The 57,671-nt window shown below is 41.5% G+C and carries 50 protein-coding genes and 6 pseudogenes (2 of these 56 cut by a window edge); 8 read left to right on the forward strand and 48 right to left on the reverse strand.

The window, feature by feature from the left end; genetic code table 11:
* From DXA07_RS14065 to DXA07_RS07350, 15 genes and pseudogenes are all read right to left on the reverse strand, one after another.
* On the reverse strand, positions 1–155 hold the beginning of the coding sequence (locus tag DXA07_RS14065) for an HAD family phosphatase (RefSeq protein ID WP_118484053.1). Its footprint begins 202 nt before the window's first position; the window shows 155 of its 357 coding nt (coding positions 1–155); the start codon lies at positions 153–155; the stop codon falls past the left edge of the window.
* Between the two features lie 2 nt (positions 156–157).
* Positions 158–811: a thiamine phosphate synthase gene (gene thiE / locus DXA07_RS07290; protein ID WP_117807516.1), complete on the reverse strand. Its 654-nt coding sequence runs from the start codon at positions 809–811 to the stop codon at positions 158–160.
* Positions 812–826: 15 nt separating this feature from the next.
* A complete protein-coding gene (gene thiM / locus DXA07_RS07295) occupies positions 827–1,648 on the reverse strand; it encodes a hydroxyethylthiazole kinase (protein ID WP_118484055.1) in 822 nt (273 codons plus the stop codon).
* Between the two features lie 1,214 nt (positions 1,649–2,862).
* On the reverse strand, positions 2,863–3,591 hold the full coding sequence (locus DXA07_RS07305) for a hypothetical protein (RefSeq protein WP_117822605.1): 729 nt from the start codon (positions 3,589–3,591) through the stop codon (positions 2,863–2,865).
* 19 nt (positions 3,592–3,610) lie between these two features.
* Positions 3,611–4,090 carry a pantetheine-phosphate adenylyltransferase gene (coaD, locus tag DXA07_RS07310; RefSeq protein ID WP_117807512.1) on the reverse strand — a complete coding sequence of 160 codons (480 nt, stop codon included), beginning with the start codon at positions 4,088–4,090 and terminating at the stop codon, positions 3,611–3,613.
* 2 nt (positions 4,091–4,092) lie between these two features.
* On the reverse strand, positions 4,093–4,650 hold the full coding sequence (rsmD, locus tag DXA07_RS07315; RefSeq protein WP_021943953.1) for a 16S rRNA (guanine(966)-N(2))-methyltransferase RsmD: 558 nt from the start codon (positions 4,648–4,650) through the stop codon (positions 4,093–4,095).
* A gap of 62 nt (positions 4,651–4,712) precedes the next feature.
* A complete protein-coding gene (locus DXA07_RS07320) occupies positions 4,713–6,371 on the reverse strand; it encodes a cellulase family glycosylhydrolase (RefSeq protein ID WP_118484059.1) in 1,659 nt (552 codons plus the stop codon).
* Positions 6,368–7,639: a hypothetical protein gene (locus tag DXA07_RS07325; protein ID WP_118484061.1), complete on the reverse strand. Its 1,272-nt coding sequence runs from the start codon at positions 7,637–7,639 to the stop codon at positions 6,368–6,370. The genes DXA07_RS07320 and DXA07_RS07325 overlap by 4 nt, the downstream gene beginning before the upstream one ends.
* The gene (locus tag DXA07_RS07330; protein ID WP_118484063.1) at positions 7,629–8,750 is read right to left on the reverse strand and encodes a DUF58 domain-containing protein; all 1,122 of its coding nucleotides are present in this window, start codon (positions 8,748–8,750) and stop codon (positions 7,629–7,631) included. Before DXA07_RS07330 ends, DXA07_RS07325 begins: the two co-directional genes overlap by 11 nt.
* Before the next feature lies 1 nt (position 8,751).
* Complete coding sequence (locus tag DXA07_RS07335) at positions 8,752–9,702, reverse strand: MoxR family ATPase (RefSeq protein WP_243013808.1); 951 nt, start codon at positions 9,700–9,702, stop codon at positions 8,752–8,754.
* A 13-nt stretch (positions 9,703–9,715) separates the two neighbouring features.
* On the reverse strand, positions 9,716–10,213 hold the full coding sequence (locus DXA07_RS13460) for a helicase-related protein (protein ID WP_243013810.1): 498 nt from the start codon (positions 10,211–10,213) through the stop codon (positions 9,716–9,718).
* Positions 10,210–11,076 carry a DEAD/DEAH box helicase gene (locus DXA07_RS13465; protein ID WP_243015426.1) on the reverse strand — a complete coding sequence of 289 codons (867 nt, stop codon included), beginning with the start codon at positions 11,074–11,076 and terminating at the stop codon, positions 10,210–10,212. Before DXA07_RS13465 ends, DXA07_RS13460 begins: the two co-directional genes overlap by 4 nt.
* Before the next feature lie 89 nt (positions 11,077–11,165).
* Complete coding sequence (locus DXA07_RS13470) at positions 11,166–11,744, reverse strand: hypothetical protein (RefSeq protein ID WP_243013814.1); 579 nt, start codon at positions 11,742–11,744, stop codon at positions 11,166–11,168.
* Between the two features lie 15 nt (positions 11,745–11,759).
* Positions 11,760–13,441 (reverse strand): annotated as a pseudogene (locus tag DXA07_RS07345) (DAK2 domain-containing protein).
* Between the two features lie 17 nt (positions 13,442–13,458).
* Positions 13,459–13,818 carry an Asp23/Gls24 family envelope stress response protein gene (locus DXA07_RS07350; RefSeq protein WP_118484067.1) on the reverse strand — a complete coding sequence of 120 codons (360 nt, stop codon included), beginning with the start codon at positions 13,816–13,818 and terminating at the stop codon, positions 13,459–13,461.
* A gap of 283 nt (positions 13,819–14,101) precedes the next feature.
* Here DXA07_RS07350 and rpmB point away from each other — a divergent pair, with 283 nt between their 5' ends.
* Positions 14,102–14,287: a 50S ribosomal protein L28 gene (rpmB, locus tag DXA07_RS07355; RefSeq protein WP_008400961.1), complete on the forward strand. Its 186-nt coding sequence runs from the start codon at positions 14,102–14,104 to the stop codon at positions 14,285–14,287.
* 352 nt (positions 14,288–14,639) lie between these two features.
* Here the strand turns inward: rpmB and DXA07_RS07360 are convergent, their stop codons facing one another.
* From DXA07_RS07360 to DXA07_RS07385, 6 genes are all read right to left on the reverse strand, one after another.
* Entirely contained in the window at positions 14,640–15,047 is a 408-nt protein-coding gene (locus tag DXA07_RS07360) for a spore germination protein GerW family protein (protein ID WP_117784793.1), read from the reverse strand.
* Positions 15,047–16,120, reverse strand: coding sequence for a DUF2953 domain-containing protein (locus DXA07_RS07365; protein WP_242996012.1), 1,074 nt, complete (start codon positions 16,118–16,120; stop codon positions 15,047–15,049). Before DXA07_RS07365 ends, DXA07_RS07360 begins: the two co-directional genes overlap by 1 nt.
* Before the next feature lie 14 nt (positions 16,121–16,134).
* The gene (locus DXA07_RS07370; protein ID WP_147352415.1) at positions 16,135–16,464 is read right to left on the reverse strand and encodes a hypothetical protein; all 330 of its coding nucleotides are present in this window, start codon (positions 16,462–16,464) and stop codon (positions 16,135–16,137) included.
* A 32-nt stretch (positions 16,465–16,496) separates the two neighbouring features.
* Complete coding sequence (locus tag DXA07_RS07375) at positions 16,497–17,924, reverse strand: hypothetical protein (protein ID WP_118484071.1); 1,428 nt, start codon at positions 17,922–17,924, stop codon at positions 16,497–16,499.
* A gap of 40 nt (positions 17,925–17,964) precedes the next feature.
* Positions 17,965–18,807: a hypothetical protein gene (locus tag DXA07_RS07380; protein ID WP_243013819.1), complete on the reverse strand. Its 843-nt coding sequence runs from the start codon at positions 18,805–18,807 to the stop codon at positions 17,965–17,967.
* Between the two features lie 209 nt (positions 18,808–19,016).
* A complete protein-coding gene (locus DXA07_RS07385) occupies positions 19,017–19,352 on the reverse strand; it encodes a LysM domain-containing protein (protein WP_118484074.1) in 336 nt (111 codons plus the stop codon).
* A 248-nt stretch (positions 19,353–19,600) separates the two neighbouring features.
* Here DXA07_RS07385 and DXA07_RS07390 point away from each other — a divergent pair, with 248 nt between their 5' ends.
* Entirely contained in the window at positions 19,601–23,827 is a 4,227-nt protein-coding gene (locus tag DXA07_RS07390) for an acyl-CoA dehydratase activase-related protein (RefSeq protein ID WP_348980787.1), read from the forward strand.
* 224 nt (positions 23,828–24,051) lie between these two features.
* On the opposite strand, the gene hisF is transcribed toward DXA07_RS07390, so the two are convergent.
* From hisF to DXA07_RS07500, 23 genes and pseudogenes are all read right to left on the reverse strand, one after another.
* A complete protein-coding gene (gene hisF, locus DXA07_RS07395) occupies positions 24,052–24,813 on the reverse strand; it encodes an imidazole glycerol phosphate synthase subunit HisF (protein ID WP_118484078.1) in 762 nt (253 codons plus the stop codon).
* Positions 24,814–24,817: 4 nt separating this feature from the next.
* Positions 24,818–25,429 (reverse strand): imidazole glycerol phosphate synthase subunit HisH, encoded by a 612-nt coding sequence (hisH, locus tag DXA07_RS07400; protein WP_118484080.1) that lies wholly within the window; start codon positions 25,427–25,429, stop codon positions 24,818–24,820.
* 38 nt (positions 25,430–25,467) lie between these two features.
* Positions 25,468–27,747 (reverse strand): DNA topoisomerase (ATP-hydrolyzing) subunit A, encoded by a 2,280-nt coding sequence (locus tag DXA07_RS07405; RefSeq protein ID WP_117807502.1) that lies wholly within the window; start codon positions 27,745–27,747, stop codon positions 25,468–25,470.
* A 17-nt stretch (positions 27,748–27,764) separates the two neighbouring features.
* A complete protein-coding gene (locus DXA07_RS07410) occupies positions 27,765–29,669 on the reverse strand; it encodes a DNA gyrase subunit B (protein WP_008401000.1) in 1,905 nt (634 codons plus the stop codon).
* A 67-nt stretch (positions 29,670–29,736) separates the two neighbouring features.
* Complete coding sequence (locus DXA07_RS07415; RefSeq protein ID WP_243015427.1) at positions 29,737–31,347, reverse strand: HAMP domain-containing sensor histidine kinase; 1,611 nt, start codon at positions 31,345–31,347, stop codon at positions 29,737–29,739.
* Positions 31,319–32,020, reverse strand: a complete 702-nt coding sequence (locus tag DXA07_RS07420) for a response regulator transcription factor (protein WP_117807500.1) — start codon at positions 32,018–32,020, stop codon at positions 31,319–31,321. Before DXA07_RS07420 ends, DXA07_RS07415 begins: the two co-directional genes overlap by 29 nt.
* Before the next feature lie 80 nt (positions 32,021–32,100).
* Positions 32,101–32,825: pseudogene (trmD, locus tag DXA07_RS07425) on the reverse strand (tRNA (guanosine(37)-N1)-methyltransferase TrmD).
* A gap of 17 nt (positions 32,826–32,842) precedes the next feature.
* Positions 32,843–33,166, reverse strand: a complete 324-nt coding sequence (gene rimM / locus DXA07_RS07430; protein ID WP_284467259.1) for a ribosome maturation factor RimM — start codon at positions 33,164–33,166, stop codon at positions 32,843–32,845.
* A 14-nt stretch (positions 33,167–33,180) separates the two neighbouring features.
* Complete coding sequence (locus DXA07_RS13475) at positions 33,181–33,351, reverse strand: hypothetical protein (protein WP_284467260.1); 171 nt, start codon at positions 33,349–33,351, stop codon at positions 33,181–33,183.
* 70 nt (positions 33,352–33,421) lie between these two features.
* A complete protein-coding gene (locus tag DXA07_RS07435; RefSeq protein ID WP_008401006.1) occupies positions 33,422–33,649 on the reverse strand; it encodes a KH domain-containing protein in 228 nt (75 codons plus the stop codon).
* Positions 33,650–33,670: 21 nt separating this feature from the next.
* A pseudogene (gene rpsP, locus DXA07_RS07440) lies at positions 33,671–33,914 on the reverse strand (30S ribosomal protein S16).
* A gap of 41 nt (positions 33,915–33,955) precedes the next feature.
* Positions 33,956–35,301: pseudogene (gene ffh / locus DXA07_RS07445) on the reverse strand (signal recognition particle protein).
* Positions 35,302–35,333: 32 nt separating this feature from the next.
* Positions 35,334–35,690 (reverse strand): YlxM family DNA-binding protein, encoded by a 357-nt coding sequence (ylxM, locus tag DXA07_RS07450; RefSeq protein WP_021943974.1) that lies wholly within the window; start codon positions 35,688–35,690, stop codon positions 35,334–35,336.
* A 95-nt stretch (positions 35,691–35,785) separates the two neighbouring features.
* Positions 35,786–36,715 (reverse strand): bifunctional riboflavin kinase/FAD synthetase, encoded by a 930-nt coding sequence (locus DXA07_RS07455; protein WP_118484083.1) that lies wholly within the window; start codon positions 36,713–36,715, stop codon positions 35,786–35,788.
* A 14-nt stretch (positions 36,716–36,729) separates the two neighbouring features.
* The gene (gene truB / locus DXA07_RS07460; protein ID WP_021943976.1) at positions 36,730–37,662 is read right to left on the reverse strand and encodes a tRNA pseudouridine(55) synthase TruB; all 933 of its coding nucleotides are present in this window, start codon (positions 37,660–37,662) and stop codon (positions 36,730–36,732) included.
* Positions 37,656–38,603 (reverse strand): bifunctional oligoribonuclease/PAP phosphatase NrnA, encoded by a 948-nt coding sequence (locus DXA07_RS07465; RefSeq protein WP_165853024.1) that lies wholly within the window; start codon positions 38,601–38,603, stop codon positions 37,656–37,658. The genes truB and DXA07_RS07465 overlap by 7 nt, the downstream gene beginning before the upstream one ends.
* Positions 38,593–38,982 (reverse strand): 30S ribosome-binding factor RbfA, encoded by a 390-nt coding sequence (gene rbfA / locus DXA07_RS07470; protein WP_008401014.1) that lies wholly within the window; start codon positions 38,980–38,982, stop codon positions 38,593–38,595. Before rbfA ends, DXA07_RS07465 begins: the two co-directional genes overlap by 11 nt.
* Positions 38,982–41,909: a translation initiation factor IF-2 gene (gene infB / locus DXA07_RS07475; protein WP_118484085.1), complete on the reverse strand. Its 2,928-nt coding sequence runs from the start codon at positions 41,907–41,909 to the stop codon at positions 38,982–38,984. Before infB ends, rbfA begins: the two co-directional genes overlap by 1 nt.
* Positions 41,910–41,912: 3 nt before the next feature.
* Positions 41,913–42,236 carry a ribosomal L7Ae/L30e/S12e/Gadd45 family protein gene (locus tag DXA07_RS07480; protein WP_021943979.1) on the reverse strand — a complete coding sequence of 108 codons (324 nt, stop codon included), beginning with the start codon at positions 42,234–42,236 and terminating at the stop codon, positions 41,913–41,915.
* Positions 42,226–42,495, reverse strand: coding sequence for a YlxR family protein (locus DXA07_RS07485; RefSeq protein WP_008401017.1), 270 nt, complete (start codon positions 42,493–42,495; stop codon positions 42,226–42,228). Before DXA07_RS07485 ends, DXA07_RS07480 begins: the two co-directional genes overlap by 11 nt.
* A 69-nt stretch (positions 42,496–42,564) precedes the next feature.
* Positions 42,565–43,746, reverse strand: coding sequence for a transcription termination factor NusA (nusA, locus tag DXA07_RS07490; RefSeq protein WP_021943980.1), 1,182 nt, complete (start codon positions 43,744–43,746; stop codon positions 42,565–42,567).
* Positions 43,747–43,770: 24 nt separating this feature from the next.
* The gene (gene rimP, locus DXA07_RS07495; RefSeq protein ID WP_226801019.1) at positions 43,771–44,241 is read right to left on the reverse strand and encodes a ribosome maturation factor RimP; all 471 of its coding nucleotides are present in this window, start codon (positions 44,239–44,241) and stop codon (positions 43,771–43,773) included.
* A 108-nt stretch (positions 44,242–44,349) separates the two neighbouring features.
* On the reverse strand, positions 44,350–44,994 hold the full coding sequence (locus DXA07_RS07500; RefSeq protein WP_118484087.1) for a bifunctional precorrin-2 dehydrogenase/sirohydrochlorin ferrochelatase: 645 nt from the start codon (positions 44,992–44,994) through the stop codon (positions 44,350–44,352).
* A gap of 237 nt (positions 44,995–45,231) precedes the next feature.
* Here DXA07_RS07500 and DXA07_RS07505 point away from each other — a divergent pair.
* Positions 45,232–46,472, forward strand: a pseudogene (locus tag DXA07_RS07505) (peptidoglycan-binding protein).
* Between the two features lie 553 nt (positions 46,473–47,025).
* On the opposite strand, the gene DXA07_RS07510 reads toward DXA07_RS07505, so the two are convergent.
* Entirely contained in the window at positions 47,026–47,418 is a 393-nt protein-coding gene (locus tag DXA07_RS07510) for a PH domain-containing protein (RefSeq protein WP_226801015.1), read from the reverse strand.
* A gap of 188 nt (positions 47,419–47,606) precedes the next feature.
* On the opposite strand from DXA07_RS07510, the gene DXA07_RS07515 reads away from it, so the two are divergent.
* Positions 47,607–48,092, forward strand: coding sequence for a DUF5721 family protein (locus DXA07_RS07515; protein ID WP_008401024.1), 486 nt, complete (start codon positions 47,607–47,609; stop codon positions 48,090–48,092).
* 244 nt (positions 48,093–48,336) lie between these two features.
* Positions 48,337–50,273, forward strand: a pseudogene (htpG, locus tag DXA07_RS07520) (molecular chaperone HtpG).
* Between the two features lie 273 nt (positions 50,274–50,546).
* On the opposite strand, the gene DXA07_RS07525 reads toward htpG, so the two are convergent.
* Together DXA07_RS07525 and pyrE are read right to left on the reverse strand one after the other, a co-directional pair.
* Positions 50,547–51,416 carry a methionyl aminopeptidase gene (locus DXA07_RS07525; protein WP_008400640.1) on the reverse strand — a complete coding sequence of 290 codons (870 nt, stop codon included), beginning with the start codon at positions 51,414–51,416 and terminating at the stop codon, positions 50,547–50,549.
* Positions 51,417–51,433: 17 nt separating this feature from the next.
* Positions 51,434–52,108 carry an orotate phosphoribosyltransferase gene (pyrE, locus tag DXA07_RS07530; RefSeq protein ID WP_044944879.1) on the reverse strand — a complete coding sequence of 225 codons (675 nt, stop codon included), beginning with the start codon at positions 52,106–52,108 and terminating at the stop codon, positions 51,434–51,436.
* A 239-nt stretch (positions 52,109–52,347) separates the two neighbouring features.
* Between pyrE and DXA07_RS07535 the strand changes: the two genes are divergently transcribed.
* The 3 genes from DXA07_RS07535 to DXA07_RS07545 are packed head-to-tail and all read left to right on the forward strand — an operon-like array spanning position 52,348 to position 54,745.
* Entirely contained in the window at positions 52,348–53,313 is a 966-nt protein-coding gene (locus DXA07_RS07535; protein WP_117807488.1) for a TAXI family TRAP transporter solute-binding subunit, read from the forward strand.
* A gap of 25 nt (positions 53,314–53,338) precedes the next feature.
* On the forward strand, positions 53,339–54,526 hold the full coding sequence (gene gltS, locus DXA07_RS07540) for a sodium/glutamate symporter (protein ID WP_008400636.1): 1,188 nt from the start codon (positions 53,339–53,341) through the stop codon (positions 54,524–54,526).
* Between the two features lie 15 nt (positions 54,527–54,541).
* The gene (locus tag DXA07_RS07545) at positions 54,542–54,745 is read left to right on the forward strand and encodes a hypothetical protein (RefSeq protein WP_117807487.1); all 204 of its coding nucleotides are present in this window, start codon (positions 54,542–54,544) and stop codon (positions 54,743–54,745) included.
* Positions 54,746–54,786: 41 nt separating this feature from the next.
* Here DXA07_RS07545 and DXA07_RS07550 read toward each other — a convergent pair whose 3' ends face one another.
* Positions 54,787–57,671 carry the 3' portion of an EAL domain-containing protein gene (locus DXA07_RS07550; protein WP_118662769.1) on the reverse strand. Its footprint extends 937 nt past the window's final position, so the window shows 2,885 of its 3,822 coding nt (coding positions 938–3,822); its start codon lies beyond the right edge, outside the window — the gene reads right to left on this strand; its stop codon occupies positions 54,787–54,789.

Consider the following 57,671-nt stretch of genomic DNA (forward strand, 5'->3'; position numbering starts at 1 on the left):
GCCGATTCTGTAATCGTAAAGGTATACAGTTTTTTCTGGAGATGGGGTTCTGCTTCGATACCCATTCCTGCCAGATATCGTTCTGCCGCATGTTCCCACATTTCCATAGAATCGATCAGTGTTCCGTCTATATCAAAGATCGCACCTTTTATCATCCTTATTCTCCTAACATCTTCTTTGTCTGTTTTTTTAGATCTGCCGTGGCAGCCTCAATATCTGTCTGACCAAAGATCGCGCTGATAACTGCGATACCACAAATTCCACTTTGATTTAATTTCACAACATTATCTCTGGTTATGCCGCCGATTGCAATAACCGGGATATGCACATGCTCACAGATTTCCTTTAACGTCTCAAAACTGACTTCTGTTGCATCATCCTTGGATCCGGTTGGAAATACCGCACCAACGCCCAGATAATCCGCTCCATGCTCTTCAGCCAGTTCTGCCTGTTCCACTGTCTGTGCAGATACACCGATGATCTTATCGTCTCCCAGCACCTTTCTGACATCTAAGGCCTCCATATCAGACTGTCCGACATGAACACCATCCGCTCCGATCTTCTTTGCAAGCTCTACATTGTCATTGATCACAAAAGGAACCTTATAGTTTCTACATAATTTCTGGATCTCAAGCGCTTCTTTATAAAATGCTTCATCATCCAGATTTTTCTCACGAAGCTGGATAAAGGTCGCTCCGCCTTTTAATGCTGCCTCTACCTGACTGATCAGAGTTGCACCGTTCAACCAGTGTCTGTCTGTTACTGCATATAGCAGAAGCTCCTCCGGTTTTGTATTTGTCTGCTTACTCATAGCCTCATTCACTCCTTATCTGATCTCACACTTTGCCATATTGCAAAGCTTAGCTGCATCCATATTATAGATTGCGTCAATAATGCGGTTTCTATAAGTTGAATTGCCATCTGTAGACTCCATATTCGCAAATCCGACTTCTCCGGCAACTCCCATCAGTATAACGGCAGTTGCAGCAGCTTCCAGTTTGTTATCCGGATTTGCTGTCAGATAAGCTGTCATAAGACCGGACAACTGGCATCCGGTTCCTGTGATCTTACCCATCTCCGGTCTTCCGTTCCGGATCACATAACAGGTATCTGCATCTGCTACCAGATCGATTGCACCTGTAACAGCGATGATACAGCCAAGTTTTCCCGCAAGTTTCTTCACAAAAGTAACTGCCGGATCGAGAGTATCTTCTGTGACTGCATCTGCCACATCTGCATCTACGCCTTTTGTACTGCCGGAACCAAATGCAAGTGTCTTGATCTCGGATATATTTCCACGAATCACATCAAATTTTATTTCATTTAAAAGCTTTATCGCTGTCTCCGTACGAAGTCTGCTGGCACCTGCGCCCACCGGATCAAGCAGCACGGCATGTCCCAGCTCATTTGCCTTTTTGCCGGCGGCAAGCATAGATGGGATCGTATTCTTATTTAAGGTTCCAATATTAATATTTAAGCCACCACAGATACTGGTGATATCTTCTACATCGTCAATATCATCTGCCATGATCGGACTTCCTCCACATGCCAGAAGCACATTTGCAACATCGTTTACTGTTACATAATTCGTGATATTATGCACCAGTGGAGTTTTCATCTTTACATTTTCAAAACATGTTTTTATCATTTTATCTACCTCCTGTAATAGCAGCTTAACTATACTCAGTTTTCTTCTCTTTTTCAACTATTTTTATTTGAAAAGATATTCTCTTATTTAAAATTCCTGCCACCAGCCTGCCCGGCTGATTTATATTAATTAATGTCTACTTCTTTCAATTTATAATTCATAGTAATCACGCTTTTTTCATAAAATACTGATGAACACATGAACTGGAGTTTTCCTTATGAAGCATCCTTCTGTCTTATCGGACCGCTCATTCTTCTTATATCCGGCTTTCATCCTGCTTATTATCGTCCTTTGCCTGAATTCTTCCTTTGTTTCCAAAAGTTTCGCAGAGGGTCTTGTGTTGTGGTATAACAATCTGGTGCCCCTTCTGCTCCCATTTCTTCTAATCTCCGGCTTCTTTCTCTCGATGATCGACTGGAACCATCCAAACCGGGCAGGCTGTCTGATTCTGTTATTCTTATGCGGTCTGTTCTGCGGCTACCCGGTCGGCGCGATTGCTATAGGCAGGCTCTACAAAAATCAAGTCATATCAAAAAATTTCGCCCATGCCATTATGCCCCTCTGCAACAACATCAGTCCTATGTTTCTGATGGGATATGTCTGTAACCAATATCTGAACGGACAGATAAATACTATCACCGTACTGGCAATCATCTACCTGCCACAGATCTGCTATGCTATCCTGTACTATCTGCTATCAAAAAATTCTTTACATATTTCGCTTTTTAAACAAAATAAAAAAACAGTTCACAGATCTCCTAATGATGCGAAAGATCTCCAAATACCTCTCTCTGAAACTACGGGCACTATGTCCGAATATGCTGCAGCACAGGATATCGGCAATTCACCATCTGTTATCGAAAACAGTATAACAACCATCACCGTTATAGGTATCTATGTCGCTGTTTTCTCCGTTTTGTATAACCTTGCGATTGCATGTGGAGGAAATATACCAACTTTCCATATTCTGGCATGCTACCTGGAGATAACAAAAGGTCTGTCCGAATTATCCCTTTTTCCACTTTCTTCCATACAAAAAACAGCTCTGATCCTTTCTGTTACATCATTCGGAGGAGTCTCATCCCTCTTCCAGTCCATGCACATTTTAAAAGATACAAAGCTGTCTTTTGTACGCTATACATTCGGTAAATGTATCTGCGCTGTATTCAGTTATCTAATGACGCTTTTATTCTTAAATTACAGGATATAAATTCCTAATCATCTAAAAAATCATCGTCAAAATCATCATCCTCGTCATCTTCGTCATCATTGGAGTATTCTGTCTTACCATATACGTTATAATCCTGCTCATTTTCTACAGTTGTATTATCCTCCTCTGATGCTGTCTGTGCAGCTTCTTCAGGAGCCGCAGCCTGCTGCGCTGCTCCGGTCATATTTGCAATATCTCCATTAATCTCATTTGTATTATTCAATACAATATCCAGATTTGACTGTAAGGACTGAATCAGATTATCGTAATTTGCCTTTTCAGCCTCTAATGTTGCATTAATATAATTGCTGACCTCTGTAAGCTTATCCTTCGTGTAATACATAGAACCCAGACGGATCTCGTTTGCATCTGCATTTGCCTCATTTACAATCTGGTCTGCCTGACTTCTTGCCATATCCAAAATCTCATTCGCACGGATATTTGCAAGTTCTACGATCTGACTCTGATCAACCAGCTTATTTGCCTCTGCAACAGATTCTGTAATAATGGAATCTGCCCTTGTTCTGGCATCTGCAAGTATGGCTTCCTTGTTACGCATGATCTTCTTGCAACGCTCAATTTCATTTGGAAGCTTTAATTTTAATTCATTCAGCATCTGTTCCAGATCATCCTTTGGAACAATAATCATACTGGATGACAATGGTTTATACTTACAATTATCTATAAAAATCTCAATCTCGGAAATCATTTCCTCAATGCCTTTTTTTGCCATGACTTATTTCCTCCTAATACTATCTGCTATATTTTTCTTTTATCCGATCGACAACTCCTGCTGGTACAAACTGTTCCACATCTACACCAAAGCTGGCATACTCTTTTACGATACTGGAACTCAGATATGCATAATCAATACTGGTTGTCAAAAATACGGTGTCTATCTCAGGAGCAACCTTGCGATTACTCTGCGCGATCTGTAATTCATATTCAAAATCGGTTACAGCCCTTAAGCCTCTGATGATCGTCTTCACCCCATTCTGTCTGGCAAAATCAATCAGCAGACCTCCAAAACTCTCAACACGAACATTCGGTATGTCTGACACCACTTCAGACAACATATTAACACGTTCTTCTACAGAAAACAATGGAGTTTTTGAAGTATTATTCAAAACACCGATTATAACTTCGTCAAACATCTCCGCAGAGCGTCTGATAATATCAAGATGTCCTAATGTTACGGGATCAAAGCTTCCCGGATATATTGCACTGCTCATTTTTATAGAATCTCCTGTATAAATGTATGCTTATTTGTCTTGTATTTCTTCACACGATCGATCTCATATCCTATATCGGTCAGATAATCGTATTCCGTATCCAGATCTGATTCTACAATGATCCAGGTATTCTTATCAACAATGCCGGATGATGCAAGACGGTTCAGCACCTGTTTTTCCAATAATTTTCCATATGGCGGATCCATAAATATAATATCAAACACAAGTCCTGACCGTTCCAGACTGTCGATCGCTGCAACACAGTCTCCTGTGATGACTCTTGCCTTATCTTTCAATTTCGTAAATTCCAGATTCCGGTTAATGCAGTCAACCGCTTTCCGGTTCTGTTCTACAAGGACTGCCTGTTTTGCTCCACGACTCAATGCTTCGATCGCAATCGCACCGCTTCCGCTGAACAGATCCAGGAATGTACAATCCGGCAATTCTCTCGATATGATATTAAATAAGGTCTCTTTGATCCGATCGGTTGTCGGTCTGGTATCCATCGTGTCGATCGTTTCCAGCCGAAGACTTCTGGCAGTTCCCGCTATTACTCTCATAAATCATGATCTCCCATAGGTTGTTAAAATCTTTTTTTATTGTATATATTTCGTTCCTTTTGTCAATAGGAACTCTCAATTTTTTCCTTAATATACCTTCCGCTGTCCGACAGATCATCATCTGTAAAGCCGCTTGTCTTTGTACAGGAGGAATCAAATAATGATGACGTTTCAGCTTTGTTCGAGATATTCCATGCCGCATAGCTTAAGTTCTTATCATTAATCAGATCAAACCATGCATCGGACTGATCATAATCAATCGAACCGTTTCCTGATGCATCACACAAGCCAAACTCTGATACAAAAATCGGGAGTCCGGAATCAAGTGCCGACTGAACCTTATTTCTCAGACCATCCTTATGGGTTGCGGCATAGAAATGAACCGCATACATCAGATTGGTCTGATCTGTGATCGGATCTGCGGCTGCCACATCCACATCCTGACTCCAGGTTGGTGTTCCGACAATGATAATGGCATCCGGTGCATTTTTTCGTATGATCGGGATGATCGTTTCCGCATAGCTCTTTACAGAATCCCAGGTTGTACCACCATTTGGTTCATTTGCGATCTCATAGATCACATTTCCGTAAGAAGCATATTTCTTTGATATCCGGTCAAAGAAATCCTTTGCATCATCTATATGCATATTTGGATCATTGTCATTTAAAATATGCCAGTCAATGATCGCATACAATCCAAGATCCGTTGCTGCATCAACACCTTTTCCCAGAAGCTCCTCGATCTCTGATTTATTTCCGCCGGAACAATATCCATAGGAATCTCCTGTATCTGTATACATAGCAAAACGTACCAGATTGATACCAAAGGAATCTTTGAAATACTGATAAGTGTCCTTACTTACAAAATCAGCAAACCAGGTAAGTCCGTGTGTACTGACACCTTTTAACTGGAATTTACTGCCTGATGCATCCACCAGGTCCGTTCCTGATACCGCAAGCTTTCCATGTGCCTTATACGGATCATCTTCTTTTTTACCGATTTTGTTGTCGGTGACCTTATCGCTGCCGGACTGATCTTTTTTATCACTGTCAACGGACTGCCCATCTGTCTGAGCTGCCTTCTCACCGGTATTTGTTTTCACTTCTGCGTTCTCATCATTTTTCTGCTGATCATCACCGGTGACAGTTGTTACTTCTTTTCCTGCGATCATCAATGTACAACGAACAGGCTTCACATCCGATGCTGATAAATTATATCCAAAATCAATGCTGCCACCAGCCGGTATCTCCTCATTATAACTTTCTGCGGTTACATGAACCACCGATCCATCTGCCGTATACTTTCCATTCCAGAGCTGGTCGATCGTTACTTTCCCGGAAAATTCCAGATCAACGCTCCAATCCGTTGCAGCTTTATCGGTCTTATTATAGATCGTGACCGTCTCTGTAGCGGCTGTCATTCCGTTATTTTCCCATGTACTTCCAACCGTTACTTCTGCATATAAGGTCTTCTTGTCATCTGTCGACTTCTGAGTATCGGATGCACCCTTTTCCTTCTTTTGATCAGCGCCATCCTCAGCCTTTTGCTCCGCATCCTGCCCGGATCCCTCTATCACAGCTTCTGTTCCGGCATTCTTCTGTCCGTCCGGATCATTATTTTTCCGACCTTTTGTCACCAGTATAACTGACATTGCCACAACAGCCGCTGCAAGTACTATGATGACTCCCCATAATACGATCGTCTTTTTCTTCTGGTTCATTTTTGCACTACTCCCTTTTTATTTTCTTTTTTATTCACCCTTTTATTCTGTCCGGATGCTGCTTTCATTTCTCGTATAACATAGTTGTCCACCTCTCCTGCTCCATATCGGATCTGTTCATATATGGCAGAAATACCCTCTACATTTCCAACCTCCGTCTCTGTTATCTCCTGCCTGATATCTTCACAGGTCATCCGTTTGTTAAGTGTGATCACATCCTTATATCGCAGGATTGATTTCTTATAAATTTTTCTTGCCCTTTCTTCAGCTGTCAACCTGTGCATTATACGGCTGTTTGTTATACGTTCTTTATGTTGATTCGGTTCTTCGGCGATAAACTCGATCACATCATCTGCATAGCTTCTCGGTTTCAAAAGGAAACGGATCACCTGCAACAATATCCGTACCAGAAAGAATATCAGAAGAAGAACTACAACTACCTTTAATATTAAAGTAAATACATCATATCCCTTTACACTGTTCTGATAATATTCATTTAAAGTATCCTGATAATCGAGATCGGTTGCTGTCGGTCCTCCCTTCGTAAGCAGTGTCAGCACAAATACCCATATGACCATGATCGCACCAAATACTGTCTGAACAACCTTTGCAAATGCACGCGCAAGTACAGTTACAAACCCGGACAGATCAAGGAAACGACAGGCTCCCATTAATAACAACACAAGCACTGCAAGGAATAATACAACCCTGCCATTTATAAATGCGATATCCCGGATGGATTGCTCCGATACTTCTGTTGTCTGTGAGATATAGCGTTTCAACCCCTGTATATACCGGATCATCATATATATAGCCATAAGTAATGCAACTGCAATATAAGACAGGTTCGACAAAACAGGAAGCTCCATGCCGATACTTGCAAAATAAACAATAATTCCTGCTAAGATCGATGGCCATGGTTCGCTCATATCTGTAAGTCTGGAACCTCTCTTTGCATAAGCTACCGCACATGGCAGCAGATACCCGATATCATAAATCCCTGTAACCGTTCGGATCCATACTGTGCCCGGCAAAATAACTAAAAGTCCCGCAAGCACCAGATGTCCAACGGTAAGTAATATATGATTCGGTGCAAAATCTCTGATCAGATAGGACAACAGAAATATTCCTGCGATCCAAATGGCATCCACAAACCGCGGATCTTGTCTCATAAATATCATGCAGAATGTATACATGAACAATTCTGCCGTTACCACCTCATAAAGATAACGCAATCCTCGCTCTGCCCAATATATCTTATGTGTCATTTAACTCTACCTCCATTCCATGAAGATAAGGTCTGATATCATCGCACCTCTGTATATCCAGATATGGAACTATCATATAAATGTTTTTTCCTTTTTCAGCCATATGATCAAGCTCATCCAGCAAATCCTTTTTATGGTATGCAGATACGATGAGATATGTTGTATTGCTGTCTACATCTGTCACTTCCTGCTTCAAGACTTCAACAAATCTATCGATCCCGGCATTTTCCGTTATTCGTGCCAGATATTTATCAACCGTAAATCGATGTTCTCCGGAAGAACCAAAATCCACCCATTCCATCTCACCGGATAACAGATCATATCCATTTGCCCGTATCATGACAGGAATCCGGTTATCCAGAAAGTAAGATGCTGCCGTGGATGCTATACTGATACACATTTCCTGTATATAATGAACTCTTATCATGGTGTTCGGCTCCAGACAGACAAGTATCTTCACCCTCTGTTCTGCCGTGTGCTCATATACATTTACCATCAGGTCGTCGCATCTGGCTGTTGCTTTCCAGTTAATGCTCTTTCTCGGGTCTCCCACGCTGTAAGTCCGCAGGCCGGAAAAAGCAAACGGATCCGGAAAAAGACTTCTCCTTGATGTCAGATCACCCAACATACCATCTAGGACCGTATCAAGCTGTATATTAGAAAGTTTTTCAGGGAAAACATACAGAAATGCCTGATTTTCTACAGACAGCGCAAATGTCTTCGACATCAGAAAATCCTTTGCCATCAGCTTTACAGCACTGATAAAAAACAAGCCTCGCTCTTTCGCCGTAAATGAAAGCTTTCTGACTACCTTCCGGTTTCCCATAATCGAAAACGGATCATTTCTATGATAAAAATCCGTAACAACCGCATTCTCATTTTCCTGAAACTGTAAGGATCTCGCTGTGGAAAACTTCACATGTAAAGTTGTAAGAGGCAGCATCTTTTGATTTGTAATTGTCTCTGTTATCCCTGATTTATCGCCAATCTCCAGATACCTGTCATCAAAATCCAGATCAAGAGAAAGCCCCTGATCCCAGTATTTGCGGTAAATAACAGTCTGTCCGAGATAGATCACCAGAAAACACAATACTGCTATCAGTATCTCCATATTAATTCTCCCAATCTTCAACCGGAACAGCGATCTGATCGACCAGTTCCCTAATCACTGTCTTTTCCTTTTTCTCATCCATGTGTCCTGCCATGATCACACGATGTGCAAGGACATATGGTGCCATATAACGGACATCATCCGGACGGACAAAGGTTCTGCCCTCCATAGCAGCATATGCCTGCGACAGACGAAGAAGCCCTATCGTACCTCTGGAGCTTGCACCAACCTGTATCCGGCTGTTATTCCTGGTTGCAAGGATTATGTCTGCAATATATTCCTTTACGCAAGAATGAACAAAAACTTCTCTGACCGCTTCCTGCATCGTCTTTATATGATCTGTATCACAGACCGTCTGAAGTGTATCAAACGGATTCTCAGACATAAAACGATCCATGATCGAAACCTCTGTAGCCTTTGAATTATCTCTCATGGAGATCTTTATAAGAAAACGGTCAAGCTGGGCTTCCGGAAGCGGGTATGTACCGGTAGTCTCGATCGGATTCTCTGTTGCAATAACAAAAAACGGTGCTTCAAGCCTATGACTTTCTCCATCGATCGTCACCTGCTGCTCTTCCATTGCCTCAAGCAAACTGGATTGTGTTCTCGGTGTTGCACGGTTGATCTCATCTGCAAGCAGGATATTTGTAAATACAGGCCCCTTCACCAATACAAAATCTTCTGATTTACGATTATAAATACTTAAGCCTGTAATGTCGGATGGCATAAGATCAGGTGTGAACTGAACTCTCTTAAACTGCCCTCCGATGCTTTTGGCAAATGTCTTTGCTAAAAGTGTCTTACCGGTTCCTGGTCTGTCCTCCACCAGTACATGACCTCCCGCAAAAAGTGCCGCCAGTATCACACGTATCTCCTTCTCTCTGCCGATCAGTACTCTCGATATATTCTCACAGATCTTATCTGCCTGTTCTTTTACCTCTGTTATCTCCATCGTTCTAATCTCCTTATAATATCGTTTTTCCATACATCTCATTTCTTGCTGCGACACTTCGGTCAAATTCCGTCCGTATACGACTACCATATTTCTCATAGACATCCGATGCTGCCTTTAACATGTCGGCATGTTTATAGATATCTCCCATCTTAAACAGCACATCTCCGCTCTGTCTGATACCAAAGAAATCTCCCGGTCCTCTCCGTTTCAGATCTTCTCCCGCAATATAAAAGCCATCGTTTGAATCTGCAAGTACATTTAACCGTTCCATCACTTCTTTATTTTTCTTTCCACTGATAAAGATACAATAAGACTGCAGATTTCCACGTCCCACACGCCCACGGAGCTGATGCAGGGCTGCCAGTCCAAACCGTTCTGCATTTTCTACCATCATAACCGTGGCATTCGGATTATTGATTCCTACCTCGATAACCGTTGTAGATACAAGTACATCAACCTTTTTTTCATAAAAATCCGTCAGGATACGGTTCTTCTCATCCCCTGTCATCTTGCCATGCAAATAGCCACATGTATGCTGCTGTCAAGCTTCTGTGACAGATCTTCCGAATACTCAACTACATTTGCCACATCATCTAAGGCTTCGCTTTCCTCCACCATCGGGCATACCACATAGACCTGATGTCCTTTTTTAACCTCTGCCCGGATAAACTCCTGTGCTTTCGGGCGGTAGCTCTCATCCACTACACAGTTTTTGATCGGAATCCGTCCTGTCGGCAGTTCATTAATTACCGAAATATCAAGATCTCCGTACATAATGATCGCAAGGGTTCTCGGAATCGGTGTCGCACTCATAACAAGAACATGTGGCGTTCCCCCTTTTAATGATAATTTTTCTCTCTGTCTTACGCCAAACCGATGCTGCTCATCCGTTACAACAAGCGCCAGATTATCATATTCCACCTTGTCCTGTATTAACGCATGCGTTCCGACGATCACATCCGCACGATGCTCTGCAATCTCCTGATACGCTTCCCGTTTCTCCTTTGCCGTCATCGAACCGGTCAGCAACGCAACATGGATTCCATATGGCTCAAATAAGCCGGTCAGTTCTTTAAAGTGCTGATTTGCAAGTACCTCGGTCGGTGCCATGATCACACCTTGATAACCCTGCGTCGCACAGGCAAATAATGCAATCGCGGCAACGATCGTTTTACCGGAACCAACATCCCCCTGCACAAGACGATTCATCACATGCTCTGAATCCATATCTGCCATGATATCCCGAACCGCATCCATCTGTGCCCCTGTCAGACGATACGGAAGACTCTCGATAAACTCTGTCACCTGCTCCGTAAATGGTATCTTCGCCTGATTGTATTTCACCGTATCATGTTCTTTCAGACTATGCATATTCTCTATAAATTCATAAAATTCATCAAAGGCAACCCGCTTGATCGCAGCTCTTAAGTGATCCTCCGTATCCGGGAAATGGATATGGGTTACGGCTTCATTTGCCTCATCAGATCATATTCATCCCGAATGTCCTCCGGTATATAATCTGAAAGCGTCTGAATCAGAGGAAGCGTTCCCTTTACCGCTTTCTGGATCGTCTTGCTTGTAATACCCGCCGTACAACCATATACAGGCTGCCATTCTTTTAAAATTTCCTGATATTGGGGCACTGTATAGTACTCCGGCTGGCTCATCGTATACATGCCATTCTTATATTTCACTTCTCCGACAAAGATATAACGATCTCCAATATGAAAATAATTACGCAGAAAAGGACAATTAAACCATGTCAGTTTAATTGTCCCGGTATAATCTTTGGCATAGGCAGTCGCAATCGAGAATCCGCGAAGCTTCTTCACTTCTACCCGACTGTTGATCGTCACACTTACTGCCTGACGCTCATCTGCCTGTATATCCTGAATGTCAACAGGATCCATATATGTAATATAAGTTCTTGGATAATAATGGATAAGGTCACTCACTGTAGAGATACCAAGCTTTGCCAGATTACCGGCCGTTTTTTCTCCTATCCCTTTAATACAAGTTACCTTATCCTTTAATTCCATGTAGTTTTTCTCCCTTTATTCTACAGAAACAATGTAATAATAGATTGGCTGACCACCATAGTAGTTCTGTACATCGCAGTCCGGGAAGCTTTCTTCCACTCTTGCCGCAAATGCCTCTGCATCCTCCTTCTTTACATCTGCTCCGTAATAAATACTGATCAGTTCGCTGTCTTCATCTACTGCATCTTTGATCAGATCGAATGTAACATCCGAAATGTCATTACCAACGGATACCAGTCCCTTATCACCGATACCCATGATATCTCCCTCATGGATGGCTTTTCCATCGATGGAGGTATCTCTGACCGCATATGTTACCTGTCCGCTCTTTACATTTGATACAGCTTCTAACATATTGTTTTTGTTATCCTCTAATGTCATCGTACTGTCAAACGCTATCATTGCACTGATACCCTGTGGCGCATTTGCCGTTGCAAGGACGATGATATTCTTATCTTCACATAAGCCGGCTGCCTGATTGGCTGCAAGAACAACATTTTTATTATTTGGGAATATAAATATATTCTCGGCATGAACCTTCTCGATCGCATTCAGCATATCCTCAGTGCTTGGATTCATCGTCTGACCACCTTCGATCACATAATCAACTCCAAGCTCCGTAAAGAACTCCTTTAATCCATCACCCATGGATACTGCGATGAAACCATATTGTTTCTTTGGCTGCTGTTTTTCTTTCTCTGCCTGTCTTGCAGCTTCCTGTCTGGCTGCTTCTTCCCGTTCTGCCTGCTTGATGACCTTCTCATGATGCTCCAGTCTCATATTATCGACCTCATATTTGACAGATAACCAAGGGTAAGACCTTTTTCAAATGCCTGACCCGGATGGTTTGTGTGAACATGGATCTTAACGATCTCATCATCTGATACGCAGACAATGGAATCACCGATCGACTCTAAGAACTGTTTCAGATCGTCTTCTTCTTTTATGCCGTATGGTTTTTCCAGATTAATAATAAATTCTGTACAATATCCGAACTTGATATCGGCTGACAGATCTTCAGAATACTTTGGATTGTCAACACCTGATACTCCTGCTCCGGAAGGCTTTGTATCTGCAATTACGACACGTCCGAGAATACAGTCAACTGCACCTTTTAATACTTCCATCAGACCCTGTCCGCCGGAATCCACAACACCGGCTTCTTTTAATACCGGAAGCAACTCCGGTGTGGAAGCAAGCACTTCATCTCCATGCTTAATGATGGTTTCGCAGAATTCCTCCAATGTAATATCTGTACCTGCACATTCTCTGGCCTTAGTAGCAATACCTCTGGCAACTGTAAGGATCGTTCCTTCCTTTGGCTTCATAACAGCCTTATAAGCTGTCTCAACCGCCTTCTGGAATGCATCAGCAATCTCGATTACTCCGATCTCTGTTTTATCCCCGATCTTCTTGCTGAAACCACGAAGAAGCTGAGAAAGGATTACACCTGAATTACCTCTGGCTCCACGAAGGGAACCGGTTGACATTGCCTTTGCGATATCACTCATTGTCTCCTTACAGGATTCAACTTCCCTTTTTGCTGACATAATCGTCATTGTCATATTTGTACCGGTATCTCCATCCGGTACAGGAAACACATTCAGCTCATTAATATAATCTTTTTTATTATCAAGGTTATTCGCACCGGCTATAAATGCTTTCTTCAGTGCAAGTGCATCAATCGTATTTTTCACTTCTACAGTTCCTCCGTCTAATCCAGAATCTTTACATCTTCAACAAATACATTTACCTGACTGACCTTAAGAGATGTAAAATCTTCTACTTTATATTTTACAGACTGCATCAGATTATCTGTTACAGCCTTGATGCTGACACCATATGCCACAACAATATGAAGCTCTACCACAATATCTCCATTCTCATCAAACATAACATGAATTCCCTGCGTGATATTGTTTCCTTTTAACTGTTTTACGATTCCGTCTTTTACACTGACAATACCCATACCAACAATGCCAAAGCAATCGAGTGCTGTCATACCTGCTACCTGTGCAACCACATTCTCATCCAGACTGACGGTTCCATTATCATTATTTATATATTCGTTCATAGAAAACCTCCCATGCTTTTGTCCTGTTATATGATGTGCAGGAATCCCATCTCCTTGTCATTCTGAAAAGTATATTTTAAAATAGGCAAACCTGTCTCACCATAATTATAAACATATAGTTCTATTATAACAGAGAATATGCAAATTTCAAGACAACCGTTTATTGTCTATTCTTTTTAAAAAAATTAAAAATATGCTTGCATATAACAAAATTATCTGATATAGTAACATTTGTTGTGAACTTATGAGAGGATAAGTTTAATAAAAATAAGGAGGTGCTATCATGGCAAAATGTTCAGTTTGTAATAAAGGTGCTCATTTCGGTATCAAAGTGAGCCATTCACATAGAAGAGCAAATAAGATGTGGAAATCAAATGTTAAGTCTGTTAAGGCTATCGTAGATGGTTCTCCAAAGAAGATTTATGTTTGTACTTCATGTTTAAAATCTGGAAAGGTTGAGCGTGCATAGTTCACCTCGTATTCTTTCTAAAAAAGACTGCCATAAAACAATGGCAGTCTTTTTTGTTTTCTTTTTTCAGACTGCCGGCCACGCTTCTATCATAAATTCTCAAAATCTCTCCTGCCGTAACCCGGTCAGGTCATTGGCTTTTAGCATCTGCAAAATAATATATATGCCATTAAAAAAAAGATTACAATAATCAAAAATTCCAGAAATCCTTCTACCAGATAGCTGAATATCATTCCGATCGCAACGAAAAAGAGAGCAAATCCAACTACACGCTTCAAACAACATCACCGCCCAAAAAAAGACTTCACATACCACTATAAGATATGCAAAGCCTTTTTCTTTTATGTCTGTTTTATTCCTCTGCCGGTTTCGATGCTTCTTCTACCGCCTGTTCGATCTGCTCTTCTTCCTCTGTCTTTTCCTTCTTAAAGAAGCCGGTGATCCGGTCAACGATCTCAGGTGCCATATCAATGATCTTGCTGATGGCATCCTGATTCTTAATATTAACAAGTCTTGTCTTACCGTTTGAGATAACCAGAACCGCAGCCGGACTGAGCTTTGCTCCGATACCACCGGCCGCATTATTGCCGGTCTGTTTATTGAACGCACCGGCCGCCATACCAAAATTCACATCAAGGAGTGGAATAATGATCGTATCTCCTACCTTGATAGGATCTCCCACTACAGATTTGGATGAAACAAATCCATCCATTCCATGAAACAAAGTGCTGATCGTTCCGTCAATATTTGTATTTGCCATTACTTATTTCCTCCCGAAATCTTTTTTAAATATGCCATAGATCTTTTCACGTATTTATTAAAGTATACCTTGCAGCAATAATATAATATATTATAAACCCTGATTCTTCCTTTTATGAAAATATCCCCTTCCAATATCTTCTTGGAAAAATCCGGAGTTATATCTATTTTATTATAATATAACGGTAAAATCAAACTCAGATATCCAAGCTGTTTTCCGGTAGATGCCGGATCTCCTGAACCATATGTTACCTGCCCTTTGATCTTTGTCGGATTCAGATGCTTTAATAACAGGATCACGTTTCGCTTTAACACCTGAAATGCCTGCTTCGTTGTACCCGCCCGGACGAATTTCTTATACTGCTCCGCCTTATCTTTCATATGGCGCAGTTTTCTTACAACTGCTTCGATCTTATCCTTTACCGCAATAACAAATCGGTCGAACTTCTTACCGATATGGGTAAATATCGTCTCCGGACTTTTTTGAAATTCCGAATGATCTTCTGCAAATTCCCGGTTAGCATCTCTATCTTCTCTGTCGGGAGCTGCATCCTGCATCATCTGATCTGACAAACCATCCGGCTGATCGGATTCAGCATCTTCTGCTTCCTGCTTTTCCGTTTTTTTCGCTTTTTCGGCTTCTGCCTGTTCGCGTTTTTCCTGTTTCTTTGCTTTTCGAGTCTCTGCCTTTTCCTGTTTTTTCAGTTTTTTTGCTTCTCTGACTTCAGCTTTTTCCCGCATACGAATTTCTTTTTCACTTTCTGCGGCTTCTGTCTCCGTATCTGTTTCTTCCTGGCTTTCTTCCGAAAATCCATCTTCATTGGATACCAGCGTTCCGCCGAATGACCGCAGCCAATATACAAAGCCGTTTTCATCATAATTTGCTTTGAAGCAGAATACAAAACCCAACCATGAGGCTTTTAATTTGCATATAAAATTGTCATGTTTTTCTGCATAAAACCGATACCGGACAGGAACGAATAATAATAAAAGCAACAGTACAAGTACAAGCCCTATCAGGATCAATACTGTAATCAACAGAATCTTTAATATCAATAAGAAAATATGTAACATATGCTCCCCTTATATCAGCACACTGTCATGTCATATAGAAAATAGTCCTTACAATCAAACTTTCCGGTCGTACCATATACATCCCGGATAATATCCCGTATAAGAAAAAACGCTCCGGCCTTTGTCATCGACATTCCAACGATAACGATATCATCCGTTCGTTTCTTATAGTACGTCTGCAGGAATTCATTTGCCTCATAAACCTCTAACAGCCCGTCCTCAAACAATGGAAGTGTTATGACATAAACATCCGCACAGGGCTTCCGCTTTTTTATTCTTTTTATCAGTCGGGATGCCGTCTTATCCGGCATAACTCCGGTATAAAGCCGCTTTACTATTGTCATTTTTTCACTCCCCTGCTCTGTCAGACCTCTCTCTAATCTTCCATAATTCCCTGAATGATCACATAACATGCAAGAACCTCGCTGCGATTTGAACAGCGCACCAGTGCATTATCAATATAATCTTTGATCTCCTGCTGTGTATTAAAGAACACAGGAATTGTAGAAAGTATCTTCGCCATGACCGCACGATTAACTACCTGTGAGTTTCCGGTAAATACCTCTCCGAATTCTTCTATGAGTTTATCCTTTTTTGAAATAATATATTCAGAATCCGCAAGTGCGCCTGTCTCAATCTTCACATGATCGATATCTACAAACATACTGCCGGATAACAGTTTTTCCAGTGTATCAATACGATGATAAGCATCCTCCAGACCAAGGCGGATAATATCCGGCTGATTGGAAGATATGATATCATAGATCGGAGCTTCAAGCACCATCCGGTGTTCTCCCGCTTCCTCCTGTGCGCCTTCATTTGCAACCAGCATATCATATGCATCCGTTGGAAATTCATCTTCATTTTCCATGGATTCATAGATACGTCTGATAATAGATAATGCCCGCATACAGGATTCCGATACTCCTGACTTGCATTCAGCCGCAAGCATCATGCTGTACAGATCATTTACCAGCTCGATCAGCATCATATAATCAGATACAACATCATTGATAAAGCCTGCACTTTTATCCAGAACCGTTGACAGATTCCTGTATCCGTCAAAATCAAGATGTGCATAATCTCCCTCTTTAATAATCTCGTACGCTTCATGCAGAGAAGAATATTCTGTCTCGAATTTCTCCGGAAGCTGTAATAAGGCAGTTTCTTCTACTGTCTCTATAAAATCATCCAATGAACTGATCTCACAACCATTATAAATTGATAAAGTCTGTCCGATAATATCGTAAAATCTTGCCTTTGTCATACGAAGCGGAAGCTGACCTACGATCTGCTGGATCTTCGCATTTACCGCTACCTTATCCTTATCTGCAAAGATGAAGTTAAAGACCTCCGCGCTGAACTGCTCTGCATCAAATTCCTCAAACATCTTCTCAAGTTCTTCGTCCACATTTTCCTCGAATCCATATTCTTTTCGGTTCAGGATATATTCGTACAACTCAAACGCATCAGTATATGCAGTAAGTACCTTCATCTTCTCCGTGATCTTATTTCTCATTTCGGAGATAAGCGCCAGATCCTTGTCATCCAATTGATCCGCATCTCCTACCAGATATGTTCCGACCAGCTTATTGATTCCCATAACACATTCATAAATATATGGATCCTCTGCAAAATCTTTGTCTGCCATCAGTTCACGGATCACGACATAGTTTAATGCAAATTTCTGACAGGCATATTCGAAATCAGCCGTCATGACTGCATCTGCAAATTTTGCAAGATTCTCATCCATATTGTTCTTACGGGTTATCTCTGTGATCAGTTTTTTATCTTCATTATACATAACTATCTATTATCCTCTCATCCTTAATTAAATCCATCTCTTATTTATGCTCATGCGTGAACAAGTGATCCTGGCAATATTCCTTGTTGCCTGTACATCTGGAACAATAACGGAACTGCATGTCCGGTGCTTCCTTATCTGTGATGCCGCATACATAACATTTATGTGTCACATTCTCTGAATTGTTGACACGCACCTGCTTCGCATAATTTCTCCTTCTCTTGATCTGCTTTGGAGAAAGCCGTCTGAAATCTTTTGTGCTGAAATAGAAAATTACAAAGTTTAAAAGCGACATTACGATATTTACACGTCCCATCAGGTTTGCGTTCATAAAATAATATCCTATAAACACCAGATACAAAACAGATAACCATTTCATCTTAACCGGAATGATCATTGCATACAGTACCTGCATATCCGGATAACAAGCTGCAACTGCCAAAAATAAAGACAGACAGATATAATAACTGGATACGATATAGATATGAGAATCCCATGACATCGGAATATGAAATACATACTGACAAAGTATATATGCGATCATCGTTCCTGCCATTGTTAGAAACATACCACCAAATATATACAGGTTGTACAAAAACGTACCGATTGAACGTTCTAACAGATTACCGATACTGTAATAAAAGAACAACATAATGATAGTAAAGATACTGACACTTAATTCCGGAGGAGTGATTACCCATGTAATTAATCTCCAGACTTCACCCTGCATAACAAATGCAGGAACAAGAATCAGTTTTGATAAAACCTGTGGTGCAAACATCAGAAGCAGATAGCCAATGACATATCCAAGGATCAGATACAGGGACAGATTCTTGATCGCATACCGACCGAACTTCCTTTCAAGCTTGTTTATCATCTTCATGAATGGATCTCCTTTTAATTTCATTCATACTATTTGTTTTCGGTATATAACAGATTTTCCAACATCTGTTATATCCACAAATCAGGGAACTGCCATATTCCCATCCAATGAGAATATGGCTGATAGTATCCCGACATTATCAAATTATATAATAGAACGAAAAACTTTACAACAGCACAATCATGAAGAATTTCTAACTTTTATATTTCTTAATCCACAACCAGTTCTAATCCTTCCGGCAAAACAACCTGATATAAGCTCTTATTGTTCTCAAATAATTCCTGTGGTCCAACACCAAAATACATGAATGCAGATTCAAAGGTATCTCCTTTTTTTACTGTATAATGCATCTTTCCATCTCCGGAGCCTTCCTGTTCTATCGGAATACAGATTTCTTCCCCTTCCTGCATATTATAGACATTTACATACGGGTTTGCAGTTATGATGTCACAGAGATTACATTTGTAGTGTTTTGAAAGCTTATATAATGTATCCCCTTTTTCTACTACATGAATTACTCCATTGCAATGATCATAATTTTCCATTTCATACCATCCGGCTTTTTTATTATTATATTCGAAATCTGAAAAATGTTCCCTTTTCTTCTTATTAAAATATAAATCTTTCTCTGCCCTTTTCTAAAATAAAAATTAAATATCAAAAAATCAAGGAAAATCAATCCTAAAATAAATATTAAGTTCGTCAGAAAAGGGAAAAAATCATTGTTTTTTGTAAAACGTTCCACTATAATAGATTCGGTTCAATAAAGAGAAAATTTTGCAAAAAGATTAGGATGGTTTTTATGTACAAGTTAGGAATTGACATCGGCTCAACAACCGTAAAAGTTGTTGTTCTTGATGATTCACACAAGATTTTATTTTCTGATTACAGAAGACACTACGCAAACATAAAGGAGACATTACAGGCTCTTATAAATGATGCAAAAGCCAGGCTTGGTGATGTAGAAGTTACTCCGGCGATCACCGGCTCCGGCGGTCTTGCGCTGGCAGAGGTTATCGGTGTACCTTTTACCCAGGAGGTAGTCTGTGTTTCAGAAGCATTACAAGACTATGCTCCACAGACGGATGTTGCGATCGAGCTTGGTGGCGAAGATGCTAAGATCATATATTTCACAAATGGAATCGAACAGCGTATGAATGGTGTCTGTGCCGGTGGTACAGGTTCCTTCATCGACCAGATGGCTACTCTTCTTCAGACAGATGCCAGTGGTCTGAACGAATATGCAAAGGACTATGATACGATCTATCCGATCGCTGCCCGCTGTGGTGTATTTGCCAAGACAGATATCCAGCCTCTGATCAATGAAGGTGCAACCAAGCCGAATCTGGCTGCGTCTATCTTTCAGGCTGTTGTCAACCAGACAATTTCCGGTCTTGCATGTGGTAAGCCGATCAAAGGAAATGTTGCGTTCTTAGGCGGCCCGCTTCATTTCCTCCCGGAACTGAAAAATGCATTTATCCGTACTCTGAATCTGACCGGGGATGCGATCATCGATCCGGGTCATTCTCATCTTTTTGCTGCAACAGGTGCTGCCCTGAATTCCAAGCCGGAGGTATCCAGAACGCTCGGCGAACTCAGCCATTCCTTAGACGGCGAGTTACATATGGCTGAAAATGTACTCCGTCTCCCTCCATTATTCGAAGACGAAGCAGCCTATGAAGCATTCAAGGAGGAGCACAATAAATATAAAGTAAAACGCGGTGACCTTGCTACATATAAAGGAAACTGCTTCATCGGTGTTGATGCCGGTTCTACAACCACCAAGGTAGCTCTTGTCGGTTCAAATGGTGAATTATTATACGACTTCTACAGCAGCAACAACGGAAGTCCGTTAAATACAACGATCAAAGCGATCAAGGATATCTATTCCAAGCTGCCGGAGGGTGCTGTCATCGCCGGTTCATGCTCTACCGGTTACGGTGAAGCCCTGATCAAGCAGGCACTATCTCTTGATTTTGGCGAAGTAGAAACGATCGCCCACTATACGGCAGCAGCATTCTTTGATCCTGAAGTTGACTGTATCCTCGATATCGGCGGTCAGGATATGAAATGTATCAAGATCAAGAACAAAGTCGTAGATAATGTCATGTTAAATGAAGCATGTTCCTCCGGCTGTGGTTCTTTCATTGAAACATTTGCAAAATCCTTAAATTATGATATTGCTGATTTCGCAAAGATTGCTACAACTGCCAAGACTCCTATCGACTTAGGTTCCAGATGTACGGTATTCATGAATTCAAAAGTAAAACAGGCACAGAAGGAAGGTGCATCCGTAGCTGATATCTCAGCCGGTCTGGCATATTCCGTTATTAAGAATGCACTTTTAAAGGTTATCAAGCTGACGGATCCAAAGGATCTCGGTAAGAACATCGTCGTACAGGGTGGTACCTTCTACAACGATGCTGTCTTAAAGAGCTTCGAGGTGATCTCCGGCAGAACCGCTATCCGACCGGATATCTCCGGTATCATGGGTGCTTTCGGTGCTGCCCTTATTGCCATGAATAAATATAAAGAGGGCTTTAAGACTTCTATGCTGTCGATCGATGAGATCAGCAAGCTGACTTATACCACAAATATGACCAGATGTAAGGGCTGTACCAACAACTGTCTGCTGACGATCAACCATTTCTCAAACGGTAAGAACTTCATTACCGGAAATCGTTGTGAAAAGGGTGTCGGTCTTAAGAAGAATGCTGATAACATCCCGAATCTGTTCGAATATAAATTAAACAGGATCTTCGACTATACCCCGCTTACACCTGATATGGCAAAACGTGGTGTGATCGGTATCCCTCGTGTCCTGAATATGTATGAAAATTATCCATTCTGGTTCACTTTCCTGACAAAGCTCGGATTCTCGGTAGTACTTTCTCCAAAGTCATCCAGAGATATCTACAGTCTTGGTATTGAATCGATTCCAAGTGAATCCGAATGTTATCCGGCTAAGATCTCACACGGACATGTTATGTGGCTGTTAAAGAATGGTATCACATCCATTTTCTATCCTTGTGTTCCATATGAAATGAACGAAACACCGGAAGCAAATAACCACTACAACTGCCCGATTGTTACATCCTATGCCGAAAATATCAAAAACAACATGGAAGAATTAAAGGATGACAAGATCACCTTTATCCGTCCGTTCGTCGCACTGGATAATGAACAGGCTCTTGTCGATCGTATGTATCGTGAAATGAAAAAATACTACGATGTTACAACCGATGAGATCGCATCTGCTGTCCGTGCTGCATATGAAGAAGCAGAAAAAGTAAAGACCGATATCCGTGAAAAAGGCGAAGAAACTCTTCGATATATCGATGAACACGACATCCTTGGAATCGTCCTTGCCGGTCGTCCATACCATATCGACCCTGAGATCAACCACGGTCTTCCGGAACTGATCAACTCATATAAGATCGCTGTTCTGACAGAGGATTCCGTTGCTCATCTGGGACAGGTAGATCGTCCGCTTATCGTATCTGACCAGTGGATGTACCACTCCAGATTATATAAAGCAGCAAACTATGTTAAGACCTGTGACAATCTGGAACTGATCCAGTTGAACTCCTTCGGCTGTGGTCTGGATGCCGTAACAACCGACTGTGTAAATGATATCCTGACAAAATCAGGAAAGATCTATACCGTTTTGAAGATCGATGAAGTAAGTAACCTTGGTGCTGCCAGAATCCGTATCCGTTCACTGATCAGCGCCGTTAATTCCAGAAAGGAACAGAACTACAAGACCTGCCCGTCAAGCAGTGCGATCAACCGAATCGAATTTACCAAGGATATGATGAAGGACTACACCGTTCTCGCTCCACAGATGTCACCGATCCATTTCAATCTGTTGGAATCTGCATTCAAGGTTATGGGACTTAATATCGAGATCCTTCCGGATGCAACCAAGGAAACGATCGATGTCGGATTAAAATATGTAAATAACGATGCCTGTTATCCATCTCTGATCGTCGTTGGTCAGTTGATGAGTGCCATCACATCCGGTAAATATGATGTAAATAAACTTGCAGTTATCATGAGCCAGACCGGTGGTGGCTGCCGTGCAACCAACTATGTCGGATTTATCAGACGTGCGCTTGCAAAAGCAGGTTACGGCCAGATCCCTGTAATTGCATTATCGGCTCAGGGATTTGAGAAGAACTCCGGTTTCCCTATCACCTTAAAGCTTGCAAAACGGGCAATTCAGGCACTTGTCTATGGTGATGTCTTCATGCGTTGTCTTTACCATACAAGACCATACGAGAAAGAACCGGGATCTGCAAATGCGATCCATGAGAAATGGGAAAAGATCTGTAAGAAGACACTGGAAGAAACAGGAAGCACAGCAAGATTTAAAAAGAATATCAATGGAATCGTACATGACTTCGATACTCTCCCACTTCTTGACATCAAGAAGCCAAGAGTTGGTATCGTTGGAGAGATCCTTGTAAAGTTCCTTCCATCTGCCAACAACCACCTGGTTGATCTGCTGGAATCGGAAGGTGCTGAAGCTGTTATGCCTGATCTGCTTGATTTCTTCATGTACTGCTTCTACAACAGTAATTATAAATATGAATATCTGGGCAAGACACACAAAGGCGCAATCATCGGAAATGCAGCCATCTCGCTCCTTGAGCATATGAGAAAGCCTGCAACTGATGCTTTAAAGGCAAGCAAACGTTTTGATCCACCTACACCGATCACGCATCTTGCAGAATATGCCAGACCTTTTGTATCCATCGGTAACCAAACCGGTGAAGGCTGGTTCTTAACAGGTGAAATGATCGAGCTGATCAACAGCGGTGCCGCAAATATTGTCTGTGCACAGCCATTTGCCTGTCTGCCAAACCACATTGTCGGCAAGGGTGTTATCAAGCATCTTCGTGAGGCTTATCCGGATGCTAACATTGTGGCAGTCGACTACGATCCAGGAGCATCCGAGGTTAACCAGATCAACCGTATTAAGCTGATGCTGGCAGCGGCCAACAAGAAGCTCCGGTAACAAAATACATGCAGTTATAGCTTACAATATAAAAAACAGCTACATATATCTTCTATTCCGCAGATCACTTGCGTTCTGTTTTTCACGTAACGGTACTAAATTCACCGCTCTCGCGGTTCATTAAGGACCGACGTGAAAAAAGGTCTGCTTCATAGAGATATTTGTAGCTGTTTTTATTTACCCTTTTTTCTGCATGTATTTTGTTCTTATAGTAAGATAATATCTTACATCATCCGCATAGGGATGCCACGTTCATTTAAATACTTCTTCAAATCTGATATTTCAAGCTCTTTGTAATGGAATAATGATGCCGCGAGTGCAGCTTCTGCTTTTCCTTCTGTCAATGCATCATAGAAATGTTCTTTGGTGCCTGCACCGCCAGAAGCAATAACCGGTACATTTACATTCTCTGCAATCGTTCTGGTAAGGTCGATATCGTAGCCGGCTTTCGTACCATCACAATCCATACTGGTAAGAAGGATTTCCCCTGCACCGAGTTCAACTGCTTTCATTGCCCATTCTACTGCATCGATACCGCAGTCAATTCTACCGCCATGTTTGAAGATATTCCACCCACCATCCGGACGTCTCTTGGCATCAATGGCAAGTACAACGCACTGGCTGCCGAATTTGTCGGCTGCTTCTGCAATCAGATTCGGATTATCGATTGCGGCTGAATTTACAGATACCTTATCTGCACCTTCACGAAGAATTGCCTTAAAATCATCTACTGTTCGGATTCCTCCGCCTACAGTAAACGGAATAAATATCGTCTCTGCCACACGTCTGACCATATCTACTACGATATTTCTCTGATCGGAGGATGCTGTGATATCTAAGAATACCAGCTCATCAGCGCCTGCTTTATCGTAAGCAGAAGCTACCTGAACCGGATCGCCTGCATCGATCAGATTTACAAAATTTATACCCTTAACAACACGTCCGTTTTTGACATCCAGACATGGAATAATTCTCTTTGTATGCATATGATCACGCCTCCAATTCTATAAAATTCTTCAGGATCTGAAGTCCAACGGTTGAACTTTTCTCCGGATGGAACTGGCAGGCAAATACATTGCCATGTTCGATCGAAGCATGGATATTCGTTGAGTAAAATGTGGATGCAGCTACATCTTCCTCATGATCTGCCTTCAGATAATACGAATGAACGAAATATACATATGGATGTTCCGGAAGTCCTTTAAATAACCTTGCTTTCGGATTGATATCAAGTGAGTTCCATCCGATCTGTGGAATCTTAAGTCCCGGCGCATCCGGAATCCGAAGGATCTGTCCATCTACGATTCCCAATCCTGTTACTCCCGGTGTCTCCTCGCTTGTCTTAAATAATAACTGAAGTCCAAGACAGATACCCAGAAATGGTTTTCCCGAATCAACGACATCATAAATAACATTTTTCAATCCATATTCATTGATTTTTCCCATTGCATCGCCAAAACTTCCAACACCCGGAAGAATAACTCCAGAGCTGTCCATAATGACATCCCTGTCTCTTGTAATTATGGCTTCTTCGCCAAGAAATTCTACGGCTTTTTCGACGCTTTTGATGTTACCTGCATCGTAATCAATAATCGCTATCATTTGTTTTTCCGTTTTAACCTTTCTCTATGTTTTCTTCCCTACAACCGCAGCTTTGTTCCTTTACTGCCACGTTTACATGCTTTGATTCGTGTAAACAGGATCTCTGTATTGTCTACAAAGAAGCTGTCCTTTGTGCTGCCGACTGCTACTTCTTCGATCTCGTCATCGTCGGTGATGTTCACCAGGCGGATGCAGCCTGCACCTTTTCCTTTGACCGGAATCTCGCTGATCTGGATTCTTGCATAGTAGCCAAGCATACTCTTTACAACAATGAAATCTTCCATCTCCGCATCATGTATAAAGATAATGTCTTCTTCCTGCTTGGATGCTGCGATCATCTTACGAAGTACATCGTAGTTATTTCCCGGAACCAGCTTTGCCTGACCATGCTTAGTCACAAATAACAGGTTCTTATCTATGATCTGCTCGATGCAGCACATATATAATATGTTTTCATTTCCATTCATATTGCAGAATTCAAAGATCTGAATACCCTTATCCGACAATCTGCCGATCAGACCGGAACCATTTCCCTTTTTACCGGTATTCTTCTTTGCCTGAAGCTTGATGATATCAGCAACCTTGATCATATACATCTGATTATTATCTGCAAATACACCGACACGTCCTGTGTTCTTACATTTGAATGAGAAACGGTAGTCTTTGTCGATCTGCGCTTTGTTTTTATCATAAAGATTGGCATCAACGACCTTGATATAGTAGAAACGATCGAGAAGTACAGCAACCTCTGTCTCGACTGCCTGTGCTTTCTTAACGACAACTTCGCCACAGTCTGCGATCACAGTCTTTCTTGGGATCGCATATTTCTCCTTGATCTCTAACATATCTGCGATCATCTGCTTCTTCATATTGCTCTTGCTTTCAAGCAGCTTTGAATACTTCTTGATCAGCTTCTCTGCATCTTCCAGTTCTTTCTTAAGGGCATTTACTTCCAGACCGATGAGCTTCTGTAAACGCATGGCAAGGATCGCATCTGCCTGTTTCTCGGTAAAACATAAGAACTTTGCATCTGCCTCTGAACCTTTGAACCGGAATGTAATATTGGAGGTATCTCCATGCATCAGACATGCCTTTGCATCCGCTACCTTCTTACTTCCACGCAGAATCTCTATGATCAGGTCGATACAGTCAACCGCTGTAAGAAGACCGGTCTTGATCTCCCGTACTTCCATCTGATTTTCTAACAACTTCGTGTATTTGGTATTATATAGTCCGTATTTGAAATCTGTATAGATTGACAGGATTCGCTTCAGTCCCATGACCTCCGGCTTGCCGTCATAAATACAGTTGATATTTACACCAAAGGTATCCTCAAGTCCTGCCTTTTTATATAAAATATTAATGATATTCCGGATCTCTTCATCTGTTGTACCCTTCTTTACATCGATACACAAACATTCTCCGTTCTTATCTCCACGGTCAGCGATATCTACAACGGCCGGTAATTCACGGTTTCTGGTAAGCTCTGCAACCGTATCCAAGAACTTCGCTGTTCCACCGATCATCGTAAACGGGATCTCGGTTACACAGATACTTTTTCTTCCATGACCGATATCACGGATCTCCACCTTACCTCTGACCTTGATCCTGCCAAGTCCTGTTTCATAGACCTGCATCAGATCTTCCTTGGATGCATTGATGATGCCGCCGGTTGCGAAATCCGGTCCTTTCATGACCTCCAACAGATCCTCAAGCGGTACTTCCGGATCATTCAGATACATCACGGTTGCATCGATCACTTCTCCAAGATTGTGTGTCGGAATATTGGTTGCCATACCAACTGCAATTCCTGTCGAACCACTGACTAAGATATTCGGAACCTGAAACGGAAGAAATGTAGGCTCTGTCTCTGTTCCGTCGAAGTTTGGAATAAACTGATCCTTAAAGAAAGACAGATCCTTCATGCAGACATCCTCGGTATATTTGGATATTCTTGCCTCGGTATATCGCATTGCCGCTGCACCGGAGCCATCTACCGAACCAAAGTTACCATGCGGATCTACAAGCGGGATCGGAAGCTTCCAGTTCTGCGCCATATTTACAAGACCTTCATAGATTGAACTGTCTCCATGCGGGTGATATTTACCCATCGTATCACCGACAATTCTCGCACATTTACGATGTGGCTTATCTGAACCTGCCAGACCATTTAATGAATACAGGATACGACGCTGTACCGGCTTTAAACCGTCCCTGACATCAGGGAGCGCACGTTCTGTTATAACGCTCATGGAATAATCTACATAGGATTGTCCCATTTCACTTTCATAATCAACATTTAAGATTTTTTCAGACATAGATTTCCTCTTTCCTCTTAGATATCAAGCACTGCATCTGTACTGTGTGTCTCAATATATTCTCGTCTCGGTGCTACTTCTGTTCCCATCAACGTCTGTGTCAGCTTATTCGCTTCCACGATACTGTTGATCGATACCTGCTTTAACACACGGCTCTCCGGATTCATCGTTGTCTCATAGAGCTGGTCTGCATCCATTTCTCCAAGACCTTTGTAACGCTGAATCGTGAATTTACCGGTATGCTTCTTTCGATAACGGTTCAGTTCTTCATCTGAATACAGATACTGCATATGCTTGCCCTCACCCACTCTGTAAAGCGGCGGGATCGCGATATAGATATGACCCTCATTGATCAGATCCGGATAAAACCGATAGAAAAATGTCAAAAGCAATGTAGCGATATGCGCACCATCGACATCGGCATCGGTCATAATGATGATCTTGTCATAGTTTAATTTATTAATATCAAAATCGTTGCCATAGCCCTGCATAAAGCCACATCCAAATGCATTAATAAGTGCTTTGATCTCAGCATTCTCAAGAACCTTGGCTACTGTTTTCTTCTCTACGTTTAAGATCTTACCACGAAGTGGCAGGATCGCCTGATATTTACGGTTTCTGGCTGTTTTAGCAGAGCCGCCGGCAGAATCACCCTCGACTATGAAAATCTCGCATTTGGACGAATCATTAGATTCCTGCTTGGCAAGCTTTCCATTTCCTTCAAAGGAGAATTTATTCAGATTGATCTTGGATTTTTCCAGTGCTTTTTTCTTCGACAGGCTGACTGCCCGATCACAGATATCCTTAAGCACATCATAATTACGATCAAAATATACGGTCAGCTGTTCTTTTACGATATCATCGACAGCCTTTGTTACATCGGTATTTGACAACTTTGTCTTCGTCTGGCCCTCAAACTGTGGATCTGGATGCTTTACAGAGATGATCGCCTGCATACCGGAACGGATGTCTGCGCCACTTAAGTTCGCATCCTTTTCCTTCAATAATCCAAGCTCATTTCTTGCATATGAGTTAATCAGCTTTGCAAATCCTGACTTAAAGCCTGTTACATGCGTTCCGCCTTCCGGATTCGTGATATTATTTGTAAAACCGATGATGTTTTCTTCCCCGTCCTCTGTCATGACAAATACGATATCAGCAGTTATATTCTCTTTCTCTCCACTGATTGCAATGATCGGTGAAGTATGTGTAAGTCCTTCCGATATATCCTCTACAAATGCGGACAGACCGCCCGGCTGATGGAATACGACCGGTTCCTTGCCGTCTCTCTTATTATGAAATGTGATCGTAAGCTCCGGATTCAGATATGCCGTTTCCTTGATTCTCTGCATGATCGCATCGGCTTTAAATTTTACTGTTTCAAAGATCGTATCATCCGGATATAGGGTTACCTTTGTTCCGGTTCGTTTCTCTTTTAACCGGGTACGCGGCAGATTCCCTTCCGGAGTCAGCTCCGTTACCGGAACGCCATACTCATAGCTGTCCGTGTAGAGATATCCGTCTCTTGCGACCTCAACCAGCAGCTTCTTTGATAATGCATTTACAACAGCAGAACCTACACCATGAAGACCACCACTGATCTTATATGTGGAGCTGTTGAACTTACCACCGGCATGCAGTACGGTATATACGACACGTTCCGCAGGTATTCCCTCTGTCTCATGTATATCAACAGGAACACCCCGTCCATCATCTGACACGGTCGCTGAACCGTCTTCATTGATACTGACATATATATTTTTACAATAACCTGCAAGGTGCTCGTCCACGGAGTTATCGATCAGCTCCTGAATCAGATGGTTCAGACCGCTTCTTCCAGTGTTACCGATATACATACCCGGTCTGAGTCTTACAGGCTCTAGTCCCTTCAGCACCTCTATATTTTTTGCACTATACGACATAACATTTCCTCTCTATCCACATAATCATTGATTAGTATATTCTGTATTCCATTTTTTTGCAAAGAAATTATTCTGTTTCTTTCTTTTCAATACCGATTTTTTCTTCGATATCGTCTGTCTCCCCGATAATATCCAGATCAAAATAGAATACAACTCCATCTTTTACATTATACACACCATAACACTTCTTATGTGCCTGCATGGTAGCCGCGACAATGGACAGACCGATGCCGCTTCCGCCATATTCTCTGGTTCTTGCCTTATCTACCTTGTAGAACTTGATGAACAGCTTCTCTAGTTCGCCCTCCGGTACATTTGGTCCCTGGTCATATACATAAACACGGAGATTTCCAAGGATCGATCCTTCTTCATATGTGGCTCCCGGTTTTTCATACATATATTTTTCTGTCCAGACACGGACTTCTTTCTCTTTATAGCAGTAATGGATCGCATTTGTCAGATAATTACGGAAGACTTCTTCGATCATGAATTCGTCCGCATAGACATTGATCGGATCTACATCATCATAAACGATCGTAACCTGACTCTGCTCTGCAAGGATTGCAGACGAATCGATGGAATTATGGATCAGATCAACGATATTGAACATTTCCTTATTCACTCGGTTCTGCCCGAATTCTATCTCATTCAGATCAAGTAACTGCTTTACCAGCTTATTCATCTTGTTTGCTTCATCAACAATGACATCGCAGTAAAAATTCTTGCTTTCTTCATCATCATTGATATTATCCCGCAAGCCTTCTGCATAACCCTGTACCAGTGCGATCGGTGTCTTTAATTCATGTGATACATGTGACAGGAATTCCTTACGCATCTCGTCAATCTTGATCTTCTCATCAATCTCCACCTGAAGCTTCTGGTTTGTCTCCTTAAGCTCCGTCAGCGTCTCATTCAGCTTATACGACAGATCATTCATATAACAGGACAGCTCACCGATCTCATCATTGGACGGATGCTCAATCCTTGCATCAAAATCAAGAGTTGCCATTCGTTTTGCAACCCTGGTAAGCCGTTTGATCGGTCCGGCAAATATCTCACTGACAAAATACATCAGAATACAACTGATGATTGCTGTTGTAATCAGTACAGCCATAAAATATTTGATCGTTGTCTGGATCGTGGAATCCACTCTGGCAATTGTGGTACGCACGATAATAACAAATCCATTATCCAGAAATCCGAGCAGATCAAAATAACTCTGAGCTGTATCCTTATCCTTTGTAATCTGTATCTTATAATCCTTATGCTTCTCGACCTCTTCCCGTTCGATCTGGGAATTATTCGCATCTATACTGTCTGAGAACATCAGGAACTCACCGATACTTTTCAGATTGTTAAATACAGCCGTATCCTCATTTACCGTTGTATAAATCTTCATATGAACATCATCCACAATATAGATCATCGCATCGGATTTATTCTCGAGCAGGCTCTCCATGCTGTCAAGGTCATAGCTGCCATCTCTGTTCTTATTTGATGAATCTTTGAAAAAAGCATCGCATTCCTGATAGGTCTGGATCAGATTATTTTTCAGTTCATTGTAGTAATATTTTTTTATGAAGATAACGGACAAAATGCCTGACAGCAGGATCATTACAGTAATGATCGCCATCAGACAAAGTGTTATCTTACTCCTTATCGACCTTTTTCTCATCATCCACCTCGAACTTATATCCCATGCCCCAGATCGTCTTGATATAGTCACCTTTATCCTTCAACTTGCTTCTGAGCTTCTTTACATGGGTATCAATCGTTCTGGCATCTCCAAAATAATCATAATTCCATACATTATTCAGTATCTTCTCTCTGGATAATGCAACTCCTTTATTCACCATAAAATAATTCAACAGCTCAAATTCTTTATAACTGAGCTCGATCGGTTCTCCATCGATCGTTACGATATGGGCTGCAAGATCCATCGTGATACCGCCTGCTGAGATCACACTGTCAGCCGGTACATCACTGGTTCTTCTTAAGATTGCTTCTACTCTGGCAACCAGGATCTTCGGACTGAACGGCTTCGTGATATATTCATCAATACCAAGTTCAAATCCCAGAAGTTCATCTCTTTCATCTGACTTTGCAGTCAGCATGATGATCGGAACCTGTGAGAACTTCCGTATCTCCTTACAGGTCTCCCAGCCATCCATCTTCGGCATCATAACATCTAAAATGATCAGTCCGATGTCTTTATTATTCATAAAGATATCAACCGCTTCTTCACCGTCTCCTGCTTCCAGAACGATATATCCTTTCTTACTCAGGAAATCCTTGACCAACTTACGCATTCTGCTCTCATCGTCAACTACCAATATCTTTATACTATCCATATGCGACCTCCTGTTATTTCCATTTCTTGCTGTATTCTAACAAACATCTATGTCATAAATGTGAATTTCAATCGGGAAATTTACCTTTTTCTCTTTTTCTTCTCCACAACCGGGTGATTTGCTTCATATTTCGCATACAGATCCGGTCGCCGTTCTTTTGTCCGGCTGATCGACTGTTCCAGTCTCCATGCCTCTATATTCTTATGATGACCGGAAAGCAGCACATCCGGAACCTTCTTCCCCATGAATTCTACCGGTCTTGTATATTGTGGATATTCTAACAGATCGTCATGAAAGGATTCGATCTCCGCACTGTCATCATTGTTCAATACCCCAGGAACCAGTCTGGATACAGTATCAATGATTGCCATTGCCGGAAGCTCACCGCCGGTTAAGACAAAATCACCGATCGATACATAATCCGTTACGATCAGCTCCAGCACACGTTCATCGATACCCTCATAATGTCCGCATAAAAGCACCAGATCATCTTCAACGGCAAATTCTTCTGCCACCTTCTGTGTAAATGTCCGTCCCTGCGGTGTCATATATACAACCTTTAATTTCTTTCCTGTCTTTTCACACAAATACTGATAGGCATTATAAACCGGCTCCGCCTGCATCACCATTCCGGCTCCGCCGCCATACGGATAATCGTCTACATGCTTATGCTTATCCTTTGTAAAATCCCTGATATTCACTGCTTCAATATGGATCAGCCCTGCTCCATCGCCCGGCCGGTAATACTGGTTCTAAGCCCGTCCATGATCATATCGGGGAATAATGTAAGAACATAAAAATTCATCATTCTCTCCATTCGTTCTAATCTTCTGCGATTTTCAGAAGATGTACCTTTACCGTTTTATTTACCGTATCAATATCTGTTACCCATTCCTTTACAACCGGAACATAGATATCGTCCTGCCCTTTTTTCTTTATAACAAAGATATGATTCGCCGGTGTCTCCAGTACATCATCGATCACACCGATCTCTGTGTCATTCTGATCGTATACCTTTGATCCGATCACATCACAGATAAAGAACTCACCATCCTCTAAGGCTACGGCATCCTCTCTGTTTACAAGAATATCATATTGTCTTAAAGCTTCTACATCATTTATACTATCATACCCTGCAAGCTTCAAAACTACCATGTTTTTTAAAAATTTACAGGATGTACATTCAGTTCAATCTCTTTGCTGCCTGATACCAGAAAACACTTTTTCAGGCTTTTAAATCGATTCAGGTCATCCGTTGTCGGATATACTTTTACCTCTCCCTTGATACCATGCGGTGCTGTGATCACACCCACTCTCAGTCTGTCTTCCAAAATTATATCTTTCCTCCACTATAACTAAAAATGGGGGAGTTATGATAACTCCCCCAAAAAGATCTTTGTACTACTTAATATCTACAATTACCTTTTTGTCACCCTTTGAAGCAGCTGCTTTTACAACTGTACGGATGGATTTGGCAATTCTGCCTTGTTTTCCGATAACCTTGCCCATATCCTCTGGTGCAACAGTCAGTTCAACTTTAATTATATCGTCTTTCTCTGTCTCAGTAACAGATATTTGCTCTGGATGATCTACTAGGGATTTTGCAATGATTTCAACTAAATCTTTCATTTAAACACCTCCCTGGTGATATTATTTTTCAATACCTGCCTGTTTGAATAACTTAGACAGTCTCAGTTGGCTGAGCACCTGTCTGAAGCCACTTCTTAGCTGCTTCTTCATCGATCTTTACTACGCTTGGCTCCTGGTTAGGATCATATGTTCCAATCTCCTCGATGAATCTACCATCTCTTGGGGATCTTGAATCTGCAACGATTACTCTGTAAAAAGGATGCTTCTTATAACCCATTCTTCTTAATCTGATTTTTACTGCCATTTTGTTTGTTCCTCCTGAAATAAAATATAAAATATAAAAATTTATTTAAATCCAAACGGAAGCTTGAATCCACCGTGGCGTTTCTTGCCACCCATCATACCGGACATCTGCTTCATCATTTTCTTGGATTGTTCAAACTGCTTTAAGAAACGATTAACTTCCGCGATCTGAACGCCCGCGCCGTCTGCAATACGTTTCTTTCTGGATGGTGAGATCGGATCCTTCAGACATCTCTCATTCGGTGTCATGGACTGAATGATCGCCTTCGGCTTCTTGCCTGCATCTTCATCGATCTGTACATTCTTCATCTGACTGGACATTCCGGGCATCATGGAGAGCAGGTCTCCGATTCCACCCATCTTCTCAAGCTGATCCATCTGTTCCATAAAATCATTGAAATCAAAGGATGCTTTCCGGAACTTCTGTTCCATCTCTTTCGCTTTCTCATCATCGATCGCATTCTGTGCTTTCTCGATCAGCGATTCCACATCACCCATTCCAAGGATCCGGCTCGCCATACGGCTCGGATAAAATGGTTCCAGATCTGTCAGCTTCTCGCCCATTCCTGCATACAGGATCGGCTTTCCGGTAACAGCCTTAATGGAAAGTGCCGCACCGCCCCTGGTGTCACCATCTAATTTCGTTAAGATCACACCATCTATACCAATCTTATCGTTAAATGTCGTTGCAACATTGACAGCATCCTGTCCTGTCATCGCATCAACGGTAAGAACTGTATATGTAACATTAATATTTTCCTTGATCTCCGCAAGCTCATCCATCATATCTTCATCTACATGAAGTCGTCCGGCAGTATCGATAAATACCAGATTCATATGATTCTTTTCTGCATGCAGGATCGCAGCCTTGGCAATATCAAGCGGCTTATGATTATCTCCCATCGCAAAGACAGGCACGCCAACCTTTTCACCATTGATCTGCAGCTGCTTGATCGCAGCCGGTCTGTATACATCACAGGCAACTAACAATGGTTTCTTGCCTTTATTCTTAAACTGATATGCAAGTTTTGCAGCCGTTGTTGTCTTACCGGCACCCTGAAGACCGCACATCATAATGACTGTAATCTCATTTGACGGAAGTAATTTCAGCTCTGTTACATCAGAACCCATCAGCTTATCCATCTCTTCTTTTACAATCTTAATGACCATGTGTCCGGGATTCAAACCCTTAAGGACTTCTTCACCAACAGCTCTGTCACTTACAGCTTTGATAAATGATTTAACAACCTTGAAGTTACATCGGCTTCCAGTAAAGCACGCTTTACTTCTTTCATTGCCTCTTTTACATCATCTTCTGTAAGAACACCCTTGCTTCTCAGTTTCTTGAAAACATTTTGAAGCTTGTCAGATAAACTGTCAAAAGCCATGAATATCTCCCTTCGTTCCTAACACTCATCTACTAAAACTCGTCCAGTATCCGATCCGATAACCGGTCGATTGCTTCTATCTTCGAATTCAGCCTGTCATCCCGATTTTCCTCCATCAGCTCCGAAATACAGTCTTTCATCTTCTCGACCTGCTTTCTCGCTTTCATGAATTTGTCAACAAGCTGTAACTTATCTTCATATTCTTCCAAGATCTTATCGCAGCGCTTGATCATGTCATAGACACCCTGTCTGCTGATCTGATTCATTCTGGCAATCTCGGAATAGGACATATCATTATTGACCACATCTTCATAAATTGCTTTCTGATGCTCTGTCAAAAGCTCTCCATAAAAATCATATAATAAAGACTGTCTGACTATTTTCTCCATACGATCACCGCCTGTAAAGTATTTTCCCTTTACCATGGGTTATTCTATACCATGCCTGCATCGTTGTCAAGTAAAATATCTTGACAAATTAATTTTTATCCGAATATCCTCTGTTTTGCCACTTCCATGTCTGCAAGCATCTGTGCTTTTAATTCTGAAACACCTGAAAATTTCTGCTCTCCGCGAATAAAGGATAACAATTCCACGACCAGCTTCTGTTCATAGATATCCTCATCAAAATCAAAGATATGCGTCTCGATCGTTACCCTGCGATCTGTATTCACCGTCGGATTGTCTCCGATATTCGTGATCCCATAACAGACCCTGCCGTCCTCCAGATGTATCCTTGATGCATAAACACCCGTCACCGGATAGATTTTCCCATGCTTTGGAAGCAGATTTGCCGTCGGAACCTGGATTGTCCTGCCAAGCTCTCTGCCATGCACTACATGACCGGACAGAAAATAAGGTCTGCCAAGGAAGGTTTCTGCTTCTTCCATTTTTCCCTCACTGATCAACATTCTGATATAAGTGGAACTTACAATAACATCATGGATCTTTTTCTTTTCTATCACGATCACCTGATAGCCGTATTTGCCGGCCATCTTCCGCAGAAGCTCTACATTCCCGCGTTTCTTTTTTCCGAATCCGTAATCGGTTCCTACGACTACACATCCTGCATGTAACCTTTTTACAAGGATATCCGTTACGAAAGCTTCCGGTTCCATCGATGCAAATGCATCATCAAACGGATACTCCACCAGTACATCGATTCCCATCTGTTCTGCAAGCATACATTTTTCTTCCGAGGTTATGATGCTTTGAAGCTTATCTACATCAAAGATCGAATTTTTACGAATATCAAAGGTAAATACGACTCCGGTATATCCATCCTTCTGTAAACGAAGTACCTCGTCAAGCAGCAGCTTGTGGCCCTGATGAAAACCGTCAAACTTGCCAAGTGCAACGACGGAACCTTTTTCTGTATTGATCTGTATATCTTTCTGATTAAAATAATGCTGCATTGTCTTCTATCCTATCATCTATCTGTCTCTGCATTCTTCGGGAACATCTTTACCGGCCTGCAGATGCTCTTTTCCTTTTCATATCGGTATATCGCTGCAAAGCTGTCCGTTTCATCATAGACACGGATGCCCGGAACATCTGTAACCGTTTCAGGACTCACAGCTTCCGCAAACTGGGAAAGCTGAAGTTTATTTCCATTTCTTAACAGTTTTCTTGCATATTCATCTGTACCGATATGAAGCTCCGGATACTCCGGCAGCAATAGTTCTTTCTTCATTACATATGAAGCGATCGTTCCCTGATCTCTCGCCTGCTCGATCTCCGCAAGTGTCAGGCTGTCTTCAACCCTGAAGTTTTTCACTTCAGTACGGACCAACTTCTCCATGACTGCTCCGCAGCCAAGCTTTTCTCCGATATCCCGGCATAAGCTTCTGATATACGTTCCCTTGGAACAATGTATGGTAAATGTAACCCTTGGAAGCGACACATCCTCTATCTTTACCTCAAAGATTGTTACCTCTCTCGGACTCCGTTCGATCTCAATTCCCTGTCTGGCATATTCATAGAGCTTTTTGCCGTTTACCTTGATAGCCGAATACATCGGCGGTATCTGGTCATAAGTACCGATAAAGCTGTTTACCGTTTCTATTACCGATGCTTCGTCCGGGATATCTGCTGTCTCTGTAAGGACTTTTCCTGTTACATCCTCTGTATCTGTTGTCTTTCCGAGCAGCATGACACAACGGTATGTCTTATCCTTATCGATCAGCATTTCGCTTAATTTTGTTGCCTGTCCAAGACACACCAAAAGCACACCTTCCGCCATCGGATCAAGTGTGCCTGTGTGACCGATCTTCTTCTGTTTTAAAATACCACGAAGCTTGGCTACTACATCAAATGATGTATAGCCCTGCTCCTTGTATACATTCAAAAAGCCGTCTAGCATAACTGTTCCTTAATCTCCTCTATCACGCCGGCAAGGATCTCTTTGATATCTCCCTTCATGCTGAAACCTGCAGCACGAACATGACCACCGCCGCCATGATTGCAGGATATCCTGCTTACATCAACGATATTATTCGACCGAAGTGAAATCTTGTATTCATCTTCTCCTGTCTGATAGATAAATACCGCCGTTTCCGTTCCCTCTGTGATCCGAAGCTGATCAACGATACCATCCGTATCGATCTTGCCTGCACCACTTTTTCGGAAATCCTCTGTCTCAAGCACTGTGCTGATGATTCTGCCATCTGCATGCTGCTCTGCTTTTGTCAGAGCGATTCCAAGCAGCTTATTTGCGACAAATGTCTTCTTATAGAAGGTTTCATCTATAATAAATGACGGATTTGCACCCTTTTCGATCAGATCACCCGCTATACTCATCGCACTCTTTGTTGTATTGCTGTGTTTGAATACGCCTGTATCATGTACAATTCCCATATAGAGTGCTTCGGCAGCATTCTTATTAATCTTATCCTGTTCCATCAGCTTATAAAGTGCTTCTGCCGCGGAACACGCTTCTGCATCCACATAGCATACCTCACCAAATCCCGGATTGGAGATATGATGATCCACACACATTGTGCTCTTCGCACGTTCAAAGATTGGAAGAAAATCTCCCTGTCTTTCCTTATCACCACAATCCACCGCAATACACAGATCATAGACCTGATCTGTAGGTGTATGACTGATCTTATCTGCATCATGTAAAAACAGAAAATCCTTGGAGAATTCCTCCAGATAGATCTGTACCTGCTTATCATAATTGCTGATGATATAATTATATAATCCAACCGTTGAGCCTACACAGTCGCCATCCGGACGTACATGTCCGGTTATAGCGATCGTGTCTGCCTGCTCGATCATGGTAAGAAAATCATTCTTCATTTTCTGTATCATCCTCATCATCTTCGATGTCTTTTACAACATCATCTATCTTTTTGGACATTGTTACACCATATTCGATCGACTGATCCATGATAAATGTGATCTCAGGTGTATTTCTGAGATTAATGGAATGTGCAAGTTCTCTTCTGATAAATCCCATTGCACTGTTCAGTCCCTCCAGTGTGGAGTTTACGGAATCCTGATCTCCAAGGACACTGATGTATGCCTTGCAATATTTCAGATCCGGTGTTACAACCGCCTCTACTACGGATGTCATCGGATTAATACGGGGATCCTTGATCTCTCTGCTGATGATCCGTGAGAGTTCTCTCTGAACCTCTGCATTAATTCTTGTATTTTTTACACTGTTTTTTCTCATTATTTTCTTGGAACCTCTACCATCTGATATGCTTCAATCTGATCCTCTACCTGAATGTCATTAAAGTTCTCAAGAACAATACCACATTCAAATCCTGACTTAACTTCTTTCACATCATCCTTGAATCTCTTTAAAGAAGCCATCTTGCCTTCGTAGATCAGATTTCCTTCACGGGTTATTCTTACGCTGCAGTTCCGGTTGATGATACCATCTAATACATAAGAACCTGCGATCATACCGACACCGGAAGCCTTGTAGGTCTGTCTGATCTCTGCATGACCAATTACCTGTTCTTCAAAGATAGGATCTAACATACCCTTCATTGCAGACTCAATATCTTCAATTGCATTGTAGATGACTCTGTATAAACGAACATCTACACCTTCTGTCTCTGCTGTCTCTTTTGCTCTTGCATCCGGCCGGATATTGAAACCGATTACGATCGCATTAGATGCGGATGCCAGAATGATATCTGACTCGTTGATCGCACCAACACCGGAATGGATACATTTTACTGCAACTTCATCATTTGAAAGCTTTAACAGACTCTGCTTAACAGCCTCTACAGAACCCTGTACATCAGCTTTGATAATGATGTTCAGTTCCTTGACATTACCTGCCTGGATCTGGCTGTACAGATCATCCAGTGACATTCTGGATTTCGTCTCAGCAAGCATCTTCACTCTGCTCTGCGAAATGTATGTCTCGGAAATCTGTCTTGCCTCCTTCTCATTATCAACCGCCATAAAGATCTCACCGGCTGATGGAACTGTATCCAGACCAAGGATCTGCACCGGAGTGGATGGAGTTGCTTCTGTTACACGGACACCTTTTGAATTGTGCATTGCACGAACCTTACCATGGGAAGATCCGACTGCAAGATAATCTCCTACATGAAGTGTACCCTTCTGCACTAACATAGTTGCAACAGGACCACGTCCCTTATCAAGCTCTGCTTCGATTACGATACCACGGGCATTTCTGTTTGGATTTGCCTTTAACTCAAGAACCTCTGCAGTTAACAGGATCATCTCAAGCAGATTATCCAGTCCTTCACCTGTATGTGCGGAAACCGGACAGAAGATCGTTGATCCGCCCCAGTCCTCAGGGATCAGTTCATATTCTGTAAGCTCCTGCTTTACACGCTCGATATTTGCACTTGGTTTATCGATCTTATTGATCGCAACGATGATCTCGATACCGGCTGCCTTTGCATGGTTAATAGCCTCTATCGTCTGTGGCATAACACCATCATCTGCTGCTACAACAAGGATAGCAATATCGGTAGACTGTGCGCCACGCATACGCATAGCTGTGAACGCCTCATGTCCAGGTGTATCTAAGAATGTGATCGTCTGTCCGTTGATCTCTACCACAGATGCACCAATCGCCTGTGTGATACCACCGGCCTCGGCTGATGTTACATTTGTCTTACGGATCGCATCAAGAAGGGATGTTTTACCATGGTCAACGTGACCCATAACGCAGACAACAGGTGGTCTGGAAACCATATCCTTCTCGTCTTCTTCATCCTCTTTTAAGAGCTCCTCGATCACATCAACTTTTTCTTCCTCTTCAGCAATACAATTATATTCCAACGCGATCTCTGCTGCTGCTGCAAAGTCTAACTCAGAGTTCACGTTATACATCTTACCTGCAAGGAAGAGCTTCTTGATCAACGCATTTACAGGCTCTTTGATAATGTCTGCAAGTTCTTTGATCGTTACAACCTCCGGAAGTGTGATCGTACGGATCGTTTCCTTATCCTCTGCCTGCTGCTGTGGCTGCTGTGGCTGATGATGCTTGTTTCTGACATTTTTAGCCAGTCTGCTGATATCTGCCTCAACCTCTTCCGGAGATCTTCTGTTGCCCTTACGAGGCTTATTCTTATCTCTGTTATAATTGTCTCTGTTCTGGCTCTTTAAATCTTTGCCCGGCATCTCTTTTGCTTCAAAATCCTTACGGGTATTTGCTTTTGGACTTCTTCTCTGATTGTTATTATTATCATCCTCGTCATCCTTGCCAAATCCCATCGGAGTATTGTTTCTGTTATTGTTGAACCGGTTGTTTCTGTTATCCGGTCTGTCACCGAACTTCGGCTTGTCAAAGCTGCCCTGACGATCTCCATTGCCTGAAAATCTGCCACGATCCTGACCACCACGGCCATTGTTTGAGAATCTTCCTCTGTCCTGACCATTTCTGTCATTGTTAAATCTCGGTCTGTCAGAATTATTTCTGTCACCGGAATTATTGTATCTTGGTCTGTCATTGTTATTTCTGTCAGTGTTATTTCTGTCAGTGTTGTATCTTGGTCTGTCGGAATTGTTTCTGTCATTACCGTTTCTGTCATTATTATATCTCGGTCTGTCAGAATTATTTCTATCACCATTTGTAAATCTTACACGGTCACCGTTATTTCTGTCGTTGTTATATCTTGGTCTGTCATTTCCCTGCTTGTCGCCAAATCTTGTCTTATCAGAATTCATACGCTCACTATTGTTAAATCTTACTCTCTCATTATTTTGTCTGTCGGAATTATTTCTGTTTCTGTCATCTCTGACAAATCTCGTATGTCCCTCATCTTTACCCTGTTTCGGCTTATTCGCTTCCCCTGTAGCCGGTCGATCATTTCTTACAGCCGTTTTCTTAGGCTCTTCTTTTACAGAAATCTCTTTCTGAACCTTTTCCGGTGCTGTCTTTGCCGCCTTTACGTCCTCCGACTTCTTTTCCGGTACAGGCTTTGCTGCCGGCGCATCTGCTTTCTTTGTACCGGTTCCGCATGCCTTCTTAACGATATTGATCATATTCTCATCAACAGCCGACATATGGCTCTTGATCTCGATACCATTTTTGCCAAGGATTGCTTTGATTTCATTGTTGCTTATATTCAGCTCTTTTGCCAATTCGTGTACTCTCAGTTTCGTCAAAAGTTACACCTCCATATTTTCACTCAAACTCATGTATTTTATGATCTGTTTCGCAAATCCTTCATCTAAGATCGCGATCGACGTCCGGAATTCTTTTCCAACGAATTTTCCCAGACTGTCTTTGTCTCCAAATTCAAAATATGGAATCTCATAAAAATTACATTTTTGATCAAATAGTTTCTTTGTATTATGGGCTGCATCACATGCCACGATCACAGCACATGCGCTTCCGTTTTTTACGGCCTTTTCTACTGAAAAGTTTCCGCTTACCAGCCTTCCGGCCTTTGCACATAAGGAAATCATGGAATAAATCTTCTTACTGTTCAATTGCCTCTAACTCCTTATCCAGTTTCTCATAAACCTCTTTTGGAATCTGCATCTTGAATGAGCGTTCCAGAGATTTACTCTTCATAGCTTTTTTCAGGCACTCTGCCTTACGGCATATATATGCCCCCCGTCCATTCATCTTGCCGGTCAGGTCGATCGCAAAATTATTCTCATTATCCTTCACGATACGGATGAGTTCTTTTTTCGGTATCATCTCATTACAACCAAGGCACTGTCTGAGCGGTATCTTCTTTGCCATAACATCACTTCCTATGCTTATATATTTATCTCCGTTCCAATCGGCATGGTACCCGGTCAGAACTTCATTTTATTCTTCGTCTTCTTTTACTTCTTCTGCATCCTGCTGCTCCAGAGATTCTTCATAAGAACCATCAACGATATCGTCAATATTGTCAAATGCTTCTTCCTGCTCCGGCTCTTCGTAGTCATCATTTTCTTCTGAGAAATATCCCATCTCTTCTGCCTGTGACTCACTCTTAATGTCGATCTTATATCCTGTCAGCTTTGCAGCAAGTCTTGCATTCTGACCTTTCTTACCGATTGCAAGTGATAACTGATAATCCGGTACAACGACAAATGCGCTCTTTTCATTCAGATCTACATCAACTGCAATAACCTCTGATGGACTTAATGCATTCTTGATGAAGATTGCCGGATTCTCATCCCAACAAATAATATCGATCTTCTCACCGTTCAGATCTTCTACTACGTTGTTAACACGGCTTCCATTTACACCTACACATGCACCTACCGGATCTACATTCTCATCATGAGAATAAACAGCGATCTTGGAACGGGAACCGGCCTCACGGCAGGAGCTCTTGATCTCTACTGTACCGTCTGCGATCTCGGTTACTTCCTTTTCAAATAAACGCTTTACCAGATCAGGATGTGTTCTGGATACTGTGATCTTAGGTCCTCTGGAGCCTTTCTTTACTTCTGTTACATATAATTTGATACGGTCACCTCTGTTATATACTTCGCCGGGAACCATCTCAGACTCTTTTAATATTGCTTCTGTCTTATCATCCAGACTGACATTGATGTTGTTTCCAACATATCTCTGAACGATACCTGTGATGATATCCTTCTCTTTTGTATAGAAGTGATCGTAGATCGCATCTCTTTCGCTCTCATTAATTGCCTGAACGATTACATTTCTTGCTCTCTGTGCTGCGATTCTTCCGAAATCCTTTGTTGTGATCTCGATGTTGATGATATCTCCGAGATCATATTTGGAATTCATCATCTTAGCTTTTTCCAGAGAAATCTGTGTCGCAGGTCTTTCAACCTCTTCTACAACCTCTTTCTTCGCATATACATGAAACTCACCGGTCTCACGATCCATAACAACATCAATATTCTCATCGGTATCAAAGTCCTTCTTGCAGGCCGCCTTTAAGGATCTTTCGATCGCATCCAGCAGAATATCCTTGCTGATGTTTTTCTCCTTTTCTAATTGATTTAATGCTTCGATAATTTCTGACACTTTTTTATCCTCCCGCTTCTTTTATTAATATACAAATGCAAGTCTTATCATCGATATATCTTTTCTTGCAATCTTCAGTTCTTTCTCATCTTCTGTCAAAATGGTAACTGTTTCTTCATCGTACGCTGTAAGTTCACCTTCAAAATCTTTACAGTTATCGATCTTGGTATATGTCTTGATCTCTACGATCTTGCCAATACTCCGTTTAAAGTCATTTTCCTTCTTTAATGGTCTTGTAAGCCCCGGAGAGCTGACCTCAAGAATATAGGCATCCTTAATGAAGTCATCTGCATCCAGCAGATCACTCATGGCTCTGTTCACGATCTCACAATCTCCGATCGTTATTCCACCTTCTTTATCTGCATAGATCCGCAGATAATAATCACTGCCTTCTTTTACATATTCCACATCAACCAATTCAAGGTTATTTGCTTCAATGATCGGCAGAACCATCTCTGTTGCTTTTGCTTCAATATCTGTTTTCTTCGTAGCAATACCACCTTTCTACAAAAACTAAGAGTGGGCCAAAACCCACTCTTAATAGTTACCATAATCTTACTAAAACAAGATTATAACACGTTATAAGGAAAATGCAAGTATTTTTTATCGCATACCCTTCGCTCTCAGCTCATCTTCCTTCGCATAACGATCCAGAATCTTATTTGCCTTTCGGTCATCGATCATATACTTATTGCTGGTTGCCTGTTTGATGATCTCATCCAGTGCCATTTCCCTTAAATAAGCATCCTTGATATTAATGGACGCAATCTCTCGGTATGCTCCCATCTTTCTGGTCAAGGTTCCATACTCATAAGGAATCAGCTTCTCGATCATATTACGGATCTCCTTTGCTACATTTGAACTGTAGCCTCCTGTTGTGACCCCTATCACCAGGTCTTCACGCATAACAATTCCGGGGAACAGGAAGCTGCTGACATCCTTGTTATCTGCTACATTGACCGGAATATTATGTTCGTTACAATACTTTCCGATCTTAGCATTTACATCATCCCTCTTAGTCGCTGCAATTACCATATCTGCCGTATCAAGCGCATCTAATGTCATATTCGACTCATGTACACTGATTCCTGGTACTGTCTTGATCTCATCGCAGATCCTCGGTGCGATAACTGCGATCTTACAGTCAAACTTTATCAGAGAGTTAATCTTTCGAAGTGCGGTCTTTCCTCCGCCAAGTACGATTACTTTTTTGTTTTCCAGATTGATAAACATTGGAAAATATGCCATAGTGAAACCTCCTGTCGCTTCTTTTCTTTTATATTACTTTTCAATAAATTCTTTTTTCATATACCTCATCATTATATACCATGCATAACACTTGTTTCTGTCGTTTAAATCTTCTAAACGATCATTACACCACGCATAACATACATTCTTTCCTACTTCTGCATTGATAAAGTATTATTGGCATGAAATATGATTTTGTCTCATATAATAAACAGATTATAATTCAGGATTACTAAAATGGCAAATGGAAACAATAACGGAACATTAAAAATCAGGATCATCTCGGAACAGACTGCATATCCGGTAACCGGTGCGGTCGTTTCTGTCGCATCAACCGGAACTCCGGATGAAGTTATAGAGGAACGGCAAACAGACAGCGACGGTATCATCGATGGCATCACCCTTGAAACTCCTCCACTGGAATACAGCATGGAACCATCTGACAACCAGCCATATTCCGAATACAATCTGAAAATCAATGCACCCGGATTTGAACCACGTATCATCTCCGGTGTACAGATGTTTACCGACGAAAAGGGCATTCAGTCAGTTAAGCTGCGTGTTTCTGATACTGACCAATCGAGCTATAACCCAACGGTGATCGGTGCTCATACCCTCTGGGAAGAATATCCGCCAAAGATTGCTGAGGATGAGATAAAACAGTTGCAGAGACAGGCGAGATCGTCTTAAGCCGTGTCGTGATTCCGGAAACCATCGTGGTACATGATGGAGCTCCTTCCGACCCAACTGCAATCGACTACTATGTACCTTACAAAGACTACATAAAGAATGTTGCATCAAATGAAATCTACTCCACATGGCCGGATGCTTCCCTTCGAGCCAACATCCTTGCAATTATGTCCTTCACCTTAAACCGTGTCTATACAGAATGGTATCGTGGAAAGGGATACGATTTTACGATCACATCTTCAACCGCTTACGATCAGAAATGGATCTATAACAAGACAATATATAAAAATATCTCCCGTATCGTTGATGAACAATTTGCCAATTATCTATCAAGGCCGGGTGTCACCCAACCGATCTTTACACAATACTGTGACGGGAAACGGGTCACCTGTCCAAACTGGATGACCCAATGGGGTTCCAAGTATCTTGCCGATCAGGGACTGTCTGCGATAGAGATCTTACGCTACTACTATGGCGATTCCATTTATATCAACTCTGCCGAAACCATTGCCGGTATTCCATCCTCTTATCCGGGATATGATCTGTCAATTGGCGCAACCGGTGACAAGGTTCGTCAGCTTCAGGAGCAGTTAAATCGTATCGCACAGAATTATCCATCCATACCAACTGTTGCCGCCGATGGCATCTATGGACCTGCCACTGCCGATGCCGTCAGACGCTTTCAACAGATCTTCGACCTGCCCGTTACCGGCATCACCGACTACTCCACCTGGTACAAAGTCTCCCAAATCTACGTTGGCGTCACCAAGATAGCCGAGAATATCTGATTTCCTGACGACAGAGACCCCTGCCATACCCTTTATTACGCAGAACACTTGCGTTCTATTTTTCACGTAACGGTACTAACCTCCTCACCTTCGGTGACTCGTTAAGGACCGACGTGAAAAAAGGTCTGCTCCATAAAGGTATGCAGTGGACTCTGTCTGTCTATAATAAGATATATTCTTCTTCGATACTTGATTCCACAGACAGATCAAAAATGCGTTGTTGCTTTTATATCATGGTATCTTGCTTTCATATCGTAAAAGATCGTATCTGGTTGTTCAGCAATCACTTTACCTTATAATTTAAAATGAGAACTGATATTACTATTATGAAGCAAGCCTGCCTGAGCGTTGGTACTTAGGCTGCGTCTTTTGCAGCCTTATGTACCACTACGTCGAAGGTAGAGCGAAAGCGTCTTGCGGAATAATATGTAATATCAGCTCTCATTTAATCGTCAAAGCATACCTCTTGCTGAACAACCAAATACGATCTTACATTACCGATCAAAGCAAACTACTATCGTATAAAGCAGCAACGTACTTTTGATCGTCCTCGTTAATATGTATCGTGGTCGTCGTAATCGTCGAATTCATCGCGTTCATGATCCATGAACTCACGGCTGGAAACCTTCTTTTTGGTACGTTCATCTTCTACCATATTTGATAACATTTCCTTGACCTCTCTGGACTTCTTGATGTTCTTGATCTCGAAATCTCCCATTGTCTTATCTGCGGAACAGCATTTGATCGTTCCAAGTCCGCACATTCTCTGCCATAATTTACGTTCCAATGAAACATCCATGATGCGATAAAGTCGTACTTCATCTTCTTTCACACTGAAGAACCCCGTACTGATAAATAACCGATCCTCTGATAAGCTGTACTTTGTAAATGTCCATGGTAACCCGAAAAATATACGTTTGCGATCCTTCCATATAATCTCTGCCATTTCAAAACCTCCCATATTTTTATAAATCTGTAAAAATACTAACACACCTCCCGCTAAAGTTCAACAAATGGATTTTCTCATCCGGCTGTTTTCAGATTTCCGATTGCAACCTTTCCTCTTTTCCTGTAAACTAGAGGCAAGAATTTTATCGCAATCCGTTGTTTATTGCAGGGAGGTAAAAGCTTTATATGCTTAATATAGAAATTACTGAAACAAAAAACTTCGTTAAAAAGCTTCTGATGGAACCGGTCTTTGACACATTTTTGCTGGTGGAAGCCTATGTCCGTTCCGACGTTTCTTATACGATCGACGGCAGACTGAATCCATCTTTTTTTGATACGGAAGAACTGGAAGAAATGACCTCAAAGACTTATACGACATGGGGGGCTGTCAGACATCATATCTTCAATGTCATCAAGGGCAATAAACTCCCATTAAACTTCAAGATCGTGCTGATCTTATCAGACGCGAACATTAACCGGATCATTGAACAGAACCATCTGAATCTCACGACATCCGACATTGCAAATCTGTCTTTAAACATCTACTTTGACGGAGAAAAGATCTCACTTACAACGATGGCATCCATGAACATTTTCTCCATGGATAAAACACTTGCAAACATCTGGGATGCAAATGTATCTGCTTTTTTTAAACAGAATCAGATCTTTTAACCACCTGCTACAGCACTCATTTCTAAATAAACCATAAAATATTTATGAATTATTAGCACTCGACATATTTGAGTGCTAATTTTGTCTTGACTTCTATTTTTTTCTGATTTATGATACCTGTTAGTGATAACACAGAACAGATAGGGCAGATATTTCTCGCATTACACATATATAGATATTTGCGTATTCCGATTTGTTCTGACAACTGGAATAATATAGAATTTATATAAGGAGATGCATTTTTATGAAAAAAGGAAGTTTATCAATTAACAGCGAAAACATTTTCCCTGTCATCAAGAAATGGCTGTATTCCGACCATGATATCTTTGTCCGGGAATTAATCTCAAACGGCTGTGATGCTGTAACAAAATTAAAGAAATTATCTCTGATGGGCGAATTTGACGAACCGGACGAACCTTATCGTATCGATGTGATCGCAAGCCCGGACAACAAGACCTTACAGTTTATTGATAATGGTATCGGTATGACTGCTGAAGAAGTCGAAAAGTATATTAATCAGATTGCATTTTCCGGTGCTGCTGCTTTCCTTGAGCAGTACAAGGACAAGGCAACAGAGGAACAGATCATCGGTCATTTCGGACTCGGTTTCTACTCCGCATTTATGGTTGCCGATAAGGTAACGATCGAATCCCTTTCCTACAAACAGGACGCAGAACCTGTATATTGGGAATGTGAGAACGGAACGGACTTCTCCATGGATAAAGGCGACAAAGAAACCAGAGGTACTGTTATCACCCTGTATCTGAATGAAGACAGCTATGAATTTGCAAATGAATACCGTATCAAAGAAGTAATCGACAAATACTGCTCTTTCATGCCTGTAGAGATCTACTTTACAAATGCAGATGCCCCTGCAAAAGAGGAAGAAGAAAAGGCAACCAAAGCTGAAGCATCAGAAGAAGCTACTGCTGAAACCGATGAAACAAAGGATGCTGCCGAAAAGAAAGAAAAAGAAGCACCAAAGCCTTTAAATACTACAACACCTCTCTGGACCAAGCATCCAAATGACTGTACAGACGATGAATACAAAGACTTCTATCATAAAGTATTCCATGATTACAAAGATCCATTGTTCTGGATCCACCTGAACATGGACTATCCATTTAACCTGAAAGGCATTCTGTACTTCCCGAAGATCAATACCCAGTACGATAATCTGGAAGGAACGATCAAACTCTATAACAACCAGGTATTCGTAGCTGATAATATCAAAGAAGTTATCCCTGAATTTCTGATGCTGTTAAAAGGTACCATCGACTGTCCGGATCTTCCGCTGAACGTATCCAGAAGTGCTTTACAGAATGATGGATTTGTTAAAAAGATCTCCGATTACATCACAAAGAAGGTTGCCGATAAATTATCCGGTATGTATAAGGTTCACAGAGAAGACTATGAGAAATACTGGGATGACATCAACCCATTTATCAAATTCGGCTGCTTAAAGGATGAGAAATTCTTAGAGAAGATGAAAGATTTCTGTATCTATAAGAATCTGGAAGGCAAATACCTGACACTGCCGGAATATCTGGAAGCCGGAAAAGAAAAATACGAAAACAAAGTCTTCTATGTTACGGATGAAGTTGCTCAGTCACAGTACATTAACATGTTCAAAGAGGAAGGCATGGATGCCTGATCATGACACAGACGATTGACAGCCCATTTATCACGCTTCTGGAACAGAAAAATGAAAATGTACATTTCTACAGAATCGATGCAGATCTGTCCGATAATTTTGTAGATGAATCATTATCCGAAGAAACAGCAAAGGATTATACCGACAAGCTGACCGAACTCTTCAAGAAAGCACTGGATGTCGAAAATATCACGATCAAGGTAGAAGCATTAAAGAATAAAGACTTATCTTCTATGCTGACCTTATCTGAAGAATCCAGACGTATGCAGGAAATGATGAAAATGTATGGTATGGCCGGTATGGGCATGGATCCTGCCATGTTCGGCGGCAAGGGTGAAACACTGGTATTAAATGCCAACAATAATCTGGTCAAATATGTCCTTGACAACCCGGAGGGCGAGAACACTCCTACCATCTGCTGTCAGTTATATGACTTGGCAGTTCTTGCCAACAGACCATTATCTGCCGATGCCATGACCAAGTTCGTCGCAAGAAGCAACGAGATCTTAAGCATTCTGGCAAAATAATGCCATTCATTTAAAATATAAAACACAGGGATTGCCCCTATACAGACCATAAGCCCCATTATAATATGACATTTAGTGAAGGTTTCGTCGTGAAATGCATATTGCCAGTAAATACGAGCGCTTGTCTGAGCCAACATTTAGTTGGCGAGTTAGCGCAGGAGTATTTACGAATCAGGCATATGCATTGAACAGAAACCGTAACGAGTCATTTATAATGGGGCTTATGGTCTGTATAGGGGCAATCCCTGTGTTTTGTATAATTATGTGAAAGTATTATTTTGCCAGAATCTCAATTCCGTGCTCGGTCATAAGAAGGGTGTATTCCCACTGGGCAGATGGCTTGCCATCATCTGTACGGATCGTCCAGCCATCGTCAGCATCCTGCCATACGTCAGGCACACCTAGATTGATCATTGGCTCGATCGTAAATGTCATGCTTGGAGCAATCACATAATCCTTGCCCGGCTGTCCGATATGGCTGACATACGGATCTTCATGGATATCAAGTCCCACACCATGTCCGCCGATCTCACGGACAACAGAATAGCCCTGCTCTTTGGCAAATGTATTGATCGCATATCCGATATCACCGATCGTTGAATATGGCTTACATACTTCTACTCCAAGATCCAGTGCTTTCTTTGTATCCTCTACCAGCTTCTTCCAGACCGGATCAACATCTCCGATCATGAACATACGGGATGAATCACCAAAATATCCATTATATTTCGTTGTACAGTCAATGTTGACAATATCTCCATTTTTCAGGATTGTTTTCTCATCCGGTATACCATGACAGACAACATCATTAATCGATATACAGACACTCTTCGGATATCCTTCATATCCAAGGCAGGCAGGTATTGCATTGATTGATTTCGTGTATTCATAGATTCTTCGATCAAGCTCACCTGTAGATACTCCTTCTTTTACAAATGGAGTAATGAAATCAAGCACCTCTGTATTTACCTTGGATGCCACGCGGATTCCTTCGATCTGTTCCGGTGAACGCATCATTCTTCTTGTCGGGATCTTATATCCCTTTAGCTTCATTTCTTCCAGTTTGCTGTCGATGTTCAAATGGCAGGATTTGTATTTCTTTCCACTTCCGCACCAGCAGATATCATTTCTTCCTAGTTTCATTTTTCTACCAACCGTTTCTACTTTACGCCATAAATATCATAATAAGCATCAATCGCAGCCTTTAACTTATCATCAATTATGACTTTACCCTTATATTCTTTATTATATAAATGCTCTACAACCTCTGCCATTGTAACAATAGCAGTTGTCTGGATACCATATTCTTCCTGAATCTCTGTCAGTGCACTCTTCTTGCCCTGTCCACGCTCCATACGGTCAACAGAAACGACAAGTCCCATAACATCTACATCTCCCTGTGCCTTAATGATCGGCATAGTTTCCTGGATCGATGTTCCGGCTGTTGTTACATCTTCAATGATAACAACCTTATCACCATCTGAGATCGGGCTTCCGAGTAAGATTCCCTTATCTCCGTGATCCTTGATCTCTTTTCTATTTGAGCAATATTTGATGTCTTCATCATACATTTCTGCAATTGACATGGTAGTTGCTACTGAAAGCGGAATTCCCTTGTATGCAGGTCCAAACAATACATCAAAATCAAGACCAAACGCACTGTTGATTGCTTCCGCATAGAACTCACCCAGTCTCTTTAACTGTGCCCCTGTTCTGTAAAATCCGGTATTTACAAAGAAAGGTGTTTTTCTTCCACTCTTTGTTGTAAAATCTCCAAATTTTAATACATTACAATCGATCATAAATTCAATGAATTCCTGTTTGTACTGTTCCATTTTTCTTTCATTCCTCCTTGATTTCAGACCATTTATGTACCCTTTAGTTAGGCATTTCGAACTCATTCTAGCACAAATGGTTTCGAAACACAAATGGTTAATTTTTCTGTTCCATTTTGTATCTAATTGTTGTACAATAGCCAAAGGTCTATATTTTTCGACATACCTTTAGAACAATTCCGTCCTATATTACCATATTTACGAAAAAATATATACATTAGAAAGGAAATTTTATCAATATGAAGAAAAAAACAGCACTTTTTCTCTGTCTGATCCTGCTTATTTCCACTATCGGAACAGGATGCAGCAGCAAAAAAGACGCCATCCGATTCGGTGCGGCGGATATCGGCGGTATCTATTATACCTTTGCAAATGCTTATGCCGGTCTGGTCAACAACGATGCCCCTGATTACAGCATTGAAGCAAAGAAGACTGCCGGATCTGCGGCAAATCTACGACTGCTTGCCGACGGTTACATTGATCTCTGTATTGCACAAAATGATATGATTGACGACGCAGTAAACGGCACAGGCACATTTGTGGGAAAATCGATCAGTGGATATTCCGCTATCGCCTCTCTGTATCCGGAAGCCTGCCAGATCATTGTAAAAAAAGATTCAAACATCAAGTCTCTCGATGACCTGACCGGAAAAACCATAAGCATCGGAGCATCCGATTCCGGTACGGAACGAAATGCAAAACAGATCCTTGAGGTTGCCGGTCTGAATAACGATCTGGTCAAAACCACAAACCTTGACTATATCGATGCTGCCGAAAGCCTGGTTTCCGGTGAAATTGATGCTTTCTTTGTTACAGCAGGCATTCAGACCACGGTCATTGAAGAGCTGACAAGAACCTGTGATATCCGTTTGATCGGACTTAACGACAGTTGTAAAAATAAGCTATTGTCTGCTTATTCGTATTACTCCGATTTTATCATTCCCGCAAATACCTATTCCGGTCAGACCGAGGATGTATCAACGGTCTGTGTGCAGGCTGTCATGCTTGCAGATAACGACTTATCGAAGGATACTGTAGAAGATCTTACGAGGCTTCTGTTTGAACATGCAAATGATCTGCAATATTCACTTTCGATCGATATGCAGTTAAATGAACAGGCAGCAACAAAGGGCATCACGATCCCATTTCACAAAGGGGCTGCTGCTTACTACAAAGAAAAAGGGATTACCGTTGATGTACGATAATTTCTGAACATAAGAAAGGGTAATTATGAAAATTCAATTAGATATGTATCAGACACTTGCGATTGCCGTCCTTGTGTTGATGCTTGGAACATTTTTGAAAAAAAGAATCTTCTTTCTGGAAAAATTCTGTATACCTTCTCCTGTTATCGGCGGACTCTTATTTGCAATCTTCACCTGTATCTGTTACAGTACGGGATTGGCAGAATTTTCCTTTGATGATACCCTACGGGAAGTCTGTATGGTATTCTTCTTTACCTCTGTAGGTTTTCAGGCAAATCTGAAGGTCTTAAAGAGCGGTGGCAAATCACTGGCGGTCTTTCTGGGGCTTGTTATTGCTCTGATCGTACTTCAAAACCTGCTTGCTGTCGGTATGTCCAGGATCCTTGGACTTGACCCTCTGATCGGTATGTGTACCGGATCAATCCCAATGGTCGGCGGACACGGAACCGCAGGTGCCTTCGGTCCGGTTCTGGAAGACTTTGACATATCCGGTGCAACCACAATCTGTACCGCAGCTGCAACCTTTGGTTTGATCGCCGGAAGTCTGATCGGCGGTCCACTCGGAAAACGACTGATCGAGAAAAAGAATCTGTTAGAAACGGTTGTGCCTGAAGATGACAGCCTTTTGATCGAAGAAGAAAAGAAACATGAACGTCATACAAATATGTATGCAGCCGCTGTTTTTCAATTGATCCTTGCAATAGGACTCGGAACGATATTCTCATGGTTACTGACAAAAACCGGGTTAACTTTTCCAATCTACATCGGTGCTATGATCGCAGCCGCACTGATTCGAAATATCGGTGAATATTCCGGTAAGTTCACGATTCATATGGGTGAGATCAACGATCTTGGCGGTATTGCTCTCTCCCTGTTCCTCGGTATTGCAATGATCACATTAAAACTATGGCAGCTTGCATCTCTCGCTCTTCCATTATTTATCCTGCTGACCAGTCAGGTTATTCTGATCTGTCTGTTCACATACTTTGTTGAATTCAACATCATGGGACGTGACTACGATGCTGCTGTTCTGGTTGCCGGAACCTGTGGTTTTGGAATGGGGGCAACACCAAATGCCATGGCAAATATGCAGGCAATCTGTGATAAATATTCGCCATCCGTAAAAGCCTATCTCCTGATTCCGCTTGTTGGCAGTTTATTTGCAGACTTTATCAACAGCCTTGTTATTACATTCTTCATCAACCTGTTATAAAAGGAGGATATTCTCATGTTCGGACATAGAAAAGATAAGAAAAAAGATTATAATCTGACTTACGACAATCTCGCAATCCCTGAAATTCATACGCAGTCAGACTCGGATTCGAATGACGCTGACACTTCGAATCCTGTACATACAGAATCTTCCAAGGAGGAAGCGAACATCTCCTATGATGTCGCCATCCCTGAAGTTCATATCCGGAAGAAAAAATAAAAAACTCCCTACAGTCGATATCACTGTAGGGAGTTTTTTATTTATTCATCACGCTTCATATAGACCTGCTCGAAGGATTCAATATTCACAGGCTTACTATACAGATAGCCCTGAATATGGTTGCATCCCATTTCCTTCAGGTATTCTGCCTGTTCCTTGGTCTCTACTCCTTCCGCTATACATTCCACTCCAAGATCTGTGCACATCTCAACCAGATGTCTTAGAATCGTTCTGCTGGCTATATTCTTGTCTATATTATAAACCATACTCCGATCCAGCTTGATCACATCAAACTTCATAGAAGAAAGAATCGATACATTGGAATATTTTGTTCCAAAGTCATCCATGGCAATCCTGAAACCTGCAGTATGCAGTTTATTTGCAATTCTGGTAACCATCTCATGTTCCATCTCACCAACAGACTCTGTAATCTCGATCTCGATCATATCCTTTGGAACTCCATAAGATTCAACAATCGCATTGATACGCTCCGGCATATCTTCTTCCAACAGAGATATTCTGGAAAAATTACAGGAGACCGGGATCAGATTATACCCTTCTTTTTTCCAACGTATAAGCATTTTACATACATTTTCAAGCACAAAGAGATCCATATACTTTATATTTCTGCTTTTTTCCAGACGATCGATCACATTTGCGAGGTTATCCGGTTTGGCATATCTCACCAGTGCTTCTGCACCATAACAACGACCATTCGAATAGTCCACCTTCGGCTGTAAATACACAAAGAACATTCCGTCTTTAATGTCTTTTTTTACAAGCTCTCTCGTTAATGTACTCCATTTATAAGAATGTTCATCCTTCTGATCGTACCACTTCTGTTTCTCCATATAGAGCATATCATACGCATGGTTTTCCATCCGCTTGATATCTTTCTCATAATCATCCCATACATATCCGATACATGCCGTAAAATCGCCAATCTTAAGCTGACCTTTCAATGCACGAACCTGATCCAGGAAATCACACTGTGAAATATTCTCACAAATTACAGCAAAATCGTCATCCCCAATCCGATAAATACAGGATTTCGGAAATACCTTATCTAACAGTCTGTAATAATCAATCATCAGATTATCAACAAAGGACTGTCCAAATTCATCAAATATATTACGCACTTCATTGATATCAATAATCACGATACCCACTGATTCCAGATTCTGTCTGCGGTTTATATAATCCATATAGCAGATACGATTATATGCTCCCGTTATACGATCATGCGTCACTTCATAATTTCGTTCTTCTGCAAGCGCCCGGCTGACAATATCATTTCCAATATACAAAGACAAAAGATTCATAAGCTTCAGGTCACCACTGTGAAGCTGCGGATTAAAGATAATGATCCTTCCAATAATCTCAGACTTATTGTCTTTGATCGGAACAGAATACATTGACCATATCCTGTTTTCCAAAAAAAACGAATACAGATCCGATGTTTTGTATGGGTAGTCCGAAATATGATTAATGATCAGTGCACCTTTTTTACTAGATATACTCTGCAGTTCTTTCCGGACAGTTTCTTTATAAAAGATCTCCAGTTTTTTCCCATACGAATTACTATTTGCTGATTTCCATTCATGACATTCATATAACTTATTGGAATCACATTCCACCAGACAAGCATGTTTTGCGCCATAATACTCTCCAAGTGTTTCTAACAGTTTGCTGTAATTTAAGGAATGCTCTACTCCTGTAGAAATCTGTGTAATACTGGATACCAACGCATCCTCAATATCATAACGGTTAGAAAGAACCTGTGTTACTTTATCGGCATCAGAAATATCAACAGCCATCTCCATACGGCACTTTCTTCCATGCCAGTTTACAATCCTGTCTTTTAAAACATATTCTTTTCCGTTATTGAGATTCTTATGATGCGAGATAAAACTCTTCTCCGTTGATAACAGCTTATTCGTGCAGAAGCTGCACGGAAGATCCATACCCTGAAGCACCTTATAACAATGCTTGTCAATATAAGAAGTATCATCTTCATCCAGACCAACACCAAGCTTGGCTGCCTTATTCATATATTGCAGCTTATAAGAATTCATCTCCGTTACATATACAACATCTGAGATGTCATCCAACAGATAATCCTCTTCATCCGAATAACTGCTGAACTTGGAATTTAATACCGGTTTAGCCTCATCCATCTTCTCACAGAAAAGCATACAGCGGTCTTTGCCCTGCCGCTTGGAATAATATAACGCCTGATCTGCTTTATAATATAAAGAATCGAATTTTAATGACTTTGATATAGTATCAACTGCAATACCGATTGATGCCGAGTGCTCCGCCTTACATTTAATCGCACGAATTCCTTTATTAAGTGTCTTCGCAACCATGCATGCCGTATCTTCATCGACTATATCCGGAATAAACATAGAAAATTCATCTCCACCGAGACGACCACAAAATCCACCATATGTATTTGCAACACTCTCCAGAACAACTGCTGTGTCACACAACAAATCATCTCCGGCATAATGTCCCAATGCGTCATTTACTAATTTAAAATCATCCAGATCGATCATATAGAGTGCACACAGCGTCTCATCAAATTCCACAAGAAACCTGGATACTTTAGACACAAAGGTGCTATGATTATAAACCCCTGTAAGGGAATCACGTTCCGCACGCAGAATTAATTCCTGACTCTGCAGTTTCTCCTCATGAATCGAATACAACTTACCTACAATCTTTTTTACCACACCGTTTGTATCAGCAACACTGACAAGCATTGCACGATGCCAGAGATACATACCGTTACCGATAAAATCGACCCTGATTTCAACGGTTTCGGTATCCTTAACAGCTGTCAGTTCAGCCAATACGTCTGATACCTCTTTTTTGTCTTCCGAGTAGATCAACTGACACTGAGCAAGGTTTGCAATAAAATCTT

It is taken from the genome of Clostridium sp. AM54-37XD (assembly GCF_003478225.1).
In the GTDB taxonomy this organism is placed as follows: Bacteria; Bacillota; Clostridia; order Lachnospirales; family Lachnospiraceae; genus Coprococcus; species Coprococcus ammoniilyticus.

Bases quoted from the DNA above. Each gene is read 5' to 3' on its own strand.
- ylxM (WP_021943974.1), bottom strand. From the start codon at position 35,690: ATGGAGAAAATAGTCAGACAGTCTTTATTATATGATTTTTATGGAGAG.
- DXA07_RS07415 (WP_243015427.1), bottom strand. From the start codon at position 31,347: ATGATGAGAAAAAGGTCGATAAGGAGTAAGATAACACTTTGTCTGATG.
- DXA07_RS07420 (WP_117807500.1), bottom strand. From the start codon at position 32,020: ATGGATAGTATAAAGATATTGGTAGTTGACGATGAGAGCAGAATGCGT.
- DXA07_RS07360 (WP_117784793.1), bottom strand. From the start codon at position 15,047: ATGGCAAATACAAATATTGACGGAACGATCAGCACTTTGTTTCATGGA.
- pyrE (WP_044944879.1), bottom strand. From the start codon at position 52,108: ATGGAACAGTACAAACAGGAATTCATTGAATTTATGATCGATTGTAAT.
- DXA07_RS07515 (WP_008401024.1), top strand. From the start codon at position 47,607: ATGCTTAATATAGAAATTACTGAAACAAAAAACTTCGTTAAAAAGCTT.
- DXA07_RS07380 (WP_243013819.1), bottom strand. From the start codon at position 18,807: ATGAAGATGATAAACAAGCTTGAAAGGAAGTTCGGTCGGTATGCGATC.
- thiE (WP_117807516.1), bottom strand. From the start codon at position 811: ATGAGTAAGCAGACAAATACAAAACCGGAGGAGCTTCTGCTATATGCA.
- DXA07_RS07320 (WP_118484059.1), bottom strand. From the start codon at position 6,371: ATGAACCAGAAGAAAAAGACGATCGTATTATGGGGAGTCATCATAGTA.
- DXA07_RS07325 (WP_118484061.1), bottom strand. From the start codon at position 7,639: ATGACACATAAGATATATTGGGCAGAGCGAGGATTGCGTTATCTTTAT.
- thiM (WP_118484055.1), bottom strand. From the start codon at position 1,648: ATGATAAAAACATGTTTTGAAAATGTAAAGATGAAAACTCCACTGGTG.
- coaD (WP_117807512.1), bottom strand. From the start codon at position 4,090: ATGAGCAGTGCAATATATCCGGGAAGCTTTGATCCCGTAACATTAGGA.
- DXA07_RS07510 (WP_226801015.1), bottom strand. From the start codon at position 47,418: ATGGCAGAGATTATATGGAAGGATCGCAAACGTATATTTTTCGGGTTA.
- DXA07_RS07525 (WP_008400640.1), bottom strand. From the start codon at position 51,416: ATGAAACTAGGAAGAAATGATATCTGCTGGTGCGGAAGTGGAAAGAAA.
- hisH (WP_118484080.1), bottom strand. From the start codon at position 25,429: ATGATAGCGATTATTGATTACGATGCAGGTAACATCAAAAGCGTCGAA.
- DXA07_RS07330 (WP_118484063.1), bottom strand. From the start codon at position 8,750: ATGGAGATACTGATAGCAGTATTGTGTTTTCTGGTGATCTATCTCGGA.
- DXA07_RS07535 (WP_117807488.1), top strand. From the start codon at position 52,348: ATGAAGAAAAAAACAGCACTTTTTCTCTGTCTGATCCTGCTTATTTCC.
- gltS (WP_008400636.1), top strand. From the start codon at position 53,339: ATGAAAATTCAATTAGATATGTATCAGACACTTGCGATTGCCGTCCTT.
- DXA07_RS07455 (WP_118484083.1), bottom strand. From the start codon at position 36,715: ATGCAGCATTATTTTAATCAGAAAGATATACAGATCAATACAGAAAAA.
- DXA07_RS07305 (WP_117822605.1), bottom strand. From the start codon at position 3,591: ATGGCAAAAAAAGGCATTGAGGAAATGATTTCCGAGATTGAGATTTTT.
- DXA07_RS07375 (WP_118484071.1), bottom strand. From the start codon at position 17,924: ATGTATAATGAAGATAAAAAACTGATCACAGAGATAACCCGTAAGAAC.
- DXA07_RS13470 (WP_243013814.1), bottom strand. From the start codon at position 11,744: ATGGAATTAAAGGATAAGGTAACTTGTATTAAAGGGATAGGAGAAAAA.
- DXA07_RS13460 (WP_243013810.1), bottom strand. From the start codon at position 10,213: ATGACAGGGGATGAGAAGAACCGTATCCTGACGGATTTTTATGAAAAA.
- DXA07_RS07405 (WP_117807502.1), bottom strand. From the start codon at position 27,747: ATGTCTGAAAAAATCTTAAATGTTGATTATGAAAGTGAAATGGGACAA.
- truB (WP_021943976.1), bottom strand. From the start codon at position 37,662: ATGCTAGACGGCTTTTTGAATGTATACAAGGAGCAGGGCTATACATCA.
- DXA07_RS07385 (WP_118484074.1), bottom strand. From the start codon at position 19,352: ATGGAAAATTATGATCATTGCAATGGAGTAATTCATGTAGTAGAAAAA.
- DXA07_RS13465 (WP_243015426.1), bottom strand. From the start codon at position 11,076: ATGCATAGTCTGAAAGAACATGATACGGTGAAATACAATCAGGCGAAG.
- DXA07_RS07435 (WP_008401006.1), bottom strand. From the start codon at position 33,649: ATGAAAGATTTAGTTGAAATCATTGCAAAATCCCTAGTAGATCATCCA.
- rbfA (WP_008401014.1), bottom strand. From the start codon at position 38,982: ATGAGAAAAAACAGTGTAAAAAATACAAGAATTAATGCAGAGGTTCAG.
- DXA07_RS07410 (WP_008401000.1), bottom strand. From the start codon at position 29,669: ATGTCGTATAGTGCAAAAAATATAGAGGTGCTGAAGGGACTAGAGCCT.
- DXA07_RS07335 (WP_243013808.1), bottom strand. From the start codon at position 9,702: ATGGAGATAACAGAGGTAAAAGAACAGGCAGATAAGATCTGTGAGAAT.
- DXA07_RS07350 (WP_118484067.1), bottom strand. From the start codon at position 13,818: ATGAACGAATATATAAATAATGATAATGGAACCGTCAGTCTGGATGAG.
- rpmB (WP_008400961.1), top strand. From the start codon at position 14,102: ATGGCAAAATGTTCAGTTTGTAATAAAGGTGCTCATTTCGGTATCAAA.
- DXA07_RS07390 (WP_348980787.1), top strand. From the start codon at position 19,601: ATGGTTTTTATGTACAAGTTAGGAATTGACATCGGCTCAACAACCGTA.
- DXA07_RS07500 (WP_118484087.1), bottom strand. From the start codon at position 44,994: ATGGCATATTTTCCAATGTTTATCAATCTGGAAAACAAAAAAGTAATC.
- hisF (WP_118484078.1), bottom strand. From the start codon at position 24,813: ATGCATACAAAGAGAATTATTCCATGTCTGGATGTCAAAAACGGACGT.
- rsmD (WP_021943953.1), bottom strand. From the start codon at position 4,650: ATGAGAGTAATAGCGGGAACTGCCAGAAGTCTTCGGCTGGAAACGATC.
- DXA07_RS07365 (WP_242996012.1), bottom strand. From the start codon at position 16,120: ATGTTACATATTTTCTTATTGATATTAAAGATTCTGTTGATTACAGTA.
- DXA07_RS07545 (WP_117807487.1), top strand. From the start codon at position 54,542: ATGTTCGGACATAGAAAAGATAAGAAAAAAGATTATAATCTGACTTAC.
- DXA07_RS07465 (WP_165853024.1), bottom strand. From the start codon at position 38,603: ATGAAGAATGATTTTCTTACCATGATCGAGCAGGCAGACACGATCGCT.
- DXA07_RS07485 (WP_008401017.1), bottom strand. From the start codon at position 42,495: ATGGCAAAGAAGATACCGCTCAGACAGTGCCTTGGTTGTAATGAGATG.
- DXA07_RS07370 (WP_147352415.1), bottom strand. From the start codon at position 16,464: ATGACAATAGTAAAGCGGCTTTATACCGGAGTTATGCCGGATAAGACG.